Source organism: Peribacillus folii (assembly GCF_030271255.1).
Lineage (GTDB): Bacteria > Bacillota > Bacilli > Bacillales > DSM-1321 > Peribacillus.
In genome coordinates, this window is the sequence record NZ_JASJOM010000008.1 from 115,344 (window position 1) to 171,293 (window position 55,950).

Consider the following 55,950-nt stretch of genomic DNA (forward strand, 5'->3'; position numbering starts at 1 on the left):
ATTGAATTTGTCCCCTGTTGATTTCATTAAAAAATCTCCAATCGTTTTCAGCCCGAGTATTTTTCGGGCTTTCGCGGAGTTTTTCAGCCTTTCGATCACTTTTTTCGGCCGTTTGCGCAGTTTTTCCGACCTTTCGATCACTTTTTCCGGCCGTTCGATCGCTTTTTCCGGCCATTTGCGCAGTTTTTCCGACCTTTCGATCACTTTTTCCGGCCGTTTGCGCAGTTTTTCCGACCTTTCGATCACTTTTTCCGGCCGTTTGCGCAGTTTTTCCGGCCTTTCGATCACTTTTTCCGACCATTTGCGCAGTTTTCCGACCTTTCGATCACTTTTTCCGGCCGTTTGTGCAGTTTTTCCGCCTTTCGATCACTTTTTTCGGCCGTTTGTGTTGTTATTCCGGCCGTTCAATCGCTTTTTCCGGCCGTTTGCCCAGTTTTTCCGCCTTCCTATCGCTTTTTCCGGCCGTTTGCGCAGTTTTTCCGACCTTTCGATCGCTTTTTCCGGCCATTTGCGCAGTTTTCCGGCCTTTCGATCACTTTTTCCGGCCGTTGCGTTGTTTTTCCGGCCTTTCGATCACTTTTTCCGGCCGTTGCGTTGTTTTTTCGGCCGATCGGGATGAGCAGGTTCCGAAACTCCTTTCACTCAAAACTAAGGAGGGCACTTGTTAAAGTGCCCTCCTGTTCTGAACTATTAAGGTTTCTTAGCAATTCTCCGGCGTCCCTGCGTTCTTGGCCGTTTTGAAGGATGATCCGCATCCGCATGACGCGATGGCATTCGGGTTTTCGATCGTGAAGCCTCCGCCCATCATCGTTTGTTTATAATCAATGACTGTGCCATTCAATATATCAGCATCCTCGTTGTTCACAAGGATTTTAATTTCAAACTGTTCCAGCTGGGCATCTTTTTCTCCTGCCTCTTCTTCAAAACCCATCCCGTAGGATAATCCACTGCAGCCTCCGCCTTTAACGGCCACCCTTAAAAAGGATCCCTCTTCCCCATTGTGTTTCATCATTTCTTTTATCTGAAAAGCGGCAGCTTCCGTTATATTAACAACATCACTCACAATAAATCCCTCCTTCTTATGTTATGTGAGATAGACCATTTCTTCTTATAGTATATACCAAAGAATTTCCTGCGCTCAATCTTCCAGCTTAAAAAATTCGGAATTCCCCCGTCGATTTTACCAACATTAGCAACAATATAGTTTATAATAGGCATAAGGAATCATGCACTTAGACTCACATAAACCTTGATGCAAGGAGGGATTTCCCATCCATACTCTACATCCTCTTTACGACAAAAGCATGGAATGCCTGCTGTGCAAACAGACATCGACCACAAAAAAGGTTCGGTCACGTTTTGTAAAAGTAGCCAAATACGAAACAGACTTTTGTCCCATTTATACGGATTCATCCATTAATGCACTTTATTATACCATTTTTGTTTGCCCTCACTGCGGATTTTCCTATACCGAGGATTTCTCCCGCTACTTCCCTCCCGCAACCAAGGAAGCGATTGAGGAAAAAGTCAGTTCACGGTGGTTTCCCCAGCATTTCAGCAACGAGCGGTCGATTCATGATGCCATCAATACATACAAGCTGGCGAGTTATTGCGGTGCGTTAAAAAAGGAAAAACATATTATCCTGGCAGGCATCCATTTACGGATTGCCTGGCTATACCGGATTACCCAAAACGCGAAGCAGGAAGAAAGGTTTTTGAGATTCGCGCTTATGGAATATGAAGCATCCTATTCGACAGGCGACTTCATCGGTACCCGGGCTACCGAGGCCAAGATCTTATATCTCGCGGGCGACATTTCAAGGAGAATGGGAAATGACAAAGCAGCGATAAAGTATTTTTCATTAGTATTCGAAAGGCAAAAAAATGCCCGGGAAACCTCCCTCATCCAGATGGCCAGAGACCGTTTTCAGGAAATCAAGCACGAGCAGCGCAGCCGGACAAGCACCGCATCATTCATTCGCTAAACTGTATTTACAGGAGATTTTGGTGCCAATGGATTGGAATGAAACGCAAAAAAACTGCAGACAGACTCTTCATCCATCAAGAGTCTGTCTGCAGCCTGTCCTGCCGAGCCATCGATGAATCCCGCTTTCACATTTCAAATTCATCAATGAACTTATATATGTTTTCAACTAATTCATCGGTTGTGTCGCCAGAAACCACTTCGCCATTCACAAGCGCATATAAGTTACTGGAGCATTTGCCGCAATAACCCAGGCATCCGTACTCGATGATGTCCAAATTCGGATCCCGTTCCAATCTTTCCAGAGCCTCTTGCGCGCCGCTGGCTAGATTGCTTACACAAAATTCAATGATCGGATACATTGCCTCACCTCACCGTTACTAACAATTCATCTTATTACTTTTCCCATTTACAGTCAATATTTACGCATAAAAAAGAGGCCGATTTCAAGATATCGGTTGTAGTTTCCTTATATATTCGTTATACTTTTGTCGGGGTATGTAAAAAGAAAATTATTAAAAAATTTTTATTCTTACTACTAATGGGGTATATATATTCAATAAAAATGCTTAAGGTTCATTTGGGAGAATCCTTGAGGGAATACTTGTTTTTTTTACAAGTGAAACGCTTATCAAATTTTTCAAAGAGATCTAATAAAGGGGAAAATCATATGAAGAATTTAGTCATACTTGGTGGTGGGTATGGTGGTATGCGCATGCTGCAAAGATTGCTGCCTAATCAGCTTCCTGAAAATGTAAGCATCACGCTAATCGACCGCAATCCTTACCACTGCTTAAAAACGGAATATTATGCTCTAGCAGCAGGTACCATTCCTGATCAGCACATCCGTGTTGCATTTCCTGAACATCCTCGCTTGAAGAACGTATACGGAGAAGTACTTTCCATCGATATGGAAAATAAACAAGTCATTATCGAAAATCAAGAACCTGTCGTTTATGATGATTTAGTCATCGGCCTTGGCTGTGAAGATAAATACCACAATATTCCTGGTGCAGACACCCATACGTATAGTATCCAAACGATCGATAAATCACGCCGCACCTATTCAGCTTTGAATAATTTAGGTGCTGGTGCAACCGTGTCCATCGTGGGCGGCGGACTGAGCGGTGTCGAGCTGGCCAGTGAATTGATCGAGAGCCGTTCGGATTTGAACGTTAAACTATTCGATCGCGGCCCGCATATTCTATCTGCTTTCCCGGAAAGATTAAGCACGTTTGTCGAATCTTGGTTCGATAAACATACAATTGAAATCGTTCATCATTCAAATATCACCAAAGTCGAACCAAACCTGCTTTATAATGGCGACGAAGCTGTCCAAAGTGACGTCATCGTCTGGACTGCCGGTATTCAGCCGAGTAAAATCATTCGTGAGATGGATATTGAAAAAGATCGTCAAGGAAGAGCCGTCCTTACTCCTCAGCATTTCCTTCCATCCAATGATAGCATCTTTGTCGTCGGCGACTGTGCAAGCCTGCCGCATGCACCAAGTGCTCAATTAGCGGAATCTCAAGCTGAGCAAATCGTCCAAGTCCTTGTGAAGAAATGGGCAAATGAGCCGCTTCCTGAAAGCTTCCCTGCCATGAAGCTAAAAGGGACATTAGGTTCTCTAGGGAAAAAACAAGGTTTTGGCCTTGTAGCGAATCGCCCGATCACCGGAAGAGTGGCACGTCTCATGAAATCAGGCATCCTTTGGATGTATAAATACCATAACGGTTGATCTTCCATGTTCATCATAAACTGGCCCCAGAGCTGCGTGCAGCTCGCTTCATGGGTCAGTTTTTTCATTTCTTCCATTATATCACAATTACAATCCGTATCCATATTTCTCCATGGCTTCCACCACTTTTTTTAGCCGTACATTTCCTTCCGCGATGATTTCATCTTCAATGAGGACAAGCGGGTAAAATAAGTCTTCCTCGATCATCTTTGCCGCAAAGCTCTTTTGCTTCTGCTTTTCAGGTGGATTATACATATCGATATAGGAGATCTTGAATTCCTGGTCAGGAAACTTTCTTGATAAAGCGGCTTCAAGCCATTCACATGTATCTTTTGAAGAGGGCAGATTGACACAGCTCGCACAAATTTGCTCCGCCCCATAAACCTCTATTTCTATGTTTTTCTTTACCATACTCTTCCTCCTTCTTAGCGGTATATTTACAGCACCTTGATTACATGATAAGAACATTCACCTGTTTCCATCTTACATATATAATATAGATTATATTTCCGCAAAGTTACAGTTGGATTTTTTACTACCTTCGCATTATAATATGATTAGGAAAGGAGTCGATTGCAATGTCTAACCAAACAATGGAAGTCCAAGTTCAAGATGTTCTAGATAAGCTTCGTCCGTTTCTTCTTCGTGATGGCGGTGACTGTGAACTAGTTGACGTAGAAGATGGAATCGTTAAATTACGATTACTGGGAGCTTGCGGAAGCTGTCCAAGTTCGACCATTACGCTAAAAGCGGGGATTGAACGCGCCCTTCTTGAAGAAGTACCTGGTGTAGTGGAAGTTGAACAAGTATTCTAATATCCCTTTAAATAACATGCGACGTATGGATATACGTTCAATCATTTTCATGCAGACAGGACTCTTGCCTGGGCTGTTATAGAAATAAAGCTGACTCGGCTTTCGCCTTATCAAATGGATTGATGCGGCTCGACACGGGTCAGCTTTTTTTTATAAAAATTCCAATCCTTCTTTTTCCTGCTTCGAGAGAATGGCCGCATGACTGCCATCATTATCGATTTCCAGCTCTTTTACCATATAATCCGGAAATTCCACCTTCAATGCCGTGAGCACTGCCGGTGAACGTTCTGCGGATGTTAAGCTTAAAACGGTCGGTCCTGCACCGCTTAGCGCTGTCCCAAACCCGCCTTCCTGCAGGACGATTTCTTCTATACGGGCTAAATGTGGAACCAATTCCGCTCGATGGGGCTGATGGAAACGGTCGCTATGCATCATTTCGCCAACCAGCCTCCAATCCTTCGTGAGGACGCCGGCAAGCAAAACATTGGCGGCTGCACTTCCGGCTATCGCATCTTTAAAAGGCAGAGATGCGGGAAGGACATTCCTAGAATCCTCAGTCAGCAACTCAAAATCGGGAATGACCGCTATCACCTTGACTCCCTCGATTGGAAACGATACGACATCCGTCTTTTGCTCGGTATGCAGGCCCACGACCAAGCCGCCATATACTGAAGCCCCTGCATTATCCGGATGGCCTTCAAAAAGGGATGCCTGCCTATTCTTTTCATCATCGCTTAATTGGAGGTCACCTACGATGTTCGCCAATTCGATGCCGGCGACGATGGCAGAGGCACTGCTCCCCAGACCTCTTGCCAAGGGAATTTCGCTTGAGACGAAAAGCCGGCATGGAGATAGCTCCTTCCCGTATGCGGCCGCCGTTTTCTTGGCGACTTGAACGATATAATTTCGGTCATCCCTCGGAAAAACAGACATCTCTTCCGAAAGAGGGATGACTTCCCAATGATCTGATAAAGATCCGTGTATTTCCAAGTAAAGACCAAGCGCCAAGCCGATGGAATCGAATCCCGGGCCGAGGTTGGCCGTACTTGCCGGTACACGGATCAAGAACATCTCGGCTTCTGCGCTCATGCCTGCTTCACACCTTGCAGATGTTCTAAGATGACTTCTTCATCCATCGGCAGCAAGGTCGGCTGTATGGTACTTGTATCGACTGCCACATTCGGATCTTTCAGCCCATTCCCTGTCAATACCGCAACGATTTTACTGCCTTTTTTGATTTCTCCGCTTTTTAACTGTTTATAGATTCCGGCGATGGAAGCGCACGAAGCCGGCTCTGCAAAGACACCCTCTTTTTTAGCTAGGAAATGATAGGCTTCGAGAATTTCTTCGTCCGTCACCTCATCGATTTTACCCTTGGATTCATCCGCTGCTTGTACCGCGAAGTTCCAGCTGGCAGGATTGCCTATCCTGATTGCCGTAGCAATCGTTTCGGGATTCTCGATGATGCTACCCCTGACAATTGCAGCTGCTCCTTCCGCTTCGAATCCCCTCATTTCAGGAAGTCCCGTTTGTCTCGCTTCATGATACTCCTTAAAGCCTTTCCAGTACGCTGTTATATTCCCTGCATTTCCGACTGGAAGCGCCAATATGTCAGGTGCTGAGCCAAGCGCATCACAAATTTCGAAGGCCGCCGTCTTCTGCCCTTCGATCCGGTACGGATTGACGGAATTCACTAGTGTGATCGGCGAGCTCTCGCTAAGCGAACGGACGATTTTCAAAGCGTGATCGAAGTTCCCTTCAATCGAGATGATCTCCGCTCCGTACATAACGGCTTGCGCAAGCTTGCCCATGGCGATTTTCCCCTCGGGGATGACCACGATGCAGCGAAGGTTGGCGCGGGCGGCATAAGCCGCTGCAGCGGCTGACGTATTGCCGGTCGAGGCGCAGATGATCGTATCGCTGCCAGCCTCGACCGCTTTGGCTACAGCCATGACCATTCCGCGGTCCTTAAACGAGCCAGTTGGATTTGCTCCTTCATATTTCACATGCAGGTCGATTCCCCATTCTTCGGATAAACGGTCCAATCTTATCAAGGGCGTATTTCCCTCCAGAAGGGAAAGTGCAGGTGTGTTTTCATTGACGGGTAAAAAATCCTTATACGTGCTTATAAGTCCTTGCCAGCTCATTTATTTTCCTCTCCTTCAACTCTATATGTGCTTTTCACTTCACGTACCATATTGTAATCATGTAATTTCTGTTTAATTTGCTCAAATGCAGCCAAAGTGGCAGTATGCGTAACCAACACGATTTCGGAGGATTCCTTTTCATCAAGCGGCAATTGCAGGATTTTGTCGAACCCTACCCCATGCTCTGCAAACAAATTCGTGATCCTTGCCAGCACGCCCACTTCGTCCTGAACGTGCAATCGCAGGAAGAACTTCGCATAAATTTCCGTAGCATCTTTTAATTGCTTCGGGTATTGTGGTGAAACGGCACTGCGTCCGTTTACGCCAAGCCTCATATTCTTGATGACCGTGACCATGTCGGAGACGACGGCAGTGGCTGTCGGCAGACTGCCCGCTCCTGGTCCGTAGAACATCGTTTCTCCTACTGCCTCCCCATACACGTAGACGGCATTATATTCATTGTTGACCGATGCCAATGGGTGCGCTTCCGGAAGCAGCGCGGGCTGGACGCTCACTTCCACTCTTTCACCTGCCCTTGAGGCTACGCCGATCAATTTCATTGTATATCCAAGCTTTTTACTATATCTCAAATCCTCTTCGGAAATCTCGGTGATTCCCTGTACCTCGACATCATTCAAACCGATGTTCATCGAGAAGCCGAGCGTGGACAGTATCGCCATTTTACGGGCTGCATCCAATCCCCCTACATCTGCTGTCGGATCGGCTTCGGCAAAGCCTAGCTCCTGGGCTTCCTTCAGGACGTCATCATAAGCTCTGCCTTCCTTGCTCATTTTCGTTAAGATGAAGTTCGTCGTCCCATTGACGATCCCCATCATTTTCGTGATCCGATCCGAAGATAGTCCATCGACAAGTCCTCGTAATATCGGAATCCCCCCGGCAACACTCGCTTCATAGAATAAATCGCATTGATTTTCGGTAGCCAGTTCGAGCAGCTCCGGCCCGTATAAGGCCATTAAGTCCTTATTGGCGGTAACGATATGCTTTTTATTTTTTATTGCTTTTGTCAAATAATCGCGTGTTTCCTCAATTCCGCCCATGACCTCGATCACGACATCAATTTCGGGATTCGAAAGGATATCCTCGGGATTGTCCGTCAGCATGCCTTTATCGATCTCGACAAGCCGCTCCTTGGTCGTGTCCTTGACTAGAACCTTCTTGATGGATATGGAACAGCCCACCTGATGCATCAGCTTGTCCTGATGACTTTCAATGATTTGGACGACTCCTGATCCGACTGTACCTAACCCCAATAAACCGATCGAGATGACTTTCATATTTGGCTCCCCCTTAAAAACTGTTTATCTACAGAAAACATTTGTATTTGTATAGTAGACATTATAAGTTCAATTCATATAATTATCAATAGTTAGAAAAAAAGGATACACGCGCTTTTTATGTTCAACCCTTGATGGAGCAGGCATGGATGCCGTGAACATTTTTAAGGGAAAACCCTTTCCCCATTCTTACTTAACGGATTTCAGTGACTCTCCCGTTCCCATAATGATTTGCGGTTTTTGCTCGGGGTCGAGCCATTTAAGCAAACCGAGGACATTACTTTCCGCAGTTGCCACGCAGCCCGCAGTCGGCTTCGTTTCCCCTCTCCATACATGAAGGAAGATTGCACTGCCTTTTCCTTTTATGATTGGATTCGTATTATAATTGATGACCGCACCGTATTTATAGAGTTCATGATTCATCCTTTCAAAGGACTTCCATTTATCGGCAGGGTTGCCCTTATAGGTTTTCCACTTGTTATAATCCTGCGATGCTTGATCGTCCACCCAATAATCATATTTGTTCGTTTTCTTATAGCCCATCTTTACGCCGGCCGGCTTCGTTTCGCTTCCAAACGCCGTCCCGAATGAGTATATTCCTACAGGGGATTTTCCATCCCCCTCCCTTTTGCTTGTCGTGAACCCATTCTTCCCAATGACGCCCTTCATCTTCTGCAATGCGCGGCGCCACTCCCCGCATTTCTTTTCAAATGGCTGGACTGTCACTTTCGTATCACTCATTGATTTCCCTGTCACCGATACAACCTGATTGACGCCTTTTTTTGCATCGAACTTCTTCAGCAGGGCTTTTTCTTCCGCGCTGAAAACCTCCCTTGCATTCGTCATGCTGATATAAGCGGTCTTTTTCGCGTGGCATACTTTGTACCAGCTTCCGGTCCTGCCACTGACCGATAATTCATCATTCTTCTTATACGTTTTCAAGGTTTTGCTTGCAGCAGAAGCCTTTTCCTTCACATCAGCAGTCGTCTTGAGGACGATTTTGTATGCTGACGCTTCACAGCCTGTTTTCGTTTCAGCCTCCGCAGGCAAGGCGGCTTGAAAGCCCAACAGGAGTAAAAGGGCTGCCATGATCATCTTTTTCATCGACTCTTCCTTTCCCATCTTGGATGAATTGTTGGATAAAATCAAACTATTCAAAAAAATCTTGTTATCATCATAACATAGTCACTCTGGATGAATCATATTTCTTTCCAGTTTTCAGTTAAATCCAATCAATTTTGGGCAAATCGTATTGTTTGGCCGGAACCTCCGCCAAATCATAAAAATGCTTGAGGAACGTTTCATATTGTTGCGATGCTTTCGTAATTTGTGCGATTTTATCTTCCAGCTCATTCGCTCTTGTTTCCGTCGTCTTGGAGAAATATTCTTCGACCGTTTCAAAATAATGAATCGGAAATAACATTCTCGAATATAGCAGCCGTGCCGAAAAACTGGAAAATGGTTCGATTGCTTGATATTCTTGAAAAAAGCGGCCGATGCCGCGCTGATGCGTGTGCACATTCTGAAAATAGTGTTCCCTCACCCATTCTGCGACATCCCTCGTCCCGTGGTCGAATACCCAATCGAACGGATTTTTCATCCAATTATTGCTTTTCCAGGTATCGTGTAAAAAACGTTCGTAGCAAACCGTTCCGCTATCGACAATTTGCGGCGTATCATCAATTTCCGTGTCGACTAAATATTGAATCGCATTTTCACCTAGCACCATATAATAGGGAAAGGTTTCTATAAACAATTTTTCGAATTGGTTATCAGGATGGGCGGTCAGCTTATCCCTCCATATCCTTTCCAGTTGATCGATCCTTTGTTCCCAGAGCTCTTTCCATTTACCAATTCTCGAGCAGGCGGAAATCGTCTCATTAATCCCTCTCCCACGCTGATGGAATCTTGCCAATCGTCTTCCTGGATTGAAATTCTTCGGGCCATCCAAGGCCTGATTGCCCAGTAGGATGAATAATTGTTCATCTGCTTCCGAAACATAACTGCCATGATTGGCCAAGATGAACACCGAAACATGGCGATCACCTTGCGAAATCATATGCTGTGACATTTTATGGCGTTCGATCAGCTCCTCCTGTTCCATATTCTCTATCGGAACGATGCTGTAAACCATATTTCCTGAATGAAAGCTAGGAAAACGGCTATTGGCCTCTTCGCGCTCCACTTGGATACCGTAATTATGAAAAATGATTTCTTCTATCATGGAATGGCCCCCTTCATTAAATGGATATAATAGAAATAGTGGACATCATATACTTATATATATGTGGAATAACCCGTTTTCTGAATGATTATCGAAACCTTTTGGAAAAACGAACAATCAAACGATCTGCACTAGAACTTATCCCTAATAATATAGAGAAATGGGTGATGACATGGTCAATATCGAACAATCAATGTCCGAAAAGACTGCTCGTCGATGGCTAAGTGAACGAGGAGTTAAATTGGAGGATATCGCTGAGCTTGTCATGTATTTACAATCCAGCTATCATGAAAATCTCCAAATGTCCGATTGCCTCCACAACGTCGAACGGGTCCTTTCAAAACGCGAGGTGCAAAATGCCATCCTGACCGGCATCCAGCTCGATATGCTGGCTGAGAAAAAATTACTTGAGGAGCCCCTGCAAAGCATCATTGAAATAGATGAAGGACTATATGGAGTCGATGAAATATTGGCTTTTTCAATCGTCAATGTGTATGGATCGATCGGTTTTACCAATTATGGCTTCATCGATAAACAAAAACCGGGCATCTTAAAATATTTGAATGATAAAAGCACAGGCAAGGTCAACACCTTTTTGGATGATATTGTCGGGGCCATCGCCGCTGCCGCTTCAAGCCGGCTTGCCCATCGAACCGAAAATGCCGAATGAATGCACTTGACCTCCTAACAAGAAAAGGGCACAAAAAAAAACCAGGGCCGCCAAGGGCAGACCTGGTTTTTTTTCATTCGAAGCGCCAGAGATCAAGCGTGTTGACCACATAGGTTGGCTGCTGCTCATATTGCTTCAGGCGTTCTGCATTCGTCACGCCCGTATGGACTAGCAAGGTATCGATGCCAGCATTGATTCCTGCCATGATATCCGTATCATAGTTATCGCCGACCATGATCGTATCTTCTTTAGGAACCCCTAAAACTTGCAGCGCCTGCTCGACGATGACCGATTCAGGCTTCCCGATGAAAATCGGCTGCACCTGGGTCGAAACGGAAACGACGGATGTCAAAGCGCCGTTTCCTGGCATCAGACCTTGTTCAGTAGGGATGGCGATGTCGCCGTTGGTCGAGATGAAGACAGCGCCATTCCGGACCGCCAGGCAGGCCTTCGAGAGCTTTTCATAGTTGACGCCGCGATCGATGCCCATCACCAGGAAGTCTGGATTGTCATCCACCAGCTTCATTCCTTTTTCCTTGATCGCCTCGATGATCCCTTCTTCACCCACGACATAGACGGACGCATCTTTTTTTTGTTGGGCTATGTAATTCGCCGTCGCCATGCTTGTCGTGAAAACTTGATCATCTTCCGTGGCAATCCCGATGCTCCTCAATTTATCCGCGACCTGTGCCGGGGTCCGGGACGAGTTGTTCGTCACGAATAAGTAAGGGATGTCCCTTTTCCTTAAGTCATTGATGAACCCGGCCGCTTCGGCAATTTGTTCCGTCCCGCGATACATGGTGCCATCTAAATCAATTAAATATCCTTTGTACGACTTCATTTAGTTCGCCTTCCTAACGCTGCTAGTTTTTAAAAGCTGATACAGGGCCCAATTGGTTCTTTAAGTAGTCCCTGACCGAATCAGGGAATGATTTGAATGCCTCGATATTTTCCTTGAATACGGAAAGAAGCTCCCGATGATCGACCTCGATGAAATCCTGAACCACCATTTTCCTTAATGGCAGCGCTTTTTTAAATTGCATCGCTTTATCCTCGGAAATGACTTTTTCATCATGGAGGATATCGATAATATCATCATAGCTGCCTGGATCCCGCATGATGAACCCATCAATGATCGCATTCCCTGCATCAAGCACCGAATCAATCGAAGTATGTACGAGCCTTTCTGCGATAAGCTCCGAATGGTCTCCCTCCCAATTATCCAGCGCTTCAAAAAGTCCAAGCTGCTTTTCAAGAAAAACCAATAGTTGTTCAATCTTTTGACGGTCTACAAAGTACATTTTTTCCAGATCCTTTCTGATCTAAGGTGATATGGGGATCATTGCTAAAATTGACTGGCAAGCATGGTCATATCCCTATGCCAAACCCGCCTCATTACTTGATGATACCATAGCTTCTCCCACACTCTCAATTCCTTCCGCCCCATTCCCTTTAAATGGCGGATGACCACCGAATACCGGCCATGATCGTGACTTTTTTTATTCTTAACGAATATCCCTTGATCGATGCTGACTATCCTCCCTGTGTCACGCAAGGTAGCATCAAGCATAATCTCAAAATGACTGTTCCCCTATTAAAGTCGCTTTGTTATGATGTAACTACAAATAAATAACAAGGGAGTGGTACGATGAAGGATCGTTTTTATTTATACAACGATGTCGTGGATACGAAAACCCGTTTCGTCAGTTTCATGGGGGAAGAGTCAAGATACGATTTGGCAATCACGACAACCGATCGTTTCTATGGAAAAAAACTTGTGCTGAATATGCAGAGCAATCGTTTCGCCATAATCGGTCAGGATGATTTGGAAGAGGAAGGCTACCTAGAGCATGCCTTTCAGCTGTCAGAAGCGGAGGCGGAAGAACTCGGTCACTTTTTGATGGAAATTGTCTAAAAGGCTGAAGTTTTCTTCCTTAATGGGAAACCTACTGAATGTACGAATACATGAGGGGGGATTACCTTGGACAAAGAAGAGTACCATGACTTTTCCAATGTCGAAAAGCAGCGGGATTATTTAATCCCTGAAGAATTTCCCGAAGGGCCCTTTGGATCACCCATAGCAAAAGATGAACCGGTCGAGAATAAAAGCACACCATGGCAGGAAGGGCAACGGTACCAGAGTGCTTTCAATTATGAAAACAAATCGCTGCACGAAGACTTGCCCCGAAAATACCCCGGTGCTCATCCGACACATGATGATCCAAACAAAGATGAACAGCCGCCATACAAAGGCTACGGAAGCTCTTGATTCGCAAGGCCAGAGCATTTCTGGCCTTTTTCATTTCCTGATCTTCTTCGCGACGAAATATGGGCAGCCAAAATTGCAATATTCATATAAGTATTCACTTAGTGTGCTGATTTTCGTGTCAAAGGTCGCCTTCTGATTCTTATCATCAAAAAATCCCCGCAGCCTTAATTGGCCGTAGCCCCAATCCCCCACAATATAATCATACTTCGTTAAAATCTCGCTGTACCTGGCTTTAAAGGCTTCTTCGTTATAGCCTTCCCTTTCATCCTCGATTATTTCATAGGACATGTTATTGATCGTAATCATTGCTTTTCACCTCACCTAAATACGTTCCTTCTTTAAATTATAACTGATTCCCCATCAATTACTAAGCGAAAAATAGAGAAATATGTTCATCCTAACATTACGGGGGTGTTATTGATGAAAAAGACAATCTTGACGATAAGCTTAAGCTCGATCATTGCGCTGGCCGGATGCTCCGATAAACAAGAGCAGGGGCTCGGTGCAAAGAACCATGCAGGCAACCCAACAAACGTTAATAATCCCACTCAGTACTATGACGAGGATTATCGAAATCATGATAACAAAAGCGACGATTTCGGCTTTACCCGGACGAATAAGACGACCATTGACGGACGAAATGTTTCCAACAAGACCGCTTCCATCGATCGTGAACAATTATCGGATGTCATTTCCAAGCTCAGTGTACAGATCCCGAATGTCAATGATGTATCCACCCTTGTGACCGACGAGGAAGTTCTCATCGTATATGATACAGACACCAAGGATAGAACGGATACCGCCGACCAAGTGAAGCGCACTGCCATGTCCGTCGTCCCTCGTTACTATCATGTATATGTTAGTGATGATCCCACGCTTGCCCAGAATGTCGAGAATTTCGCAACATTGAAATCAGGCAGCAAAGGGATTGACTATACAATCGAGCAGACCATCAAAAGCATGCTCAAGTCACCCCAAGGATACAAAATGAGTGATGTCGAAAATGAAAACGGGGAAATGATTAACGATAAAAGAGATCATCACGATAACATCAAGCAAAAGATGAGCAATCTTTAATGGATAATAATAAAGAAAGGACCGAAAACTTTTCGGTCCTTTCCGTTCGTTCTATTTCAGTAGTTCTTCACCTTTGCTTTGCCTATTCTTCGCCGCTGCATTGACCTGTTCATCCGCATGATAGGAAGAACGGACAAGCGGACCGGATTCACAGTGGCTGAAGCCTTTTTCCAAAGCGCGGTCTTTCAATTCAGAAAACTCTTCGGGCGTGTAGTATTTAAGAACTTTTAAATGCTTTTTGGTCGGCTGTAAATACTGGCCGATCGTCATGATATCGACGTTATTCGCCCTAAGGTCATCCATCGTTTCAAGGATTTCCTCCCGTGTTTCGCCAAGACCGACCATCAAGCTTGATTTTGTCGGGATTTCCGGATACAATTCCTTGGCCCTTCTCAATAGCTCCAATGAACGCTCATATTTTGCCTGGGCCCGTACGCGGTCCGATAACCTTCTGACCGTCTCTATATTATGATTGAGAATGTCCGGCTTCGCATCCATCAAGGTCTTGATGTTTTCATGCAGGCCGCCCATATCGGAAGGCAACACTTCAATGGTAGTGAATGGATTCTTGCGGCGGATGGCACGTACCGTTTCAGCAAAAACCTCTGCGCCTCCATCGTTTAAATCATCACGGGCAACGGCCGTAATGACCACGTGTTTCAAATTCATCAACACAACGGAATCAGCGACCCGCTCAGGTTCAGCCCAGTCCAGTTCATTGGGACGCCCAGTTGTAACCGCACAAAACCGGCAAGCCCTCGTACATATTTCCCCCAGGATCATGAAGGTCGCCGTTCTTCTCACTGCCCAGCATTCATGGATATTCGGGCATTTCGCTTCCTCACAGACCGTATGGAGATTTTTCTCTCGCATCATATTTTTTAAACCAAGGTAATTTTCATTAGTATTAAGCTTTATTTTTAACCAATCTGGTTTTCGAAGAATTTCTTTATTTGTAGAAGACACGGAAATGTCACTCCATTCTATAGAAATTAACACACCCTACTTTAACAATAATAAAGCATTTATACAAGTTATAGTTGGATTCCCATTATTTATTTTTCATGTTTGAAGCCAAATCAGCAAGACTATAAAAGATGGATGGACTGATGTTTTTATAAATACGGATCGTATCATGAAAGGAGCTGCCCCGTTGAAAAAATTATTCTTTCTTACCATGGCTTGTTTGTTCACACTGATTGGCCCAAGCAATGCGGCTCGTGCTGCTGTCGATAACCCTGAAGCATATGCCGGGAGGATGGCGCTGTATAAAAATATGGAGGCGACCCTCCAGATCCCCTGGTATTATCTTGCTGGAGCCGATCAATATGAACATAGCATCAGGCGTGCACGGCCAGATCTGGAACCGGTAAAGGGATTGATTGGCATCAATATCGACCCTTCAAAATGGATAGGTGCCCTTAACCCCGATGTAAACGATGTGAATCCGCTCACGATCACCTTTTTTGATGGCTTGGGCGTGGATGGAAATGGAGATGGCAAGGCGGATATCACGAATGATACGGACCGTTTATATGCGTTTTCAAGACATCTCCGTAATTATGGCACGGATGAAGACAATATCCGTATCGGCCTTTGGGATTATTATAAACGTGACAAAGCCGTAAGCATCATCATGGGCAATGCAGAGATTTATAAAAAATATGGCCGCCTCGATTTACAGGAAAAGGCCTTCCCGGTTCCCGTTCGGACCCATTATACGTATCTAAATACCTGGGGTAGCGCTCGCGGCTGGGGCGGCAGGAGAATTCATGAGGGCACCGACATCTTTGCTGATTATAGCCTCCCGGTTCGATCGACCAGCTACGGGATCATTGAAATGAAGGGCTGGAACAAATACGGCGGTTGGCGGATAGGCATACGCGATTTGAATAATACGTATCATTATTTTGCCCATTTAAGCGGGTTTACCGATGGACTGAAGGTTGGGCATATTGTCGAGCCAGGACAAGTCATCGGAGGAGTCGGCAGTACAGGCTATGGTCCTCCAGGAACATCCGGTAAATTCCCGCCCCATCTTCATTATGGGATGTACAAAGACAACGGCCGTACGGAATGGAGCTTTGACCCTTACCCGTACTTGAAGATGTGGGAAAGAAAAGATTTGGCCAAAAAGCGAAACTAGGCGGCGAGGAATTTGCGCTGCTTTTTTTTGATTCGTACATATTCCCCTGAAGCTTACGCATAGGTATTATTAAAGGGGGCTAAAGCGTGTTCCGAAAAAGATTTCGCCCAATGAAATTCAAAAAAAAGGGGCCTCTTCCCACCCGAAAAGTATTTCTATATTCATTCATCCTTTTTATCATATCAAGCATCATGACGCTTTGGTACGTTGATAAAACCATCGAACCTATAATCATGAATGTAGCCGAAAATGAAATTAAGCGGATTGCCACGGAAACAATCCATGAATCGGTCGATGAGAATATCTCCAAGATTGATATGAAGGAAATCATCACCAACAATAAAGGCAGCGAAGGCGTCAGCTCCTCCTATAGCTTCAATCCAGTCATATACAGTAAATTGCGCGCTAACATCACGAACGACATTCAAAGGAAGCTCGGCATCAAGCAGGGAAATCCGTTTAAAACGGGTTCAGCCAAAATTAATGACGAACAATATAAAAGCGTTGTCTACTATATACCTTTAGGCGTCGTAACCGGAAATAACCTCCTTTCCAACTACGGACCTGAAATTCCAGTGAAAATGTCCGTCATCGGCAACGTTGAGTCCGACCTGCGTACAAAACTGACGAATGCAGGCATTAATAATGTTTATTATGAACTGATCGTTGATTTTGACGTCAACATCCAAATCGTCATCCCCTCTTTCACGAAAGAGACCAAGGTCAGCCAGGAAGTGACAGTCGGCAGCTTACTGATCGAAGGTGATGTACCAAGTTACTTCAGTAATGGCAATGGGACCGTCGCGCCTGCCATCATGAAGGAAAACAAGAAATGAAAAAACAAGCGTACCATAAAAAACGTACCCTATGGAATGGACGCGTTGCCAAACTGAAGCTCAAATTCGCGAGTAAAAGCACGAAACTCGCGAGTAAAGCAGGTAAATTGGCGAGTAAAGGCACGAAACTCGCGAGTAAAGTGGCTTAATTCGCGAGTAACGGCTCCGTATTGGTGAAAAAAAGCAGGAATGATACGATGAACCTGAGCTTAAAGCACGAAATGCGCATGAAACGGACCCAATGCCCTGTGAAAAGCGCATTTTTTATGAGAATCTGCCTCATATTGGGGGCAAAGCTCAAATTCGCGAGTAAAGCAGGTAAATTGGCGAGTAAAAGCACGAAACTCGCGAGTAAAGTGGCTTAATTCGCGAGTAACGGCTCCGTATTGGTGAAAAAAAGCAGGAATGATACGATGAACCTGAGCTTAGAGCACGAATTGCGCATGAAACGGACCCAATTCCCTGTGAAAAGCGCAATTTTTATGAGAATCTGCCTCATATTGGGGGCAAAGCTCAAATTCGCGAGTAAAAGCACGAAACTCGCGAGTAAAGTGGCTTAATTCGCGAGTAACGGCTCCGTATTGGTGAAAAAAAGCAGGAATGATACGATGAACCTGAGCTTAAAGCACGAATTGCGCATGAAACGGACCCAATGCCCTGTGAAAAGCGCAATTTTTATGAGAATCTGCCTCATATTGGGGCAAAGCTCAAATTCGCGAGTAAAGCTGGTAAACTCGCGAGTAACGGCACGAAACTCGCGAGTAAAGTGGCTTAATTCGCGAGTAAAGCAGGTAAATTGGCGAGTAACTCAACCTTAGAAAATCCGTTCCATCCCACCGCACTGAGTAGTAAGTGCAAAAAAATGCCGTCTGCAAAAAAGCAGGCAGCATGTCTTCGTCCTTTTTAAAGAATGCCCTTACTAAGGGTATTAGGCTGGTTCTTGTATATTCAAGCATTTCATGATCAGCAAATGCAGGTTCTTATTCAGGTCCACTTCATAGGGTTCTTTGATTTGTTCCCCATTTTCCTCGAGGATCCTTATCATCGGACGGTCTCCTATCCCTTCATTTTGAGCGGATACGACCCCTTTTCTCCCATCATTCAATTCTACGGATAGACCGTTCGGGTAGATGGCGACAGCTCTGCGGAAGGCTTCGATGATCGTATTATCGAACTTTTTCCCGACCCCTGCATAAAGGACCTCCAGCCCTTCATGCGGCAGCATCGCCTTACGGTAAACCCGATTGGAGGTTACGGCATCGAACACGTCTGCAACGGCAATGATTTTACAAAAGTAATGGATTTCGTCCCCTTTGATCCCGCGTGGATATCCAGAGCCATCCAACCTTTCATGGTGCTGGTAGGCACAATTGGCAACGATAAGCGAGACGGTATGGATATTCTTGATTAGATGGAAGCCGTATTCGGCATGCTTCTGGATTTGTTCGAACTCCTGCTCCGTCAGCTTACCGGGTTTCCGGAGGATATCTAACGGGACAAGCATTTTACCGACATCATGCAAGATCGCTCCCAAACCAAGTATCTCCAGGTTTTTTTCGTTTATATTCAGTTCCAACCCGATTGCCAGTGTATATAAGGTGACGTTAAAGGAGTGAGTGAAGATATAATCATCGTATGTATATACATCCGCCAATAATGTCATGAGTTCTTTATTGCTTTTCAGCTCTTTCATGATGCTGCGGACCAATTGGGTGAACTTGACGTTAGCCTGCTCTATCGTGAACGATGCATCCAGGTTGATTTTGTCCTTCATATCCTGGAACGTCGATTCAATCGTATTGATCGCTTCTCTCCTAAGCTTCCCGGAAACTGGTGGCATTGGTATAATGTCATCTGTCCTTGGATCTTGAATGTAGACAAAGGGAATATTCAAGGAAACCAGTCGTTCGATCATTTTCTGTGTTAGTGTCAGTCCCTCGCATAATAGGATATGGCCCCGCTCATTATAAATGTTTTTTCCGAGCCTGGATCCAGGGCTTAAGGACTTTGTAATAGCTAGCCTCATACTTGTACTCCATTTCCCCATTCAAGATTTGGTATAAACCCGTTTCTTTCCTTTATAAGGATTATCGGAACATATCTACATAAATGAATCCGTTTAAAAATATTTATTGAAAAATATCTGAAAAACTTGGTGAAATGAACAAAGGGCCCCTTCTGGATAAAAGAAAGCCCCCTTTTTCAAATCATTCTGATCAATGCCTCTTTACCGATCATTCCTGGATAAATGCCCTTTGCCTCCGCTTCCCACGTTACCGATTCAAGCGGTGCATCCAAAAGCTCTTCAATCGACTTTACCCCTGTGGCCCTGCCTGCAAGGATTTTACGGTCACTTAATTTTTCATTGAGCAGCCCCACATCTAAGGCGCCGCACATTATATACCCTTTTTCGGACGCCACAGCAAGCAAATTGGTTTTCGGAAGCCGGACAGAAATAGCCAAGAAGGTATGACTGTCTAGTATTATTGGTATCATGCTTATCAAAATGGTTTCGCCCCTTTCTTCCTCATACATTATGAAAAAAAGGGCGAAACCGTGATTTTGCTTTAGGCATCTGCATATATTTTTTTCAGCTTCCAGGCGAGAATATCCCGCAGGAATTCAGGTAATAGGTATTCCTTGCGATTCGATCGCTGAATGCTCGGAAAGAAATGCCCGAACGTGAACATATCAGGAATCGCCAGTTTATAGGTCTGATCCGCCCGCAGTTGTTCTCCATTCACCAGGATCGCTTTTACGATTCCGTTCTCGATTTCTACGAATTCAATATGATCATAATGCATGACTCCCATGATTTTACCCCTGAAGCCAAAGCCCTTCACCTGGATATGGGGCCATTCCTCATTTCTCGATTGCAGGAGAATTTCTTTTAATTCCTTTCCGTTGACTTCAACCACGCAAGGATTGATCGGATGCGGACAAATCCGATGGATATCCCCTTTGGTGACTGGCCCCTTCGGCAGCCCATCCAGCAGGAGCCCGGCATTCAAGAAGGTGCAATCAGCTTTGCTCCATTCCCTTAGCGCCTCCCCAAGGATTTTCGTAAGGATGCTTACGTTGAACCAATCATTTTCGAGCGGCTCTGGCAAGTTCACCACGACCTCGTTCAGCGTTTTACCGCCTCCCATGTAAATGGCTTCAACCCAGGAACGTTCATCCTCCAATTCCAAAAAGTCATTGGTATCATATAGAATCGCATTTTTCTTGGAAATCCGCTTGTCATGATCGATGGTCAGTTCAACCTGTCCCACATAAAATCCATATTTTCCGGCACCGCATAGGAGCACATCATTGACCAGCTTCCCCTGATGAAGGATATGGTGGGTATGCGCGCCAAGGATGACATCAATCTGCGGAAAGTCCGTTGCCATCCTTTCGTCGTCATGGATGCCCAAGTGTGAAAGGATGATGATGACATCCGCCTTGGCCTTAATCTCTTCAAGCTGTTCTTTTAATTCCTCGAATGGTTCAGTCAGTTCCCAGTCCATCGCGGAGTAGAACTTTTGAAAAAAGGCAGTCAAACCAATCAGTGCAATCCTCGTGCCCTTTGCCGTTGTATGGATCCAATACGGAAGCGCCCATTCCGGCCTTTGATGATTCCGGTAATAGATGTTCGCTGCCAGGACCTTGAAATCTGCATGATCATATAAGGAATCCAACCCTTCATGAGGCAAAGTGATCCCTTCATTATTGCCAATGGTCACATATTGGTAGCCCGCTTCATTGAGCAATTCAATATTCCCCTTACCTAAGGTGCCTTCCGTATAAGGATGCCAACGATCCACATGATCACCTATATCGAATATGATCGCTTCTTCACCCGTTTCTTGATGAAGTTCCCTTCTTTCCTTAAGAAACTTCTCGATACGAGGCCAATTCTCGAAATGACTATGAAGATCATTGGTGTGATATAAATGAATGATTTCCGACATCATTTCCTTCCTCCTCGCTTATCCGGTAATCCCTTGGTATATCAGACGTAAACCAATGATTATCAGTACTATTTTCAACATATTTTCCAGCGACGCACTCTTGAGCCGCGTATTGATCATGGCCCCCAATTTGGCACCGAACCAAGCGCCTGGAATCAGGGCTAAAGCATAGAGCCAATTGATATTCCCAAGTGAAATATGGGTGATCGAATTCGTGATGGACGATAGAAATACCATGAACATGGAAGTTGCCACCGCCATATGCGGCGGGAAGAAGAAAAGCAGCATCATCACGGGAACCATCAAGGCACCCCCGCCTATTCCAAATAATCCGGAGCAAAATCCAACAACAAATGAAATCAATACCGCTGCCACCGGATGGTATCCATATGTAAACGCCTGTCCACTTTCAGTTTTATGCGTTTTGACGATTTTCCCTTTTCCCGGCTTGAAAACCATCGGCTTCAAGCGGTCCTTCACCAATAAAACCATGGCCATGAATACCATGAACATGCCAAAATATAAGGAGAAGGCTTCGATATTCAGGCTTTTATTCACATAGGCCCCAATTATGCCGCCAGGGGCGCCGCCAATGAAGAAAATCAAGCCGGCCTTATAATCGACCACCTTATGCTTTACATAGGCTAAAGTGGAGGATAAACCGGTGAAAATCATGATCACGGTAGAAACGCCTACCGCAACTTGTGGTGTCAGTTCATCGATTATATGCGCCGATGTACCAAAATACAAAAGGGAAGGCACAATGATGATGCCGCCTCCCAGACCGACAAGCGAGCCGATTGTTCCCGCTATCAAGCCAATACTTACCAATATCAACCAAACCATGTACAAATCCGCCTTTACCTTGTTGTGAGTCGTGCTGTTTCATTCATTATATAACTCCGCTTAAAACAAACCAAGCTGCCTGGGGGCCAGACCTTCATATTCTATGTCGAGGAGCTCGATCAACTGCTTGGCATTATCGGCAGCGTCCCCGCCTGAGTTATTATTGAAAAGGACATATAAATCCTTACTCTGATCTTCCAACTTCCTGATATTCGCCACCCATTCAGTCAATTCACGATGATTATAACGGTATAAATACCTGACCTCTCGCCAATTGTCCCCCGCATGCTTCTTCTGCCAACCATGCAGGTTTCGGCCATGGAAGCGTATCAAGGTTTTATCGCGATCCGTGGCCTGGAGGACGATAGGAACCGAGCCCTCCCCAGCCTGCGGTTCATCACATATCGTATGAATCCAGCCTTCCTTTTCGAGAAATTCCAAGGTTTGCTGAATCATGCCGGGTCTGTACCAGCTTTGATTCCGGAACTCTATAGCAATTGGCGTGTCGCCCATCTCAAGCTTGCACCACCGTAAATAATCGACATTCTCCCTTTTACAGTCAAACCATGGTGGAAATTGAAGCAGGACCATCGCGAGCTTACCTGCCGTATCATAAGCCTCAAGGGAATCACGAAAGGCTTTGAACATCTCCTTTTTACTTTCAAATGGAATTTCCCCGCGCTGATGACCTGTCATCCCCTGATACGCTTTAACGACAAATTGAAAGGAGGCAGGCGTCTCGGCTACCCACTTTTCACTGTTTCGCTTTGGCTGAACCGCATAAAACGAAGCATCCACCTCCACAATAGGAAAATGAGCCCCGTACTCCTTCAGTTTATCACGCTGAGACACACCGCCCTCATACAAACGATCATGATCGCCCCAGCCAGTCACCCCAACATAAATCATCTGTACCATCCCCTCTCTTTGGACAGGCTTCCCCTGCTATATTTTTACCCCTGCAAAGGCGAATTTAATCTTGACGTAATGCCGGCCTGCCTTCCCTTTTAAAACGAAAGAACCTGCCAAGTCTCCCCGGCAGGCTTTCGTATGAATGGTTATGCTCTATCGCCTTACAGGCACCCGATCATTCTCCGATGGAGCCTTCCATTTCGAACTTAATCGATTGAAGCTGACAATCTTTTAAGTCCTTATTTTTTAGTTTAATGATAATACTCTTTTCAGATCGCATCAAGTTTTATGAATCAAGGTCCGGATTACACAATTTTAAAATTAATATGCTTCATCCTATCATATTGTATTTCACTAAATTCTCCAGATAGAATTTAAAATAATAATCATCTATATTCTCTTCAAACTCTGCCGTTCCATGGAACAACTTCGCACCTACCATTAAAGAATTAAGATATCCATCCAGATAATCACATCTAGCTTTCACCTTAAATTCAGAAACATACTGTCCATCTTTACTTTCAATTACAATATCGATTCTCCTGCCTTCATGTTCATCGATAATCATTTGATTATAATTTTGATCGAGCCAGTTTTTTTTCCTTTTACTTTTTTTAAGTGGATGGCGTCGATTGTCCTGACGTTGTTCTTCATGAAATTTTAGTTCATGAGGCAGGAAGACTTTTTTCAACACTTCACTATCACATATTTTGAGGCAAAGAAATATCTTCTCATACTCAAAATGCTCGTCCCTTGGCAAATCAAGAATTTCCGCTTTACTAAATTCCTCTGCCTTGAACTTTCGCTTCACCCTAGTTACGATCTCTTCTTTATTAAAAACCAAACTTTGTTTATTTTTTAAGTACTTCTTATAAATCTCCTCATAATTAAAATTCATAATACACCCCCATCATTTAACAGGTCCCCCATAAAAAGCATGAGCATTTGGCGTTTTTTTATAAGGATGCCAATGCCAATAATATCCTTTTTTAGGTTTACCACCGCTCTTATCCACTTCTGCAAATGGCTTACCTGAAGAATTAGCGCCTTGTGCTACACCTTTTGCTTGATTACTTGAGACTGACCATGTAACTTTCTTAGATTTCATTCTGGAAATAGCCGCAGATTTAGAAAGTCCTTTACCAATATATACCCCACCACTTTTTACAGTCGCTTGAAAATGACTATATTTCTTATCTTTTTTTGCTTGTGTAGCTATTACAAAAGCACTACCACCAACAATAATCATAGCCCCCGTATGGAATAATGCAGTTAATACCGCTGGACTCATAGCAATTCCAATAGGAATTAAAAATGCTAGTGATGGGTTTCCTTTTTCTGAATTATAATTGAATTTTTCACCTGTATCTGTATCGATGATCGTTACGTTTTCAATCTCATTATCTAATGTACTATATTCTAATTCGCTTAATGGAACTTGATATTCTTTACTTTCTAATTCACTAGATTCATCAATCTCTTCTGTATAAAGGGTAATAAACTCTGCCCCTGGTTCTACTACTACCTTGATAAATCCAGACTCCCCTAAAGCATTTTCTACAGAAGCCTCTAAAACCAACTCTTCACTAGAGAGATCAAATCCTTCTAGTTCTATATTTTCATCTAATAATTCAGATTCTATATTTTCTTTGAGTTCTTTTATTTGTTCTTCACCCATTATACTCTCACTATTAGCACTCATTTTATTAGGCAATATTGAAATAAATAAAGTGAATAAAAGTAATAATACTATATTTTTTTTCATCTTAATTGAACCTCCTATGGAAATGTCGGTACTCCATTACCAACTATCTCTTTATTATGGTTTATACTTATTGAATTTTTTTTAAGTAAGTCCATAATCTCAGGAAATGTATTTTTATCTTTATTAAAATCTAGACTATTTAGATTTTCTGCAATTACCCCTGACACTAATGCTGTTGAAAATGAGCTTCCACTAAATTGAGAATATCCTCCACGATGATCTAAAGTTATTAAATTAATACCAGGAGCTACAAAGTCTATTTTCCCAATTGCAGATAATTTAGTAGGTAAAAGTTGTTCGTTCACAACTCCAACTGAGATTACATTTTCAAACCTTGCTGGATACTGTGCGTTCAAACCATTAGTGTTTCCACTTGATGCAACAATGATAATCCCTTTATTAACCGCTTCATCTACAATATCTTTTAATTCATTAAAACCTGAATTGAAACCTAAACTTACATTAATTACATCTACATCCTCATCTATCGCCCACCGTAACCCCCTTGTGAAATCGCTTACATTTACTTCTCCGTTATCTTGAATGACTTTAACGGAATAAATAAAGACGTTTTTTGAAACGCCTATACTACCATCATCTTTAGACGCTATTAATCCAGCAATTGCTGTCCCATGACCAAAATTATCAGACAAATCGTACGAGTCAACCAAAGCATTATAACTTTTTTTAACTATACCTTTTAGATCAGTGTGATTATGATTAATTCCACTATCTAAAACAGCGACTACAACCTTACCCTTTGATATTGACTTAGGTTCAAAGCTAGAATTATAGTTGAAAATCTTCTTATGAGTTTCAATTTGCTGTTTCTTTAATGTAACTAATGATTCAACTTGTAAATTCTCCTCTATACTCTGGTCATTATTTAAACCGATGAAAAATATAGGAAACAAAAATACAAAGAAAATTATTAATATTAACCTAATTTTTTTTAGTAAAATTATCACTCCCAACTTTATTTTTTATGAAAACCAACTACAAATCTAGTACTTTTAGTTTATATTTACCAATGATTTTTTGTCAATATTTATTTTATTATGAATAATTTTACATATAAGAATTTATTACCATTCTTTATTTTCTTTATCATCAAACCTCAATTGGTTTACATAGACAAATTAAAAAGAAGACGAACTTTAAAGTCCGTCTCCTTCACTTAGTGGTAATCTGAATCGGCACATAATTGCTCGTTTCAAGATTCCTGTATTAAATTTATCCGATGGAGCCTTCCATTTCGAACTTGATCAGACGGTTCATTTCGACCGCATATTCCATTGGAAGTTCTTTTGTAAATGGCTCGATGAAGCCCATTACGATCATTTCCGTTGCTTCTTGCTCAGAGATTCCGCGGCTCATCAGGTAGAACAATTGCTCTTCCGATACTTTGGAAACCTTCGCTTCATGCTCAAGGGAGATGTTATCATTCAAGATTTCATTGTAAGGGATTGTATCAGATGTAGACTGATTATCCATGATTAGCGTATCACATTCAATATTCGAACGGGCTCCGTCCGCTTTGCGCCCGAAATGGACGATTCCGCGGTAGGTTACTTTTCCGCCTTGTTTGGATATTGATTTGGATACGATCGTTGATGAAGTATTAGGCGCAAGATGCGTCATTTTTGCCCCTGCATCTTGGTGCTGTCCTTTACCGGCAATGGCAATCGATAATGTCATACCGCGAGCGCCTTCACCCTTTAGGATGACGGCAGGGTATTTCATCGTCAACTTGGAGCCGATGTTGCCATCGATCCATTCCATTGTAGCATTGGCATCACATACCGCACGTTTCGTAACCAAATTGAATACGTTGTTTGCCCAGTTTTGGATCGTCGTGTAACGGCAGTAGGCATCCTTTTTAATGACGATTTCAACAACCGCACTATGAAGGGAGTTCGTCGTGTAGACAGGTGCTGTACAGCCCTCTACATAGTGAACGGATGCGCCTTCATCGACAATGATCAATGTACGTTCGAATTGACCCATGTTTTCCGAGTTAATCCGGAAATAAGCTTGAAGCGGAGTATCCACTTTTATGCCTTTTGGTACATAGATGAAAGATCCGCCAGACCAGACAGCTGAGTTCAATGCCGCGAACTTATTGTCGGTTGGAGGAATCGTTTTGCCGAAATGCTCACGGAAGATATCTTCATTTTCACGAAGGGCTGAGTCCGTATCTTTAAATACGATCCCCATCTCTTCCAATTCCTCTTTCATGCTGTGGTAAACCACTTCTGATTCATATTGGGCGGATACCCCTGCAAGATATTTCTGTTCCGCTTCAGGAATTCCCAATTTATCGAAAGTCTGCTTGATTTCATCAGGAACTTCATCCCATGATTTCTCTGATTTCTCTGAAGGCTTGACATAATAAGTGATTTCATCAAAGTTCAAGCTATTCAAATCCCCGCCCCATTGAGGCATCGGCATATTGTAGAAATGCTTCAATGATTTCAAGCGGAAATCAAGCATCCATTGCGGTTCATTTTTCATGCGTGAAATTTCTTCCACGATTTCTTCAGTAAGACCACGCTTTGAACGGAAGATGGAAACATCTTTGTCCGCAAAGCCATATTTATAATCGCCAATATCAGGCATTTTCTTTGCCATAGCTCGTATTCCTCCATTTCAAATGGCTGAATTACAACAGCTCATTCTCGTTAATTATTCCTTCAATCCCTTTTCCATGGCCTTCCAAGCTAAAGTGGCACACTTGATTCTGGCTGGGAATTTGGATACACCCTGAAGGGCTTCAATATCCCCAAGGTCAATTGAATCATCGTATTCCTTTCCTTGGATCATTAAAGAAAAGGTGTCGGACATCGCCAGGGCCTCTTGTATATCTTTGCCCTTAATTGCTTGTGTCATCATGGAAGCTGAACTCATGGATATGGAACAGCCATCACCATCGAATTTTACATCGCTGACTTTTCCAGCTTCAATCTTCATCGTCAAACGGATCCGATCGCCGCAAGTTGGATTGTTCATATCGATGGTCATGCTTCCATCCTCAAGCATGCCTTTATTACGCGGCTTCTTGTAGTGATCCATGATGACCTGGCGGTAAAGTGTATCTAAGTTATCAAAAGACATTGCTGAAATACTCCTTCGTTTTAACAAGTCCGGACACAAGCTTATCAATATCTTCTTCCGTGTTATAAAGATAGAAGCTTGCCCTTGCTGTCGATGATACGTCAAGCCATTTCATTAATGGCTGGGCGCAGTGATGACCGGCACGAACAGCTATTCCATCTGCATCAAGAACGGTGGCGACGTCATGTGGATGTACATCATCGATATTAAATGTCACTACGCCAGCACGCTTCTCCGCGTCCTTGGGACCGTAAATGGTCAAGCCTTCAACTGCAGACATTTTCTCGATTGCATATGCCGCCAGTCTGTGTTCATGACGCTCTATATGATCCAAGCCGATTTCCTCCAAGAAATCGATGGCGGCCCCAAGACCGATGGCACCGGCAATGATCGGGGTACCTCCTTCGAATTTCCACGGGAGTTCTTTCCATGTAGACTCATAAAGCCCTACAAAATCGATCATCTCTCCGCCGAATTCGACCGGCTCCATTTTTTCAAGAAGTTCTTTTTTACCATATAGTACGCCGATACCAGTCGGTCCGACCATTTTATGTCCCGAGAAGGCGAAGAAATCGCAATCCAAATCGCGGACATCGACTTTTAGATGCGGGGTGCTTTGCGCACCGTCGACAACCATGATCGCTCCGTGCTCATGGGCGATTTTCGCGATTTCCTTCACAGGATTGATAACGCCAAGTACATTCGAGACCTGCATGATGGAAACGATTTTCGTTGCTTCGGTGATTGTAGCCCTTGCATCATCAAGGGAGATCGTTCCATCCTCCTGAAGCGGTATATACTTCAGTACAGCGCCTTTATCCTTTGCAAGCTGCTGCCACGGGATGATATTACTATGATGCTCCATGTAGGAGATGACGATTTCGTCACCTTCCTTAACATTGGCTCCACCGTAACTTCTTGCTACCGTATTTAAAGAAGTCGTCGTACCCCTTGTGAAGATGATTTCTTCTGTAGAAGAAGCATGAATGAATTTGCGTACCTTTTCACGTGCACCTTCATACGCATCCGTAGCTTTTGTTCCCAGTGTATGCACCCCGCGGTGAACATTCGAGTTGTACCCGCGGTAATATTGCTCAATCGCTTCAATCACTGCAGCCGGTTTTTGTGAGGTTGCAGCACTATCCAAATAAACTAATGGCTGACCGTTGACTTCTTGATCTAATATTGGAAAAAGCTTACGAATTTCGTATGGGTTCATTACTGTACTTTCCTTTCAATGACCGCCACTAATTGCTTCTTAACTCCCTCAATTGGAAGCTGGTTGACAACAGGGGCCAAGAATCCGTGAATGACAAGGCGATCGGCTTCTTTCTTGGTAATACCACGGCTCATTAAATAATACAGCTGAAGCGGATCGACACGGCCGACTGAAGCGGCGTGACCAGCCGTTACGTCGTCTTCATCAATCAGAAGGATCGGGTTGGCATCGCCACGAGCTTTATCACTAAGCATGAGTACGCGAGATTCCTGCTCGGCATTGGCCTTAGTCGCACCATACTCTATTTTTCCGATTCCGTTGAAAATCGTGGAGGCACTGTCCTTCACGACACCGTGTTTAAGGATATGTCCCTCGGAACGCTTGCCATAATGGATGATGGCAGTCGTGAAGTTTTGCTTTTGCTCTCCGCGGCCGACTACAACGGACTTAGTGTCCCCATGTGAGCCATCGCCCATCAGGTACGTTATATTATCCGAAATCGTATTGCCGTCATTCATCAGGCCAAGGGCAAATTCGATATGGGCATCACGTGCTGCCACGCCACGGCGATTAACATAGGTCGTAAATCCTTTTGAAAGGGTATCGACCGCTCCGTATTCCACTTTCGCATTTGCATTTGCGAATACTTCGGTTACGATATTGGCGATTCCTTCATTGGATTCGACACTAGAGAAATAGTTCTCTACATATGTCACCGAGCTATTATCTTCCGCTACGATCAATACATGATTGAAAAGTGTGGCATCTGGATTATCCAATAAGAAAACCGATTGGATCGGCTCTGCGAGTTCCACGTTTTTCGGAACATAAAGGAATGCTCCCCCATTGATCAATGCAGCATGCAGTGCCGTTAAACGATGCTCATCTATTTTAACGCCGTCTTTCATGAAATATTTTTGCACGAGATCCGAATGCTCACGAGCTGCCGTGAGAATATCCGTGAAAATGACGCCCTGTTCCTTAACATCGGCAGTCAAGTTGATAAATGCCGGCGTGTTGTTGCGTTGAATGTATAAGTTTCCATTTTCTTCAATGATGGATTTAATTTCTTCCGGAAGCTCTTCCAAAGAAGCAAAAGCTTCACTTTCAACCGCATGGTTCTTGAAGGAAGTAAAATTCCATTTGTCGATTTTCGTTTTATCCGGCTTAGGCATCGGCAGCTTATCTAATTCCGAAAAAGCTTGGATCCGAAGCTCCGAAAGCCAGGCTGGCTCATTATTTTTAGCTGAATAAGAGCTGATATCCTCTTGTTCAAACGGTAATTTCGTTTCTGTAGTCATTGCAAATCCTCCTACTTACGCTTCTTCGCCAACAGTTTCGTCTTCAATGCCCAATTCTTGTTTGATCCAATCATAGCCTTCCGCTTCCAAACGGGCAGCAAGCTCAGGTCCACCTGACTTCACGACGCGTCCTTGCATCATGACATGGACAAAATCAGGAGTGATGTAATTTAATAGACGTTGGTAGTGGGTGATGATTAAGCAGCCAAAGTCTTCTCCGCGCATTTCGTTGATCCCTTTGGAAACGACTTTAAGTGCATCGATATCAAGCCCTGAGTCAATCTCATCCAAGATCGCGATTTTAGGTTCGATCATCATTAATTGAAGGATTTCATTACGTTTTTTCTCTCCGCCTGAGAATCCTTCGTTTAGGTAACGTTGCGCCATATCTTCATCCATTTCAAGGAATTCCATTTTTTGATCCATTTGACGGATGAATTTCATCAACGAAATCTCATCGCCCTCTTCGCGGCGTGCGTTGATGGAAGAACGTAAGAAGTCAGCGTTCGTAACACCGCTGATTTCACTTGGGTATTGCATCGCAAGGAATAGACCGACACGAGCACGCTCGTCGACTTCCATTTCCAAAACATCCTCACCATCGAATGTGATGCTTCCGCTAGTTACTTCATATTTTGGGTGACCCATGATCGCTGATGATAATGTCGATTTACCAGTTCCGTTCGGTCCCATGATCGCATGGATTTCCCCGCCCTTAACTTCAAGGTTTACCCCTTTTAAAATCTCTTTGCCTTCGATTGATACGTGAAGATCTTTAATCGTTAATGTAGAAGCTGACATAATAATACCTCCGTGAACTAATTCCTATTTTATTACCAGAAAGTAAGGTTAACTTTCTCAACTATAATTATCGTAAAAACATTCTCACTTTATTCTCATTCCAATTTTATAACAAATCCAATTTGGAATCAACTAATATAGAGAGGGTTTACACTTCTTGCATGGTGAAAACCTGTCCAATTATCAGGATACTAACAGTTATTGCCCATTTCCAGCAAAATAAGACTTTTTTATCCTTTGTTGAAATAATCTTATTATTCGATAAATACACAGAGCTTAGAATGCAAAATAAGATCGCTCCGCATGAAAAATAAAAAAATCGGGCTGTTGGGCATTATGTAAGCTGCCTCGAATAAGGATATCCTTATTTTCTGGACCACTTACCATTTTACCTCTACAGACCGATCTTTTAAAGAATTCTTTTTTATATACTTAGGCGTGAATTTTCCGTTGTAAGTCCTTGACCATTTGGTTGCATTTTTCGTGTTCCCTATCTCGTTCCTTCTCAACCTCGATCCGGAGGTCTAAGTTTCTACTGTACTCACTGTAGCCAATCCCATGTGAAGACTGCATCGCCTTTTCCATTTCGCTTGTTACATTCAAATCTAGAGTATTGATAGTGAACCATCCTTTCAAATTTGTGAATCAATTTATTGCCTTCTTTATTTCTTTACCCTTCACTTTCATGATTAAACATTACAAGTTAATGTAGATAAAATCTCCATAACCCAAATACCCAAGGTTTTGGGTATTTTGTACATGATCCGTTGCATGTCACTGTTGGCGGTAGGGGAGCCTCCTTGGCTTGCGCCTGCATGGTCTCCCCTTCACCGCATTTCCCGCAGAAGTCTCACGCCTTCCGTTCCATTTCCAATCGGCGTGGTAATGCGGGGTGGATTTCGTTTTTCTAAGGGTAGGAAGTTGTTTCGCTGCACACTGCTTGAAAATGGAATTAAATTAGATTCCCTTTCCCCTTACCCAATGTTTCGGGAGGCTCTGGCCATGGCGATATTTCAAAGGACTCAACAGCCAATAAGGTGCCGATCGCGAGTGCATATCGCCTCAAACCAACTGTTATCAAAAAAACTCCGGAATGAAATCATTCCGGAGCCTTCTTATTGGATTATTTATCCGCTGGCACAACCGCACCTTTGTATTCTTTAAGGATGAAATCTTTAATTTCTTTGGAATGTAATACTTCCACAAGTGTCTTGATTGATTTTTTATTTTCATCACCTTTGTTTACAGCAATGACATTCACATATGGTGATTCTGAATCTTCAATCGCGATCGAATCTTTCAATGGATTCAAGCCTGCATCAATTGCATAGTTGGAGTTGATCAATACCGCATCGCCTTCTCCGCTTTCATAGATCTTTGGAAGTAATGCCGCTTCATATTCAGCGTCGAATTTAAGGTTTTTCTTATTTTCGATGATATCTTTCGTTGTCGCAGTCGTTTTGTCGATGCCTTCTTTCAGCTTGATGAGGCCATTTTTTTCCAACATGGATAAAGCACGGCCATGGTCAGCGACGGAGCTGCTTAAAATGATCGTTGCTCCTTCAGGAAGCTTATCGATGCTTTTGTATTTTTGTGAATATAAACCGATTGGCTCGATATGAATACCGCCCGCATTAACGAAATCATAACCATTTTCTTTAATTGCAGACTCTAAGAAAGGTAAATGCTGAAAATAGTTCGCATCCAACTCCTTGTCGTTCAACGCCTTATTCGGTAAAACATAGTCCTGGAATGTTTTGATTTCCAAGTCGATGCCTTTTTCTTTAAGGATCGGCTTCGCTTTTTCCAGAATTTCTGCATGTGGTACATTGGATGCCCCTACGACCAATTTCTCGGTATCGCCGCCGCTTTTTTTATCCTTATCACTTCCGCAAGCTGCCAAAGCAATCGATAACACTAAGATTAACGCAAAACCTAAAAACTTCTTCATCCCATTCATCTCCCTTTATCTTTTGTCCAATTTAGATGTAATCACATCTCCAATAATCTGAATTATGAAGACGATAATTAGAATAACGATTGTCGCTACAAGCGTAACGTCATTTTGACTTCTTTGGTAACCTTCCAAATAGGCTAGATTTCCAAGACCGCCTGCACCGATGACCCCAGCCATGGCGGTATAGCCGACTAATGCAATCGATGTTACCGTGATCCCTGAAACGAGGGCGGGCATCGACTCTGGCAGAAGCACCTTCCAAATGATCGTACTCGTTTTGGCCCCCATCGATTTAGCGGCTTCGATTACACCTTTATCGATTTCCCGAAGGCCGATTTCCACCATTCGTGCATAAAACGGTGCTGCGCCGATAATGAGTGCCGGCAGAGCCGCATTTTCGCCGATCATCGAACCGACGAGCGCTTTGGTGAAAGGAATGAGCAATACAATCAAAATAATAAATGGAATCGATCGGAAAATATTGACGAGAGCACTGATGATCCCATTCACGACCCGGTTTTGCCACATATTCCCTTTCCCTGTCAAGAACAGGACCAAGCCTAATAGTATGCCGATAAAGAACGTGGCCACTACAGAGATGCTTGTCATATACAAGGTTTCTTTTGTTGCCTCCATCATTTTTTCCCAATCTACATTCGGCAATAATTCTTCAAGCATGAGTGATCACCTCCACGCCTACCTGCTGTGCTTTAATGAATTCGATTGCGCGGAGCATTTCATCCTCTTTGCCGTCAAGGTGAATGAACAACGTTCCATATGAGCCGCTTCTGGTTTGCGATATTTTACCTTGAACGATATTAACGTCCAACTCGAAGTTGCGCACGAGCTTGGTTATCAATGGGCTTTCCACATGATCGCCGACAAAGGTCAATTGAATCACTTTACCTGCAGGGAAGCGTTCGAACAGATGATCCATCGTTTCCTTCGTCTCTTCCGGCTCCGTAACCTGCTGCACGAAGCGCTTCGTCATTTGTTCCCGAGGGTTCCTGAACACATCGAGGACCGGACCTTGCTCGACGACCTGCCCGTTTTCCATCACGGCCACACGATGACATATCTTGCGGATTACATGCATTTCATGCGTGATCAAGACAATCGTCAACCCAAGCCGCTGATTGATATCAACGAGCAATTCGAGGATGGAGTCAGTGGTCTGAGGGTCAAGAGCGGAAGTCGCTTCATCACACAGCAGCACTTTCGGATCATTGGCCAGGGCCCTTGCAATTCCGACCCTTTGCTTTTGCCCTCCGCTTAGCTGAGAAGGATACGCCTTTTCCCTGCCTTCAAGCCCGACTAGTTTGATCAATTCATTGACACGCTTCATCCTTTCAAATTTCGGAACGCCTGCAATTTCCAACGGGAAGGAGATATTATCCTGGACGGTCCTTGACCATAATAGATTGAAATGCTGGAATATCATGCTGATTTCCTGGCGTGCCTTACGGAGCTTAGCCCCTTTGATCTTGGAAATTTCTTTATCTGCGACGACAACCGATCCCTCGGTAGGTGTCTCCAAGCCATTGAGCATTCTGATCAGCGTACTTTTTCCTGCCCCGCTGTAGCCAATGATGCCAAAAATTTCACCTTTATTTATTTCAACGTTCACGTTATTTACAGCCTTGATCGTCTCGCCATTCCCCTTACCTGTCCGAAACAGCTTACTGACTTTGGTCAATGTAATCATTGTTGCTCACCTCTTTTATCCTATAAAACCCATGAACTTAGTTTACTTTGTACATCATCCAGCTTAATCATTTACCAAACCAGCTGCACATGCTTATGGTTTCCTAAATTGAAGAATAAAAAAACCTTTCTGCATGAGCAGAAAGGCAGGTGAAAAAGCTGGCCTTCCTCTCATCTTCCAAAGTGTTTGCACTTTGTGTGAATTGGCACCTTTCCAAGGAAAAAATCTCCTTGTCGGTTGCCGGGCTTCATCGGGCACATCCCTCCACCTCTCTTGATAAGAGCTAATATATAGAATATTTGTACATCATTATGTTCATTAGTATGGAGAAATTTTATCACAGATAAAAAAGGAGCGCAATGTATATTATTTCTAAAACAAAAAAATTCAGGGCTATATACTCAAAGTGATTTGGATGTCAATGAAACGGTTTCCGTAGCTTTTTCAATTGCCTGTTCCAAATCTTCTATTAAGTCATCCACATTTTCGATTCCAATCGATAGCCGGACTTGATCGGCGCTCACTCCGGATTTTACCAAGCCAGCATCATTCAGCTGTTGATGGGTGGTGCTGGCAGGGTGGATGATTAAACTCTTCGCATCCCCCACATTCGCTACATGTGACCATAATTCCACCGAATTGATGAGCCTTGCCCCTGCTTCGCGATCTCCTTGTATCCCGAAGGTCACCACGGCTCCAGCCCCCTTAGGCAGATATTTATCCGCAAGCGGCTTATCTGGATGATCTTCACTGCCTGGATATGATACCCATTTCACTGCAGGGTGGTTTTTCAAGTATTGAATGACGGTCCTCGTGTTTGCAAGATGCTCTTTCATCCTGACATGCAGTGTTTCTAGACCAAGCGTGAATTGGAAAGCACTTTGGGCACTTAGCGCCGGACCCAGATCACGGAGCAATTGTACCCTCGCTTTCGTAATGAATGCCGCCGGGCCGACTGCATCGGCATAGACCAGGCCATCGTAGCTCGGATCAGGCTCGGTGAAACCAGGGAAGTTCGGCGAATTCCAATTGAACTTGCCTCCGTCGACGATGACGCCACCTAATGTCGTCCCATTTCCCAAAAGCCACTTCGTAGCGGAATGGATGACGATATCCGCACCAAAATCGAGCGGTCTGCATAGATACGGCGTAGCGAAGGTGTTATCGATGATCAATGGGATGTGGGCTTCGTGGGCGATCTTTGCCACCGCTTCAATATCGAGCACCCGCAAACTCGGATTGCCAATCGTTTCAGCGAATATGGCCTTTGTTCTAGGCGTAATCGCCCTCCTAAAATTCTCAGGGTCATCAGGAGAGACGAATTTCACTTTAATTCCGTATTTAGGAAGGGTGTTTTCAAAAAGGTTATACGTTCCGCCATATAAGGTCGAGGCCGAAACGATTTCATCTCCTGCACCGGCAATATTCAGGATTGACAGGGATATGGCAGCCATTCCGCTTGCAGTTGCCAATCCGCCGATTCCCCCTTCCAATAAAGCCATCCTCTCCTCGAAAACGCTGACCGTCGGATTATGGAGCCTTGTGTATATATATCCTGTTTCCTTTAAACCAAATAAATTGGCTGCATGATCGGTATCCTTGAATAAGTAAGCATTGCTCTGGTATATCGGAACGGCACGAGCTCCAGTCTCATCACTTTGCAGGCCACCATGAACACTCAATGTTTCAAAACGCAATTTTTTATCTGTCATACGGCTTCTCCTCTTCCTTTATGGATTTCATTGAAAATGTAGCGGCCTTGGGAACGGTTCTTAACTCATACAAAAAAACCACTTCCACAAGAAGAGGCTTTCATACACACCTCATCTTCCAGAGTCAACACTCTGCTGGAATTAGCACCGTATATATATGTATACCGGTTGCCGGGCTTCGTCGGGCCAGTCCCTCCGCCACTCTTGATAAGAACTATTGAATTTTGTTTTTCCACATTCAAAATATAGCATTTTACCATTTATCAGTCAATGAATTGTTAGAATATTCTTTTTTTATTTATTTTACCTTTGCATTTGCTTGCCATAAGGCCAAGAACCCAAACCGGTTTCCGGTTGGGTTTGTCAGCTGATTTCCTTAAGCAATCCATACAGGTATGGAACGGATTGAAAGGCATATATTTTTTTATCCAGCTGTCCTTCCTTGAACAGCAATAAACAGGGCACACTTTCGATCTCATATGTTTCGGCCATCGTTTGGACATAGTTCATATTCATTTTCCCTGCCATCATTTCGGGGAATAATTGCAACGATATCTCCAGCATTTTAGAGGCGACCTGACATGTGCCGCACAAAGGCGTATATAAATATAGGCAAAAGGTTTCCCCATTTTCTATGGCAACCCTGCACGCTTCCTCATTCCACTCCTGCATCACTACGTCGTTCACCCTTTAACTTAAAAATTTCATTTTAACATTCATGTTGGCAGATAGAAGTACGATTGCAATATGATGTTCCGGTGAGCTTTCCACTTCTTTGTACATTTTATTGATGTAAAGGTGGTTCGCTTCCGGCATTTCCCTTCGAAATTGCTTTCGCAGCCTTTCCCCTGATTCATCCGCATCAAAAAGGAGGTACACATCCCGGTCCATCAATTCCTCGACCAATTCATCAAGCTTTGTTATTGAAATGGTTCCATTCGTACACCTAATTTCCACATCTTCATTCAAAACGGAGGCAACCTTCTTCCTGTCGGAACTGCCTTCAACAATGATCACCTTATCGAAACCGCCGCATTCCATGCCATCACTCCATTTCACGATTATGTGGACAACCGCCAAGCACAAAAGGAAAAAGAGAGCAGACCCCATCAGAGGGCCCCTCTCCTTCGTTTTACCCGTTGATCAAGCTTTCATACTCTTCCGCGCTCATAAGGCCCTCAACGTCACTGCTGTTCGTTGGTTCAACCACAATCATCCATGCTTTCTCAAAAGGAGATTCATTGACATATTCAGGGTTGTCACTTAACTCATCGTTCACTTCAACAACCTTGCCGCTGATCGGGGCATAAAGCTCGGAAACGGTCTTGACCGATTCAACGCTGCCAAATGGCTCGTTAGCCTTAAGCTCGTCCCCTACTTCAGGAAGCTCGACGAAAACGATGTCCCCTAGCTCGGATTGGGCAAATGCCGTGATCCCGATGCGCACTGTCCCATCTTCCGTCTTTACCCATTCATGTTCTTTCGTGTAACGAAGTTCTTTTGGTGTTGTTGTCATTATTAATTCCCTCCATATGTATAGCTTGTTTTTCTATTACATTATAAGGTAGAAATATTATTAAAGTAAGGAATTAACCAAATTTTTGTATAATTTTAGTTCCATACCTGTTCGAATTGCTCTTCTTTGAATCCTACCGTCACTTTCGTTCCATCCGTAACAATCGGCCTTTTTAGAAGCATCCCGTCAGTTGCCAATATATCAAGCATCTCAGCTTCGGTAGCTTCCTTCAGCTTATCCTTCAAGCCAAGCTCCCGATATTTTTGTCCGCTCGTATTGAAAAACTTCTTGAGCTCCAGCCCGCTGGTTTTGTATAGTTGTTCGATTTCAGCTCGGGAAGGCGGATTTTCCGCTATATGGATCGCCTCATATTGCAGTTCATGATGATCCAGCCACTTCTTCGCATTACGGCACGTGCCGCATTTTGGGTACCAATATAATATTAAGCCCATCGTTTCACCACCTATCAATAGAATACCCGTTTTCACCAAGCAATACAACGAAATGACTTTGATTTTCCGGGCGGATTTGAACAAAGGAAATAAAGGGAATGCCCATTGCGGACATTCCCTTCATTGAACGCTTTCATTGCTTATAGCGCGTATTTCTCCATTTCGATTACCTTGACGGAAGCTTCACGTTTTTTCGCAATGACATTGATCGGGGTATGCCTTGTCAATTTGCGAAGCGATGAAAGCATGATCCGAAGTGTATCGCCAGTTTCCACGGCGATTAATGTTTCCTTGGCATGCTGTTCAATTTCATTGAATGCTTCCTGAACGAAAATTTCAGTGTACAGGACCTTTTGTTTGTTCTTTTCCAGTCCACTTGCAGCGATCGCTTTTTCCGTACGTAATACAACCGACTCGGCGGCATACGCAAGGGACACGATGTCAGCAATGTTGGAGAGGATTTCTTGCTCCTGATCAAGACGCTTGCCGTATTTCTGCGCAGCAAGGCCCGCTGCCAAAATCCCGATTTTCTTGGCATTCCTGACGAGCATTTTTTCTTGTGCCAAAGGCTCATCACCAGGCTCCTCAGGCATCATCATCATCAATTCCTCCTGCAGCCCCTGTGCCTTTTGAAGAAGCGGCAATTCCCCTTTAAGTGCCTTCTTCAGGAACGTCCCTGGAACGAGCAGGCGATTGATTTCATTTGTGCCTTCAAAGATGCGGTTGATACGGGAATCACGATACGCTTTTTCGATTTCGTACTCCTGCATGAAACCATAACCGCCGTGAAGCTGTACACCTTCGTCCGTTACGTAATCCAATACTTCCGAAGCGAAGAATTTATTCACTGAACACTCAATCGCATACTCTGCAACCGCGGCAGCCATCGATTTGCCATCCTTCACCTGCTCATCCGTCAGCTTGCTTTGTCTTTGATCATAAAGCCCGACAGTACGGTATACAGAGCTTTCCGCTGCATAAATCTTGGCCGCCATCGTTGCCAGCTTCTCCTTCGTCAAGTTGAAGTCGGAGATTTTCGTTTTGAACTGCTGGCGTTGATTCGTATAAGCAGCTGTAATTTCAAGAGCGCGCTTAGATCCGCCAACGGCACCAACACCCAATTTATAACGGCCGATGTTCAAGATATTAAAAGCAATGACATGCCCTTTTCCGGCTACACCCAAAAGGTTTTCGACCGGCACCTGTACATCTTCAAGGATCAATGTACGTGTGGAAGAGCTCTTGATTCCCATTTTCTTCTCTTCCGCACCAGTGGATACACCCTTGTATTCACGCTCGACAATGAACGCGGAGAATTGTTCGCCATCGATCTTGGCATATACAACGAAGACATCTGCAAAGCCTGCATTGGTGATCCATTGTTTTTCACCATTTAAAATATAGTGTGTACCTTCAGCATTCAATTTCGCTGTCGTTTTCGCTCCTAAAGCATCAGATCCCGAGCTTGGCTCCGTTAACGCATAAGCGGCAATTTTTTCACCAGTAGCCAATGAAGGAAGATATTTCTGCTTTTGCTCTTCATTACCGAATAATACGATCGGCAAGGAGCCAATCCCTACATGTGCACCATGCGTAATGCCAAACCCGCCTGCAAGCGCCATTTTTTCCGTAATCAGTGCAGAACTGATTTTATCAAGCCCCAACCCGCTGTATTCCTCTGGTACGTCAGCACCAAGCAGCCCGATTTCACCTGCATGCTTCAGCAGTTTTACCGAGCGGTCGAATTCATGGTTTTCTAAATGTTCAACTTGCGGCAAAACTTCATTCACGACGAAATCTTCAGAAGTTTTGGCAATCATTTTGTGCTCATCCGTATAATCCTCTGGTGTGAATACTTGATCAAACGTAATATCTTCTACTAGGAAAGCTCCGCCTTTAATGAGGTTATCTGTTGTTTGATTCGACATATTATTTCCCCCTAAATGATTTATGATCAGTGAACCCCGCCGGAAGCGGCTGACAGCTTCCGCAAGGAGCGAATTATGCTAATAATTCAAAGACTCCGGCAGCACCCATTCCGCCGCCGATACACATTGTCACGACACCGAATTGTTGGTTCCTGCGTTTCATTTCATGTAAAAGGCTTAATGTCAATTTGGCTCCCGAACAACCAAGCGGATGTCCCAAGGCAATCGCCCCGCCATTCACATTGACGATTTCTTCATTCAATCCTAGCTCACGAATGATCTGAATCGATTGGGAAGCAAAAGCTTCATTCAATTCAAATAAACCAATGTCGGATAGCTCAAGACCCGCTAGTTTCAAAGCTTTCGGTATGGCGGCGATCGGTCCGATCCCCATAATTTCGGGCGGTACGCCTGCCACTGCAAAGGAACGGAATTTACCAATCGGCTTCATCCCCAATGAAGATGCCTTTTCCCCATCCATGACCATGACCGCTGCAGCTCCATCACTCGTTTGTGATGAATTCCCTGCCGTGACGGATCCGGTCACGGAGAATGCAGGTCTTAGTTTTTTGAGTATGTCCGCAGTCGTTCCTGCACGCACGCCTTCATCTTGTGCAAATGTGAATGACTTTTCCTTCAATTTAAGGTCAGGTCCAACAGAGCGAAGGGTTACATCAACCGGTACGATTTCGTCGTTGAATTTCCCTTCGGCAATCGCCTTGGCCGCCCTTTGATGGCTTCTTACAGCAAAGGCATCTTGATCGTCGCGGGTGATGCCATATTTTTTTGCAACCGCTTCAGCCGTGTGGCCCATGCCCATGTAATATTCCGGCGCCGTTTCCGCAAGCTGCGCATTCGGACGTGTCACATGGCCCATCATCGGCACAAGGCTCATCGACTCCGCACCGCCGGCAATGACGGTATCGCTTTGGCCGAGCATGATTCTCTCCGCACCATAGGCAATGCTTTGCAGACCGCTTGAACAGTAACGATTGATCGTTATCGCTGGTACTGTATAAGGCAGTCCTGCCAATGCACCAATGTTACGTGCCATATTCAGCCCTTGCTCCGCCTCTGGCATCGCACAGCCGATGATCAGATCATCAATGGTTCCTTCGTAATTTCCTGCACGCTTTATCGTTTCCTTTACCACTAGAGCCCCTAAATCATCTGGACGCACGTTCGCAAGAGAACCTTTCTTCGCTCTTCCTACCGGAGTCCTTGCTCCAGCAACTATTACCGCTTCTTTCATGAGGATCCCCCTAACTCATTTTTAAGCTATCAAGCCATCAAGCTTCTTTTTTTGTTTTCACCTTACACTTTCATCGATTCATCAGTTACGGAGCGGTTTCCCTTTTATGAGCATGTGCTGCATCCTTGCTTGGGATTTCGGAGTCGATATCAGTTTCAGGAACGCTTGTTTTTCAAGATTCAAGATATACTGTTCATCTACTTCCGTACCAAATGGAAGTTTTCCTCCGGCGAGGACGTATGCAAGCTCTTTTGCTATGACAAGATCGTGTTCGGATAAGAAACCGGAAAGGCGCATCGATTCCGCCCCCAATAGAAGGGCGGCATATCCCGTTTCGCCCACGACAGGAATCTTCGTGCGGACAGGAGCCGTATACCCCTGCTCATGCATGGAAAGGACCGCCTGCTTCGCATCATATAATTGATGGTCCGCGTTCACGCTGATTCCGTCGGATGAATCAAGGAAATTGTTTCCGCGTGCTTCTTCAGCGGATGTCGAAACCTTTGCCATCGCGACCGTTTCAAAGACTTGATTGGCCACTTTTTGCAAGTCAAAGTCCACGCCCTTAGGCATGTTACGCAACGTCTTCACGTAAAGCTCCTTCGTTCCGCCTCCGCCAGGGATCAACCCGACGCCTGCTTCGACAAGGCCCATATAGGTTTCTGTCGTCGCCTGGATCCGTGCAGCCGGCAAGGATACTTCGGCACCGCCGCCAAGGGTCATATTGAACGGGGCCACGACTACAGGAACGGCACTGTATTTAATTTTCAGCATGGCCTTTTGGAATTGACTGATGACCATATCCAGTTCAAAAATGTTGTCATCTTGCGCTTCCATAAGCATCATCGCAATATTAGCGCCTACACAGAAGTTTTTGCCCTGGTTTCCGATGACCAAGCCTTTGAAATTCGCTTCCGCTTCATCGACTGCCGCATTGATCATTTGCATGATATCAAGACCGATTGCATTATTCGGTGAAGTGAATTCCAGAAGAGCCACTCCATCGCCGATATCAATCAAGCTTGCACCGCTGTTTTTCTTGATCACGCCCTTTTGTTTCTTGATCGCTTTAAGATTGATCACTTTAGGGTTCTCGACAAGTTCTTTATATTCACCATTATCATAGTAATGGACAACCCCATTTTCCTCTTTATAGAACGACGTGATTCCCTTTGCAAGCATTTCCTTCACCCAATGCGGGACGGTAATCCCTTCGGATTCCAGCCTTGCCACCGATTTCTCTACGCCGATTGCATCCCATGTTTCAAAAGGACCTGTCGACCATCCAAAGCCCCATTTCATCGCTTGATCGATTGCCACGATGTCATCCGCGATGTCACCAAGCAATTGGGCAGAGTACACAAGCGCCGGATTCAGCACGTTCCACAGCAATTGGCCGGCACGGTCATCGCTATAAACAAGCGCTTTCATTTTGTTTGCCAAGCCCTTGGACTGTTTCGCCATTTCAATGGAAGGCGTTTTTAGTTTCTTTCGTGCTTCATATTCAAGTGTATCGGGATTCAATTCAAGGATTTCTTTGCCCTTTTTCAAGAAGAAGCCTTGACCTGACTTGCTTCCAAGCCAACCCTTCTTTAGCATTTCGTTCATGAAAGCAGGGAGAGCGAAAACTTCTTTTTCTTCCCCTTCCACTTGGTCATAAACGTTTTTCGCAACATGGGCAAAAGTATCCAAGCCGACCACATCGAGTGTCCGGAAAGTCGCGCTAGTTGCCCTTCCGATCAACGGTCCGGTTACTGAATCGACCTCGCCAACACTATAGCCGCCTTTTTGCATTTCCCGCAGTGTCACCAGCAAGCCGTAGGTGCCGATCCGGTTTGCGATGAAGTTTGGTGTATCCTTGGCTTCGACGACACCTTTTCCAAGTACATCCTCGCCAAATTGTTTCATATATTCGAGCACTTCTGGTGAAGTTGCTTCAGTAGGTATGATTTCCAGCAATTTTAAGTAGCGCGGCGGATTGAAGAAGTGTGTTCCCAGAAAATGTTTTTGAAAGTCCTCCGAACGCCCCTCTTTCATCGCCTCGATTGAAATGCCGGATGTATTCGAGGATATGATGCTTCCTGGCTTACGGTGCTGATCAACTTGAGCAAAGACGCTTTTCTTCACTTCCAGCTTCTCGACGACCACTTCGATGACCCAATCGACATCCTTCAAACGGTTTATATCATCTTCCAGGTTTCCCGCCTCGATCAAAGCAAGATTCCCTTTTGCCGAAAGCGGTGCCGGCTTCTGTTTTAAAAGCTTTGTAATCGCAGTTTGACTGATGCGGTTACGTACTTGTTTATCTTCTAATGTTAGTCCCTTTTTCTTTTCATCCTCTGTAAGTTCGCGAGGTACAATATCCAATAATAAAGTCGGAATGCCGATGTTAGCAAGGTGTGCAGCAATCCCTGATCCCATAACTCCTGACCCTAAAACAGCAGCCTTTCGTATTTGTCGAACCAAGTTCATATCCCCCTTACGCAATGTATTGAATGAATGCTCATTCATTTTTAATCCAAAAAAATTTGAATATTTTTTCTTATTACTAATATAGAATATATTTGGAAATTCCGCAATGATTAAACAGGAAAAAATATTTTTTTATCCATCTTCCTTTGGTTATTTCTTCACTGTTCAGTAGAAAATAACGAGCAGGAGGTGACCTATAAATGAAACGTAAAAACAATCCTTCGAAAGCGGCAGTAAGTGCAGCGAGCGTCAAAGGCAATGCCGGCCCCGGCGGCGAACGCTCACATGGAATCAATAAAGTGAACAGCCAGAACAATCAATTCAAAAAATAAATTCCCACGGCAGCCGACCGCCATCCAGGTCGGCTCCCGCTTTCTATCTCCTGAATAACCCCTTCAGAACGAATGCAACATTGGCCGGTCTCTCCGCAAGGCGGCGCATGAAATACCCATACCAATCCGTACCATACGGAACGTAGACCCTCACCTTGTAGCCTTCTTCGACGAGTTGAAGCTGTTTTTCATTGCGGATGCCATATAACATTTGAAATTCGAATTGACTACCGGGAATTCCCTGTTCCTTCACCAGCACCTTCGTGTAATCAATGATCTTATCATCATGCGTGGCAATCGCTGTATAATTTCCATTCAATATATGCTGCCTGATGATTTTCTTGAAGTTTTCATCAACATCCTTTTTCTCGGCAAAGGCCACTTCCCTTGATTCTTTGTAGGCCCCTTTTACAAGCCTTAAATTCGGATGCAATTCGTTTAGTTCCGCAATATCCTTTTCCGTCCGATATAGATAAGCCTGAATGACGGTCCCTAATTCAGTATATTCAGCTCGTAAGTTTTTGAATACATCCAAAGTCGGCTGACAGCGCGGAAAATCTTCCATATCAAGAGTGACGAATACATGATTGGCCTTCGCTGTTTCCAAAATCCTCCGCAGATTATCCATGACGACCCGCTCCGACACATCCAACCCCATCGAGGTCAGCTTCAAGGAAAGCTGGCAATCCAGATTCTCCCTGCCAATCATGCGAATGGCTTCGATACACTGATCTGCCATCGTCCTTGCCTCTCGTTCGTCCTCGATGAATTCACCCAAATAATCGATGGTTACAGCAAGCCCCTTCCGATTCAAATCGGCAATGACGTCCAAGGCCATTTCCAATGACTCCCCAGCAACGAAACGGGATGCCCCAAAACGCAGCCCATATTTCTTGGCTGCCCTCGTCATGCTTTTATTCTTGGACAAAAATAAGAACAGGCTCTTCAAGATTCGCTCCATCTGCATTCCCTCCAAATAATTTTTTGGAAAAATAGATGCACAGGTACATTTTATCTTTTAATTAAATTTTCAGATATTTGGAAGCGAGAATAAAAAATACCCTTCAGGGAAAATTAAAGGCGTTTACCGAACACTTAAAGGAGGCAGGATGATGGAACAGCAAAATTCTTTTAACAGCCAACAGCAGCCAACAGGCTTGATGAAGCAGCCGCCGGAGATGGTTTCCGTGAAAGACAGCTTATACCTGGCCGACATGCTTTCATGGAATCTGAACGCAATCAAAAAAGCGCATTTTTTTGCCACGCAATGCAAAGACCCGCAAATCATCGACGCTTTGAATCGTTGCGGACTCATGCATCAGCGCCATTACGATACGATCTTGAGTCATCTGGATCCAAACCAGACTCAGGGACAACAATTCCAGTAAAGGAGGGTTCTTGATGCCCAATCAAAACAAAGTCCAAAACCCGGAATCTCCCGTAGCCAAAACACCGCAGATGAACGATCGGGATTTCATTAATGACATGCTCACTACGGAAAAATACTTCTGCAACTCCTTGTCCGTTGCCCTGCATGAAATGAGTAACCAAGTATTATTCCAAGACATATTCTCCATTTCGAAAGAAAATCAGGAAATGCAGCGTGAGCTCTATAACATCATGTTCGAAAAAGGCTGGTACGGCCTCGAAAAAGCGCAAGCCACCAGCTTAGGCCAATCCTATCAGCAATTTTCAGGATACAAAAGCCAATTCCCATACGGGTCGAACCTTCAATAACAATTAAGTGCAGGAGCTGGCTTCAGCTCCTTTTGCCTGTGGACAAATAAATCCGTCCTCTTAGATGAATGCGTATGCACGACGACTTCTATTAACGCTTAATTTTATGCAAAAATTCAGTGGCAATTCCTGAATTTGATGTGAGAACACCCTTTTCGCGAGTAAACTTACCAATTTGGCGAGTAACTGCGCTAATCTCGCGAGTAAACCGCTTGATTTGGCGAGTAAACTCTCCATTCTTTCGAATATATGCACTTATCCATGCCTTTTCACGCCAACTTCGGTCATTTTGTCTGATTTTCATCCGAAGCTGGCGATTTTTATGATCAATTCCTGAATTCGCTCGATTTCGCGAGTAAATTTCAGTAAGCTCCACGATTTCACAAGTAAGTCCTCCATTTTCTTAAATATAATTCTCCAAAATGCATCAGCTAAATGCTTCGAAATCGAGAGCCATAAAAAAACACCCCTAAAAGGGGTGTTGCGTCAAGACGATGTGGTTTTTCTTTAAATATCGGTCGAGAACATATACTTCTTGTAGTGATACCTGATGCTGAATATCAAGCCCATGGCCATCATGTTACCCATTAGGGAGCTCCCTCCGTAGCTGACGAATGGAAGCGGTATGCCCGTAATCGGTAATAGTCCGACCGTCATGCCGATATTTTGAAAGACGTGGAATGTCAGCATGCTTATGACTCCGACACAGATATATGTATAGAAGTTATTTTTCGTATCCATCCCCGTTTTGGTTATGTGATAGATCAATAGGAAAAACAGGGATATGATGATGCTTGAGCCGATGAAGCCAAATTCTTCGCCGATGATGCTGAAAATGAAATCCGAGTGACTCTCGGGCAGGTACACTTCCCTGGAGCCGATACCCTTACCGGTAGTCTGGCCGGAGCCGATGGCCAATAAGGACTTGGTTAAATGATACCCTTCCGCGCTCGCATAATTATATGGATCGAGCCAGGAATAGATGCGGCCAAACTGATAGGATTTTACCCCTAGGTATTTTTCCAGGAGCTCCGGCTTCCAAAGGACAAAGTAGAGGATCGTCCCAGCGATGACGATTCCTCCTGAAATGATCGGCAGCAAAATCTTCCATGAGATTCCTGAAATGAAAACCATGCCAATCATGATTGACATGATGACAAGCCCGGTGCCTAAATCCGGCTGTTGCATGATTAACAGGAGCGGCGCCCCTGTGACAATGCCAATCTTGATGAGCAGCCATAAGTCCGTTTGAATGGTCTTCAGCGTGTTCTTTAGATGATGGTTCGAGATGACATTTGCCAAGGCTAGGATCAGGAACACCTTCATGAATTCCGAAGGCTGAATCGAACCGATTCCTGGAATGACGAACCAGCTTCTTGCACCGTTTATATTAGGTACGATGGATGTTGGCATAAGGATCAACAATAACAGCAAGAACAATCCGAACCCGTATGCATACCAGGATATTTTTTTTAATTGATCTGAATCAAGCGTGATGAAACCCAAAACGATCCCAATTCCCACTATATACCAAAATATTTGTTTAATTAAGAAGTTTTCCCCGTACTGCCCAGTCGTTTGGGCACTGTATATCGCCAAGCAGCTTCCCACGCATAATAACAGCAAGATCGTGACCAAAGAAAAATCTATTCGTGATGAAAATTTATTTTGTTCTTCCATACTTAACTCTCCCTTAAAAAGGCTCCTGCGATACATCTTCAAATACACTTATCCATTATACTTTAAACAAATAAAATCACAACTATATCGAAGAATAGTTTACCGGGCAGACCGCATGGAACCGTTCAGCTGGAAAAATTAAGCATACCTTTCCTTCGACTTCCTCCGTTTCAGCAATCTGCTCACCAATCCATGGGTAGGGGAAAAGAGAAAGGCGAGACAAAATAATGAAGCGGCCGATCCCACCATACAGCCGGATATCGAGGCATCCAGAATCGTAGCCGAATAGTAACCGATGACGGAGCTCAGAACCCCGACGACGATACTGACTTTGATCATCCCGCTTAGGCGATCCGACAATAAGTACGCCGTCGCCGCTGGAATGATGAGCATTCCAACCACCAATATCGAGCCTACACTATCAAAGGAGGCTACGGTAGTCATCGAAATGAGGCTCATCAATACATAATGAAACAGCAGGACAGGAATTCCCATTGCAGCCGCCAGCGCCGGATCGAAGGAGACGAGCTTGAATTGCTTGAAGAAAACGAATATCAGGATGAGGTTCAGGATAAAGCAGCTTCCCACAATCCAAACGGCTTTCGGTCCGGCCTCGATCCCGCCAATTGTCAGCGTGTTCCATGGAGTATAGGCAATTTCACCATAAAGGACATGCTCCAGGTCAAAATCTATTTGTTGCGTATATAAGCTCACCAGTACGATGCCCGCTGCAAAAAGGGAGGTGAAGACAATGCCGATCGCCGCGTCAGCCTGGACGCCGGACGATTGGAAAAGCTGGATCAAGAATACTGTGAGCAATCCTAGCGCCGCTGCCCCGACCAGCATTGGGACGGAATCGCGGGTTCCGGTTAGTAAAAAGGCCAATACGATGCCCGGCAACACGGAATGACTGATCGCATCCCCTATCAACGTCATTTTCCTCACGATTAAGAAGCAGCCTAAAACACTGCAGGAACCCGCCACCAATGCGCCAACCAAGATAATCCAAAAATCATTCATGATGTATATCTCCCTTTCCTTCTTTCCTGTTCAAGAGAATGATTCTTTTTTAATGAGACCCTTCTCCATACCGATGAAAGCACTCCCCGTTTCGGTGCAAAAAGCAAGGAAAAGAAAAACCATGCCGTAGCGGATAAGACGATCAGCGGTCCTGTCGGCAAATTATTGACGGACGTACTGATCAGTGTACCGGATACACCGCTCAGCATTCCGAAGATCCCGGACAGGATGACCATGATATGCAGGCGCTCCGTCCAATATCTGGCGGATACCGCAGGTGTGATCAGTAAGGAGGCCATCAATACGACACCGACGGCCTGGATGCCGATAACGACAGCCGCCACAATCAGCATCATGATGAAATAATCGAGAAAAACGACCGGCAATCCCATTCCTTTGGCAAACCCTGGGTCAAAGGATAGCAATTTGAATTCTTTAAAAAACAACGTGCAGGTGAAAATCAGTATAAAGGAAACGGCCATCATCATATATACATCGGACATGACCATTGACGCCGTCTGCCCGAATAGAAACGTATCCAGCCCGCTCTGGTTTCCATACTCGCTCTGCTGGATCTGCGTGAGCATGACGATCCCAAAGCCAAAGAAGGAGGATAATACGATTCCCAAAGCTGCATCCTGCTTAATCTTGCTGTACCTCGTGAGTACACTTATCAAGAAAACGGCTGCCAATCCTGCCAATGCCGCCCCAATAAGAAAGAAGGAAGTCGATTTCACCCCAGTCAGCATGAAGGCGATGCAAATGCCGGGTAACGCTGCGTGTGCGAGCGTATCTCCAAGCAAAGACTGCTTTCTGAGATAAGCAAAGCTTCCAATGACGCCGCTGCTTAAACCGAGGAACATCGTACCAAGCAAGATCCATCTCGTATTGGGATCAGTCATGATATCCAGTAAATTCATCGTGTACACCTCATTTTAATAAAAGGCCGGATTTCGTATCTGGCAGTATCGCTAAGCGGCCTCCATAGGTTTCCTGCAAGTATTCGGGAATGAACACTTCTTGAGTCGGGCCAATTTTCATCAATCTTTTATTCAATAACATCGTCCAGTCGAAATATTCCTTGACGGTCGAAAGGTCATGATGCACAACCAAAACCGTTTTTCCCTTTTCCTTCAAATCCATCAATAATTGGATGATGGCTTTCTCGGTTGCTGCATCGACACCCACGAACGGTTCATCCATGAAATAGATATCCGCTTCCTGTGCCAGCGCACGAGCCAGAAAAATCCGCTGCTGCTGTCCGCCTGATAGCTGGCTGATCTGCCGGTTGGCATATTCGGCCATCCCCACCTTATCCAAGCACTCCATCGCCTTTTGTTTTTCTGACTTACCTGGGCGCTTCAGCCAGCCAAGGTGGCCATATCTCCCCATCATCACGACATCGAGGGCGTTGGTCGGGAAATCCCAATCCACCGATTCCCGCTGCGGAACATAGCCGATGCTTTTTCTCATCGATTTATACGTGGCCCCCTTAATTGTGATGTCTCCGGATAATTTCGGAACCAATTCAAGTATCCCTTTGATCAAGGTTGATTTGCCTGCTCCGTTAGGGCCGATGATACCGATCAAATTCCCTTCCGGCACCTCGAATGAGACATCCTCGACAACCGGTTTCTTATGATAAGCAATCGTTAAATCCTCTACCTTCAATGCCGCTTGCTCCATCTTTTCTCCCCCTTATTTCAAAGCATGGACGATAATATCTGTATTATGACGGACCATGCCGATATAGGTTCCTTCTTCCGTACCCTTTTCGCCCATCGCATCCGAAAATAATTCACCGCCGATTTTTACGCTGTGGCCCTGCTTGGCAGCTCCTTGAATGACGGCCTCGATCGCCTTCCTCGGAACGCTTGACTCTATGAAAATCGCTTTTATTTTATTCTCGACAAGGTAATTCCGCATATCCGTCACATCTTTTGAGCCATATTCCGACAATGTGTTGATTCCCTGAAGGCCCCTGACGTCCAGGCCATATGACTGCCCGTAGTAACCGAAAGCATCATGTGCTGTAACAAGCACCCGTTGGTCTTCGGGAATTTTATTTATTTCGTCCTGAACGTATCGATCCAGCTCCTTCAATTGCAAAACATATTTTTCGTAATGTCCGAGATAGTCCGCTTCATGATCTGGGTCATTGGCAATCAATTCTTTCTTCACGGCCCCTGCCGCAACGATCCACAGCTTTACATCAAACCAAACGTGGGGATCATGTTCCGTTGCACTTACTTTACGAAGCTGGTCTTCCTTAAAATCCTCCGTTACCGCAATCGTCGGTTTATTCTTGCCCATCATTTCAAAGATATCGGTCATCTTCCCCTCCAGATGGACGCCATTATAAAAGATCATATCAGCGGCATCCAAGGTCTTCACATCGCCTTGTGTGGCCTTATAAAGATGGGGGTCCACTCCCGGTCCCATTAAACTCGTGACCTCGACATGTTTACCGCCGATATTCTCAATCAAATCCCCTATCATTCCTGTTGTGGCAACAATCTTCAACTTGCCATTGCCTTCATCCTGTTTGGCGGTATCATTGCCGCATCCCGTTAACATGAGCAATGCAGCAAGCACGCCTCCTATCGTTTTTATGAACCCCAACCAAAAACCCTCCTTTTTTCCGAACCTAAAAATTTTTCCTTAGTGCAAATCTTGGTGTAAATTTTTTTATATTGTCGTTTATACTAAAAAGTTTCCTTTGCTCAACTTATTTTATACTATACACAAATATTCAAAAAAAGTGCAACTATTTTATTTCACATCGGTTTTCCCACAACAAATACTGCTCGGAATGCCTTGTTCCAAGCAGTAAGGATGGTGTATGCACGTAAAGGTGAAGGTATGGTTATATTGCGGGGCGGGAATGGTGAATATAAAGCAGAGGGACATTCCGGCATGCCCAAAATCCTACATGCCTCAACGAAATCATTTTACCTTTTTCGAAGATATTGCCAAGTACGCCAAGCCCAATTCGATCGCGCAAAGTGCAATCAGGCTGATTAATGTTTGAATCATTCGATCTCCTCCTCCCCTAAGACTTGAATCAAGCTTAAAGGATGAAACCCATATCATAACAACCCCCCATCCCAAAAAATATCCAACGGAAACTACGGCACTCTTGCTCTGAAATGGGTTTCATAAGGTACAATAAACTAAAAGAAAAACGGTGATTCCCATGACAAATATTAAAGAAATTGCCCAGTTTGCCGGTGTATCCGTTTCAACGGTATCTCGTGTATTGAATAATCATCCGTATGTAAGCCCCGATAAAAGGGAAAGTGTCCTGCAAGCCATTGAACGCTTGAATTATTCACGGAACATCAATGCCATTCATCTTTCAAAGGGAAAAACGAACCTCATCGGCATCATTCTCCCCTTCACCAATCATCCCTATTACGGGGCGATCGTGAACGGAATCACGAAGCAGGCGAATGCAATCGGGCATCATATTGTCATCTTTCAGACCTATTATGAAAGAGAGAAGGAAATTCAAGCCTTGAATATGCTGCAAATGAAGCAACTGGATGGCATTATCGTCTGTTCCCGGATTTCGGAAATGAAAGTCCTTCTAAGTTACCAAACCTATGGACCGATCATCTTATGTGAAGATACCGCCCAGGCTGAATTATCATCCATCAGCATCGATCATTACGCAGCATTTTCCTGTGCGCTTGAATACGTGATTGCCAAAGGCTATACGAAGATCGGCTACAGCCTCGGCCGTAAAAAAAGCAGGAACAGTTATCTTCGAACGAAGGCCTTCACCGACATCATGACAAAACATCAGCTTCAGCACAATCCAGATTGGCTCTTCGAGGGCAGTTACCATATCAAGGACGGTGTCCAATTGTTTCAGGACTGGAGTTCATTGCCCGACAAACCGGAGGCCATCATCATCACGAATGATGACACGGCTGCCGGATTCATCCTTACGGCCAATAAATCGGGCATAAGGGTACCAAAAGATGTGGCAATCCTCGGCTTCAACAATGATAGCCTCAGTGAGATGCTTGATATCTCGACCATTTCCTTGCCACTAGAATGGATCGGGAAAATGGCGGTGGACCTGTTCGAGAATCCCGAAGTCATCAAACATGTGAAACTGGACTACTCCCTTATTAAAAGAAAGACCGTTTAAAGGCATTGCCTCTTTCCTCAACTAGGAAAAAATAACCACGAAAATTAATCATTGCTATATCTTTGAGATTATTTTATAATTTTAATATAGTAAAGTTTACTCAATCACTAGTAATCTATCAGCGGTTGCATGAGTAAAGAGTGCCATGCGTTTTCTCGCAATGACACGCAACGATTCACTATAATTGAATACTTCCTCATTTACCGATGAGTTAGAGGCTGCAGCTTATAAAAGTATTACGGACGAGATCCTGGAAGATTGACGACTCCGCTAGAAAGGATAAGTTGCCGAAGTTAGGGTATATTCCATGTATATTCTCGCTGGCGGTGTTGCCGAACAGGAACATCACTGTCACGTTTTTTATAAAGCGTGGGGAGCTATCTTCGGAAGGATAAACGGGTTTATTATAAACAGCCGTCGATCTTTTTCGACTGCTGTTTTTTGTTTTTTCCGTATCCTTCCAATAAAAAAGGAGTGTAACATCAATTGTCAAATTCTCAGCCAACATCAAGCCCCACTGAATTGAAAAGGAGCCTGAAGGCGCGTCACTTAATGATGATTTCTTTAGGCGGCACGATCGGAACGGGCCTATTTTTAGCAAGCGGCGGCGCCATCCATTCTGCCGGTCCCGGCGGCGCCCTCGTGGCATATGCCGTAATAGGCATCATGGTTTATTACTTAATGACAAGTCTTGCAGAAATGGCAGCATACATGCCTGTGGCCGGTTCATTCCGGGTCTACGCATCCAAATTCGTCGATCCATCCTTCGGTTTTGCCATCGGTTGGAACTACTGGTATAACTGGGCCATCACCATTGCTGCTGAATTGGCAGCCGTTGTCTTGATCATGAAGTTCTGGTTTCCTGATACTCCCTCCTTCATATGGAGTGCCATTGCCCTGATCATGATGTTCTTGATCAATTACATGTCCGTTAAAGGCTTCGGCGAAGCCGAATTCTGGTTTGCCATGATCAAAGTCGTGACAGTCGTGATATTCCTGATTACAGGTGTCCTGATCATTCTAGGCATCATGGGCGGGAAGGACCCGATCGGTTTCTCCAACTTCACGATCGGTGATGGTCCCTTTAATGGAGGCTTCTTCACGATCTTGGGCGTATTCATGGCAGCCGGTTTTTCATTCCAAGGAACAGAATTGCTTGGAGTGACGGCGGGGGAAAGCGAAGATCCGGAAAAAAATATTCCTAAAGCGATCAGATCGGTTTTCTGGCGCATTCTCTTATTCTACATCCTGGCCATTTTCGTCATTGGCATGATCATTCCATTTACGGATTCGCGTTTGCTTAGTGAAGATGTTGCCGTCAGTCCTTTCACGCTCGTTTTCGAGCGCGCAGGCCTTGCCTTTGCAGCCTCGATCATGAACGCGATCATTTTATCATCCGTACTTTCAGCCGGTAACTCTGGCATGTATGCCTCGACCCGTATGCTTTGGGACTTGGCACGTGATGGAAAAGCGCCAAAATTCCTTGGCAAGCTGGATAAACGGGGAGTTCCGGTCAATGCCCTTATCGTCACCGCTTTAGTTGGCTGCCTTGCTTTCCTTGCTTCATTCTTCGGCGACGGCGTCGTGTATATTTGGTTATTGAATGCTTCTGGTATGGCTGGCTTCGTTACTTGGGTCGGGATTGCGATTGCCCACTACCGGTTCCGCAAAGCCTATTCCGCTCAAGGGCTTGATTTGAATGACTTGCCGTATCGCGCATTGGGATTCCCATTCGGACCCATCTTTGCTCTTGTTCTATGCATCATCATCATTATTGGACAAGGCTACCAAGCTTTCTCAAGCGACGGGATCGACTGGAATTCCATGTTCGTTTCCTACATCGGGCTGTTTTTATTCTTCGTCTTATGGTTCGGTTACAAGTGGAAGCATAAAACGAAGATCATCCCCCTTGAGGAATGTGATCTTAAAACGAAATGATCCATAAAAAGGACCTGGTCTCCCAATTAGGGAACCAGGTCCTTTGTCAATTCAAATGATAAACACCGCATTCATAAGGGCAAAAGGGTTCAAGTGAATTCCGGTACCCTTCTCCGCATAATTGCCGATCAGCTTTGGAAAGCAGCTTCCCTGGCAGTGAAAAGGCCGCATACTCCTCTTGAAAGCTGCAAAGCAACAGCAGCCTTCCTCCTTCACACATCGACACAATCCTTCCATCCATATCCTTATTTAAAGGAGGGAACTTCATAATATTCTCTATTTATTCCGAGATTCCCGTTTGAATCATTTCGATATTCAAATCTACTTCGATTGGAATATGAGGATATACCGCTTCCCAATGTTCACGGTTGAAATTCCTCGTTTTACTTTTCGCATGATCACCGAGTGCCAGCGGGTCTATATTATACGTCTGAAACATGTTCACCATCTCATTCATTTTCTTTCCAAGGATATGTTCCGCCCTGGCTTCTATCTTGTTCACGTCGATAGGCTTGTTCAAGTCATAGCCCTGGACCTCCAGCAGATTTGCTTTCATATTCACTTCGATCCTGGCCTTCGGATTCCGATTGGCATCCGTGATATGATAACGCACCCGTGATTCCACATTATTGATATTCGTATAATCATTCTCCTTCCACTTAATTTCGTAACTCCCCAGCTTGAAATTCTCGCTGAGGATCTTGAATAAAAAACCTTCCTCATATGGAATGTATTTGCCGATATATGTATCCCTTTTGAACAGGGCAATCCCTTTCACGACTATTTGATCTTCCGCCTTTTCCAATAAGGGCATGACCGGATCGATGCCTTTTCCATGACTTGCATATAAATACTTATGCAAATCCACATCCGTCAAATTCGTCCTCATATTCTGCTCGATCAGCTCTTTCACTTGAACGCCTGGAGTTCTGACCATCTTCGGCTCCATCCTAACGACATCCTCCGCTTTGCCATCCA

The 55,950-nt window shown here is 44.5% G+C and carries 63 protein-coding genes and 3 riboswitches (2 of these 66 running past the window's edge); of the genes, 17 read left to right on the forward strand and 46 right to left on the reverse strand.

All coding sequences use genetic code 11. The features are described 5' to 3' along the window. On the reverse strand, window positions 1–288 hold the 5' portion of the coding sequence (locus QNI08_RS15095) for a hypothetical protein (RefSeq protein WP_285768235.1). The gene continues 66 nt to the left of window position 1, outside the view; the window shows 288 of its 354 coding nt (coding positions 1–288); it begins with the start codon at window positions 286–288; the stop codon falls past the left edge of the window. 412 nt (window positions 289–700) lie between these two features. Further along, window positions 701–1,063: a HesB/IscA family protein gene (locus QNI08_RS15100; RefSeq protein WP_285768236.1), complete on the reverse strand. Its 363-nt coding sequence runs from the start codon at window positions 1,061–1,063 to the stop codon at window positions 701–703. 208 nt (window positions 1,064–1,271) lie between these two features. On the opposite strand from QNI08_RS15100, the gene QNI08_RS15105 reads away from it, so the two are divergent. Next, window positions 1,272–1,985, forward strand: a complete 714-nt coding sequence (locus tag QNI08_RS15105; protein ID WP_285768365.1) for a DUF2225 domain-containing protein — start codon at window positions 1,272–1,274, stop codon at window positions 1,983–1,985. 127 nt (window positions 1,986–2,112) lie between these two features. On the opposite strand, the gene QNI08_RS15110 is transcribed toward QNI08_RS15105, so the two are convergent. Beyond that, complete coding sequence (locus QNI08_RS15110) at window positions 2,113–2,346, reverse strand: YuzB family protein (protein WP_285768237.1); 234 nt, start codon at window positions 2,344–2,346, stop codon at window positions 2,113–2,115. 308 nt (window positions 2,347–2,654) lie between these two features. Between QNI08_RS15110 and QNI08_RS15115 the strand changes: the two genes are divergently transcribed. Beyond that, the gene (locus QNI08_RS15115) at window positions 2,655–3,722 is read left to right on the forward strand and encodes an NAD(P)/FAD-dependent oxidoreductase (protein ID WP_285768238.1); all 1,068 of its coding nucleotides are present in this window, start codon (window positions 2,655–2,657) and stop codon (window positions 3,720–3,722) included. Between the two features lie 87 nt (window positions 3,723–3,809). Here the strand turns inward: QNI08_RS15115 and QNI08_RS15120 are convergent, their stop codons facing one another. Next, window positions 3,810–4,133 carry a YuzD family protein gene (locus QNI08_RS15120; protein ID WP_285768239.1) on the reverse strand — a complete coding sequence of 108 codons (324 nt, stop codon included), beginning with the start codon at window positions 4,131–4,133 and terminating at the stop codon, window positions 3,810–3,812. 167 nt (window positions 4,134–4,300) lie between these two features. On the opposite strand from QNI08_RS15120, the gene QNI08_RS15125 reads away from it, so the two are divergent. Beyond that, a complete protein-coding gene (locus QNI08_RS15125) occupies window positions 4,301–4,537 on the forward strand; it encodes a NifU family protein (RefSeq protein WP_061142432.1) in 237 nt (78 codons plus the stop codon). A 150-nt stretch (window positions 4,538–4,687) separates the two neighbouring features. Here the strand turns inward: QNI08_RS15125 and thrB are convergent, their stop codons facing one another. The 5 genes from thrB to yutH all read right to left on the reverse strand — a co-directional run bounded on the left by thrB (window position 4,688) and on the right by yutH (window position 10,203). Then, window positions 4,688–5,626, reverse strand: coding sequence for a homoserine kinase (thrB, locus tag QNI08_RS15130; RefSeq protein ID WP_285768240.1), 939 nt, complete (start codon window positions 5,624–5,626; stop codon window positions 4,688–4,690). Next, on the reverse strand, window positions 5,623–6,684 hold the full coding sequence (gene thrC / locus QNI08_RS15135) for a threonine synthase (protein ID WP_285768241.1): 1,062 nt from the start codon (window positions 6,682–6,684) through the stop codon (window positions 5,623–5,625). Before thrC ends, thrB begins: the two co-directional genes overlap by 4 nt. Beyond that, window positions 6,681–7,979: a homoserine dehydrogenase gene (locus QNI08_RS15140; protein ID WP_285768242.1), complete on the reverse strand. Its 1,299-nt coding sequence runs from the start codon at window positions 7,977–7,979 to the stop codon at window positions 6,681–6,683. Before QNI08_RS15140 ends, thrC begins: the two co-directional genes overlap by 4 nt. A gap of 189 nt (window positions 7,980–8,168) precedes the next feature. Further along, window positions 8,169–9,083 carry a L,D-transpeptidase family protein gene (locus QNI08_RS15145; protein ID WP_285768243.1) on the reverse strand — a complete coding sequence of 305 codons (915 nt, stop codon included), beginning with the start codon at window positions 9,081–9,083 and terminating at the stop codon, window positions 8,169–8,171. Window positions 9,084–9,201: 118 nt separating this feature from the next. Beyond that, window positions 9,202–10,203, reverse strand: a complete 1,002-nt coding sequence (gene yutH / locus QNI08_RS15150; protein WP_285768244.1) for a spore coat putative kinase YutH — start codon at window positions 10,201–10,203, stop codon at window positions 9,202–9,204. A gap of 172 nt (window positions 10,204–10,375) precedes the next feature. On the opposite strand from yutH, the gene QNI08_RS15155 reads away from it, so the two are divergent. Next, window positions 10,376–10,873, forward strand: a complete 498-nt coding sequence (locus QNI08_RS15155) for a phosphatidylglycerophosphatase A family protein (RefSeq protein WP_285768245.1) — start codon at window positions 10,376–10,378, stop codon at window positions 10,871–10,873. 73 nt (window positions 10,874–10,946) lie between these two features. Here the strand turns inward: QNI08_RS15155 and QNI08_RS15160 are convergent, their stop codons facing one another. After that, entirely contained in the window at window positions 10,947–11,714 is a 768-nt protein-coding gene (locus QNI08_RS15160) for a TIGR01457 family HAD-type hydrolase (protein ID WP_285768246.1), read from the reverse strand. 22 nt (window positions 11,715–11,736) lie between these two features. Continuing rightward, entirely contained in the window at window positions 11,737–12,174 is a 438-nt protein-coding gene (locus tag QNI08_RS15165) for a DUF86 domain-containing protein (protein ID WP_285768247.1), read from the reverse strand. A 347-nt stretch (window positions 12,175–12,521) separates the two neighbouring features. Here QNI08_RS15165 and QNI08_RS15170 point away from each other — a divergent pair, with 347 nt between their 5' ends. Both QNI08_RS15170 and QNI08_RS15175 read left to right on the forward strand, forming a co-directional pair. Next, window positions 12,522–12,788, forward strand: a complete 267-nt coding sequence (locus tag QNI08_RS15170; RefSeq protein WP_285768248.1) for a DUF3055 domain-containing protein — start codon at window positions 12,522–12,524, stop codon at window positions 12,786–12,788. 66 nt (window positions 12,789–12,854) lie between these two features. Next, window positions 12,855–13,142 (forward strand): cytosolic protein, encoded by a 288-nt coding sequence (locus QNI08_RS15175; protein ID WP_285768249.1) that lies wholly within the window; start codon window positions 12,855–12,857, stop codon window positions 13,140–13,142. 30 nt (window positions 13,143–13,172) lie between these two features. On the opposite strand, the gene QNI08_RS15180 is transcribed toward QNI08_RS15175, so the two are convergent. After that, a complete protein-coding gene (locus tag QNI08_RS15180; RefSeq protein ID WP_285768250.1) occupies window positions 13,173–13,448 on the reverse strand; it encodes a YutD family protein in 276 nt (91 codons plus the stop codon). Window positions 13,449–13,562: 114 nt separating this feature from the next. Here QNI08_RS15180 and QNI08_RS15185 point away from each other — a divergent pair, with 114 nt between their 5' ends. Further along, window positions 13,563–14,219 carry a YhcN/YlaJ family sporulation lipoprotein gene (locus QNI08_RS15185; protein ID WP_285768251.1) on the forward strand — a complete coding sequence of 219 codons (657 nt, stop codon included), beginning with the start codon at window positions 13,563–13,565 and terminating at the stop codon, window positions 14,217–14,219. 51 nt (window positions 14,220–14,270) lie between these two features. Here QNI08_RS15185 and lipA read toward each other — a convergent pair whose 3' ends face one another. Then, complete coding sequence (gene lipA, locus QNI08_RS15190) at window positions 14,271–15,185, reverse strand: lipoyl synthase (RefSeq protein ID WP_483313781.1); 915 nt, start codon at window positions 15,183–15,185, stop codon at window positions 14,271–14,273. A 211-nt stretch (window positions 15,186–15,396) separates the two neighbouring features. Here lipA and QNI08_RS15195 point away from each other — a divergent pair, with 211 nt between their 5' ends. The 5 genes from QNI08_RS15195 (at window position 15,397) to QNI08_RS15215 (ending at window position 17,761) form a co-directional block, all read left to right on the forward strand. Continuing rightward, the gene (locus QNI08_RS15195; RefSeq protein WP_483313783.1) at window positions 15,397–16,365 is read left to right on the forward strand and encodes a M23 family metallopeptidase; all 969 of its coding nucleotides are present in this window, start codon (window positions 15,397–15,399) and stop codon (window positions 16,363–16,365) included. A 110-nt stretch (window positions 16,366–16,475) separates the two neighbouring features. Further along, the gene (yunB, locus tag QNI08_RS15200) at window positions 16,476–17,201 is read left to right on the forward strand and encodes a sporulation protein YunB (protein WP_285768253.1); all 726 of its coding nucleotides are present in this window, start codon (window positions 16,476–16,478) and stop codon (window positions 17,199–17,201) included. Then, window positions 17,198–17,350, forward strand: coding sequence for a hypothetical protein (locus QNI08_RS15205; RefSeq protein ID WP_285768254.1), 153 nt, complete (start codon window positions 17,198–17,200; stop codon window positions 17,348–17,350). Before yunB ends, QNI08_RS15205 begins: the two co-directional genes overlap by 4 nt. Window positions 17,351–17,398: 48 nt before the next feature. Next, entirely contained in the window at window positions 17,399–17,566 is a 168-nt protein-coding gene (locus QNI08_RS15210) for a hypothetical protein (protein ID WP_285768255.1), read from the forward strand. A 48-nt stretch (window positions 17,567–17,614) separates the two neighbouring features. Beyond that, window positions 17,615–17,761, forward strand: a complete 147-nt coding sequence (locus QNI08_RS15215) for a hypothetical protein (protein WP_285768256.1) — start codon at window positions 17,615–17,617, stop codon at window positions 17,759–17,761. Window positions 17,762–18,129: 368 nt separating this feature from the next. Here the strand turns inward: QNI08_RS15215 and QNI08_RS15220 are convergent, their stop codons facing one another. From QNI08_RS15220 to QNI08_RS15335, 25 genes are all read right to left on the reverse strand, one after another. Next, window positions 18,130–19,227, reverse strand: coding sequence for an HD-GYP domain-containing protein (locus tag QNI08_RS15220; protein ID WP_285768257.1), 1,098 nt, complete (start codon window positions 19,225–19,227; stop codon window positions 18,130–18,132). 176 nt (window positions 19,228–19,403) lie between these two features. Continuing rightward, window positions 19,404–19,697 carry a YunC family protein gene (locus QNI08_RS15225; RefSeq protein WP_483313784.1) on the reverse strand — a complete coding sequence of 98 codons (294 nt, stop codon included), beginning with the start codon at window positions 19,695–19,697 and terminating at the stop codon, window positions 19,404–19,406. 71 nt (window positions 19,698–19,768) lie between these two features. Next, window positions 19,769–21,157, reverse strand: a complete 1,389-nt coding sequence (locus QNI08_RS15230; RefSeq protein ID WP_352231225.1) for a bifunctional metallophosphatase/5'-nucleotidase — start codon at window positions 21,155–21,157, stop codon at window positions 19,769–19,771. A gap of 15 nt (window positions 21,158–21,172) precedes the next feature. Next, a complete protein-coding gene (locus QNI08_RS15235; protein WP_285768259.1) occupies window positions 21,173–22,000 on the reverse strand; it encodes a sulfite exporter TauE/SafE family protein in 828 nt (275 codons plus the stop codon). A 60-nt stretch (window positions 22,001–22,060) separates the two neighbouring features. After that, window positions 22,061–22,909, reverse strand: a complete 849-nt coding sequence (locus QNI08_RS15240) for a DUF72 domain-containing protein (protein ID WP_285768260.1) — start codon at window positions 22,907–22,909, stop codon at window positions 22,061–22,063. A 334-nt stretch (window positions 22,910–23,243) separates the two neighbouring features. Continuing rightward, complete coding sequence (locus QNI08_RS15245) at window positions 23,244–23,810, reverse strand: hypothetical protein (protein WP_285768261.1); 567 nt, start codon at window positions 23,808–23,810, stop codon at window positions 23,244–23,246. A 12-nt stretch (window positions 23,811–23,822) separates the two neighbouring features. Next, window positions 23,823–24,677 (reverse strand): hypothetical protein, encoded by an 855-nt coding sequence (locus tag QNI08_RS15250; protein ID WP_285768262.1) that lies wholly within the window; start codon window positions 24,675–24,677, stop codon window positions 23,823–23,825. Between the two features lie 14 nt (window positions 24,678–24,691). Next, window positions 24,692–25,645, reverse strand: coding sequence for a S8 family peptidase (locus tag QNI08_RS15255; RefSeq protein ID WP_285768263.1), 954 nt, complete (start codon window positions 25,643–25,645; stop codon window positions 24,692–24,694). A 265-nt stretch (window positions 25,646–25,910) separates the two neighbouring features. Beyond that, on the reverse strand, window positions 25,911–27,308 hold the full coding sequence (sufB, locus tag QNI08_RS15260) for a Fe-S cluster assembly protein SufB (RefSeq protein WP_285768264.1): 1,398 nt from the start codon (window positions 27,306–27,308) through the stop codon (window positions 25,911–25,913). A gap of 54 nt (window positions 27,309–27,362) precedes the next feature. After that, complete coding sequence (gene sufU, locus QNI08_RS15265; RefSeq protein WP_285768265.1) at window positions 27,363–27,791, reverse strand: Fe-S cluster assembly sulfur transfer protein SufU; 429 nt, start codon at window positions 27,789–27,791, stop codon at window positions 27,363–27,365. Beyond that, window positions 27,781–29,010, reverse strand: a complete 1,230-nt coding sequence (locus tag QNI08_RS15270; protein WP_285768266.1) for a cysteine desulfurase — start codon at window positions 29,008–29,010, stop codon at window positions 27,781–27,783. The genes sufU and QNI08_RS15270 overlap by 11 nt, the downstream gene beginning before the upstream one ends. Next, entirely contained in the window at window positions 29,010–30,311 is a 1,302-nt protein-coding gene (gene sufD, locus QNI08_RS15275) for a Fe-S cluster assembly protein SufD (RefSeq protein WP_285768267.1), read from the reverse strand. The genes QNI08_RS15270 and sufD overlap by 1 nt, the downstream gene beginning before the upstream one ends. Window positions 30,312–30,326: 15 nt before the next feature. Beyond that, window positions 30,327–31,112 carry a Fe-S cluster assembly ATPase SufC gene (gene sufC, locus QNI08_RS15280; RefSeq protein ID WP_285768268.1) on the reverse strand — a complete coding sequence of 262 codons (786 nt, stop codon included), beginning with the start codon at window positions 31,110–31,112 and terminating at the stop codon, window positions 30,327–30,329. Window positions 31,113–31,544: 432 nt separating this feature from the next. Further along, entirely contained in the window at window positions 31,545–31,697 is a 153-nt protein-coding gene (locus tag QNI08_RS22595; RefSeq protein WP_483313785.1) for a YuzK family famiily protein, read from the reverse strand. 538 nt (window positions 31,698–32,235) lie between these two features. Continuing rightward, window positions 32,236–33,063 carry a MetQ/NlpA family ABC transporter substrate-binding protein gene (locus QNI08_RS15285; RefSeq protein ID WP_285768269.1) on the reverse strand — a complete coding sequence of 276 codons (828 nt, stop codon included), beginning with the start codon at window positions 33,061–33,063 and terminating at the stop codon, window positions 32,236–32,238. 15 nt (window positions 33,064–33,078) lie between these two features. Then, window positions 33,079–33,747: a methionine ABC transporter permease gene (locus QNI08_RS15290; RefSeq protein WP_285768270.1), complete on the reverse strand. Its 669-nt coding sequence runs from the start codon at window positions 33,745–33,747 to the stop codon at window positions 33,079–33,081. Continuing rightward, window positions 33,740–34,774, reverse strand: coding sequence for a methionine ABC transporter ATP-binding protein (locus QNI08_RS15295; protein WP_285768271.1), 1,035 nt, complete (start codon window positions 34,772–34,774; stop codon window positions 33,740–33,742). Before QNI08_RS15295 ends, QNI08_RS15290 begins: the two co-directional genes overlap by 8 nt. A gap of 167 nt (window positions 34,775–34,941) precedes the next feature. Continuing rightward, a riboswitch (SAM riboswitch) is annotated at window positions 34,942–35,057 on the reverse strand. Window positions 35,058–35,175: 118 nt separating this feature from the next. Beyond that, window positions 35,176–36,486, reverse strand: coding sequence for an O-acetylhomoserine aminocarboxypropyltransferase/cysteine synthase family protein (locus tag QNI08_RS15300; protein ID WP_285768272.1), 1,311 nt, complete (start codon window positions 36,484–36,486; stop codon window positions 35,176–35,178). Between the two features lie 108 nt (window positions 36,487–36,594). Beyond that, window positions 36,595–36,700: riboswitch (SAM riboswitch) on the reverse strand. A 149-nt stretch (window positions 36,701–36,849) separates the two neighbouring features. Beyond that, window positions 36,850–37,158: a thioredoxin family protein gene (locus QNI08_RS15305; RefSeq protein WP_285768368.1), complete on the reverse strand. Its 309-nt coding sequence runs from the start codon at window positions 37,156–37,158 to the stop codon at window positions 36,850–36,852. An 18-nt stretch (window positions 37,159–37,176) separates the two neighbouring features. Then, window positions 37,177–37,527 carry a toprim domain-containing protein gene (locus QNI08_RS15310; RefSeq protein ID WP_285768369.1) on the reverse strand — a complete coding sequence of 117 codons (351 nt, stop codon included), beginning with the start codon at window positions 37,525–37,527 and terminating at the stop codon, window positions 37,177–37,179. A 91-nt stretch (window positions 37,528–37,618) separates the two neighbouring features. Further along, complete coding sequence (gcvH, locus tag QNI08_RS15315; RefSeq protein ID WP_061142404.1) at window positions 37,619–38,002, reverse strand: glycine cleavage system protein GcvH; 384 nt, start codon at window positions 38,000–38,002, stop codon at window positions 37,619–37,621. A 95-nt stretch (window positions 38,003–38,097) separates the two neighbouring features. Beyond that, the gene (locus tag QNI08_RS15320; protein ID WP_285768273.1) at window positions 38,098–38,454 is read right to left on the reverse strand and encodes an arsenate reductase family protein; all 357 of its coding nucleotides are present in this window, start codon (window positions 38,452–38,454) and stop codon (window positions 38,098–38,100) included. 140 nt (window positions 38,455–38,594) lie between these two features. Next, window positions 38,595–40,382, reverse strand: coding sequence for an acyl-CoA dehydrogenase family protein (locus QNI08_RS15325; RefSeq protein ID WP_285768274.1), 1,788 nt, complete (start codon window positions 40,380–40,382; stop codon window positions 38,595–38,597). Window positions 40,383–40,455: 73 nt separating this feature from the next. Continuing rightward, entirely contained in the window at window positions 40,456–41,634 is a 1,179-nt protein-coding gene (locus QNI08_RS15330) for an acetyl-CoA C-acetyltransferase (RefSeq protein ID WP_285768275.1), read from the reverse strand. 81 nt (window positions 41,635–41,715) lie between these two features. Continuing rightward, entirely contained in the window at window positions 41,716–44,100 is a 2,385-nt protein-coding gene (locus QNI08_RS15335) for a 3-hydroxyacyl-CoA dehydrogenase/enoyl-CoA hydratase family protein (protein ID WP_285768276.1), read from the reverse strand. A gap of 206 nt (window positions 44,101–44,306) precedes the next feature. Between QNI08_RS15335 and QNI08_RS15340 the strand changes: the two genes are divergently transcribed. Then, window positions 44,307–44,438, forward strand: coding sequence for a YuzL family protein (locus QNI08_RS15340; protein ID WP_285768277.1), 132 nt, complete (start codon window positions 44,307–44,309; stop codon window positions 44,436–44,438). A 43-nt stretch (window positions 44,439–44,481) separates the two neighbouring features. Here the strand turns inward: QNI08_RS15340 and QNI08_RS15345 are convergent, their stop codons facing one another. After that, complete coding sequence (locus QNI08_RS15345) at window positions 44,482–45,399, reverse strand: proline dehydrogenase family protein (protein ID WP_285768278.1); 918 nt, start codon at window positions 45,397–45,399, stop codon at window positions 44,482–44,484. 148 nt (window positions 45,400–45,547) lie between these two features. On the opposite strand from QNI08_RS15345, the gene QNI08_RS15350 reads away from it, so the two are divergent. Further along, a complete protein-coding gene (locus tag QNI08_RS15350) occupies window positions 45,548–45,826 on the forward strand; it encodes a hypothetical protein (RefSeq protein WP_285768279.1) in 279 nt (92 codons plus the stop codon). 13 nt (window positions 45,827–45,839) lie between these two features. Next, entirely contained in the window at window positions 45,840–46,175 is a 336-nt protein-coding gene (locus QNI08_RS15355; protein WP_285768280.1) for a spore coat protein, read from the forward strand. 507 nt (window positions 46,176–46,682) lie between these two features. On the opposite strand, the gene QNI08_RS15360 is transcribed toward QNI08_RS15355, so the two are convergent. The 5 genes from QNI08_RS15360 to QNI08_RS15380 form a co-directional block, all read right to left on the reverse strand. Continuing rightward, entirely contained in the window at window positions 46,683–47,855 is a 1,173-nt protein-coding gene (locus QNI08_RS15360; protein ID WP_285768281.1) for an FtsW/RodA/SpoVE family cell cycle protein, read from the reverse strand. Window positions 47,856–47,993: 138 nt separating this feature from the next. Further along, window positions 47,994–48,875: a metal ABC transporter permease gene (locus QNI08_RS15365; RefSeq protein ID WP_285768282.1), complete on the reverse strand. Its 882-nt coding sequence runs from the start codon at window positions 48,873–48,875 to the stop codon at window positions 47,994–47,996. Further along, window positions 48,872–49,795, reverse strand: a complete 924-nt coding sequence (locus QNI08_RS15370) for a metal ABC transporter permease (protein ID WP_285768283.1) — start codon at window positions 49,793–49,795, stop codon at window positions 48,872–48,874. Before QNI08_RS15370 ends, QNI08_RS15365 begins: the two co-directional genes overlap by 4 nt. A 10-nt stretch (window positions 49,796–49,805) precedes the next feature. Next, window positions 49,806–50,561, reverse strand: coding sequence for a metal ABC transporter ATP-binding protein (locus QNI08_RS15375; protein WP_285768284.1), 756 nt, complete (start codon window positions 50,559–50,561; stop codon window positions 49,806–49,808). Window positions 50,562–50,573: 12 nt separating this feature from the next. After that, window positions 50,574–51,452, reverse strand: coding sequence for a metal ABC transporter solute-binding protein, Zn/Mn family (locus QNI08_RS15380; protein WP_285768370.1), 879 nt, complete (start codon window positions 51,450–51,452; stop codon window positions 50,574–50,576). A gap of 619 nt (window positions 51,453–52,071) precedes the next feature. On the opposite strand from QNI08_RS15380, the gene QNI08_RS15385 reads away from it, so the two are divergent. Then, entirely contained in the window at window positions 52,072–53,034 is a 963-nt protein-coding gene (locus tag QNI08_RS15385; RefSeq protein ID WP_285768285.1) for a LacI family DNA-binding transcriptional regulator, read from the forward strand. Between the two features lie 204 nt (window positions 53,035–53,238). Beyond that, window positions 53,239–53,422, forward strand: a riboswitch (Lysine riboswitch). Window positions 53,423–53,520: 98 nt separating this feature from the next. Beyond that, window positions 53,521–54,972: an amino acid permease gene (locus QNI08_RS15390; protein WP_285768286.1), complete on the forward strand. Its 1,452-nt coding sequence runs from the start codon at window positions 53,521–53,523 to the stop codon at window positions 54,970–54,972. A gap of 46 nt (window positions 54,973–55,018) precedes the next feature. Here QNI08_RS15390 and QNI08_RS15395 read toward each other — a convergent pair whose 3' ends face one another. Both QNI08_RS15395 and QNI08_RS15400 read right to left on the reverse strand, forming a co-directional pair. Continuing rightward, window positions 55,019–55,192, reverse strand: a complete 174-nt coding sequence (locus tag QNI08_RS15395; RefSeq protein ID WP_285768287.1) for a hypothetical protein — start codon at window positions 55,190–55,192, stop codon at window positions 55,019–55,021. 60 nt (window positions 55,193–55,252) lie between these two features. After that, a protein-coding gene (locus QNI08_RS15400; protein WP_285768288.1) for a Ger(x)C family spore germination protein crosses the window boundary here: on the reverse strand, window positions 55,253–55,950 show its 3' portion. The gene runs 385 nt beyond the window's last position; 698 of the gene's 1,083 nt are visible here — the last part of the coding sequence; its start codon lies off the right edge, out of view; the stop codon is at window positions 55,253–55,255.

What these genes read in the sequence shown, in the direction of transcription:
- QNI08_RS15110 (WP_285768237.1), bottom strand. Translation starts at nt 2,346, where the DNA reads ATGTATCCGATCATTGAATTTTGTGTAAGCAATCTAGCCAGCGGCGCG.
- QNI08_RS15115 (WP_285768238.1), top strand. Translation starts at nt 2,655, where the DNA reads ATGAAGAATTTAGTCATACTTGGTGGTGGGTATGGTGGTATGCGCATG.
- QNI08_RS15120 (WP_285768239.1), bottom strand. Translation starts at nt 4,133, where the DNA reads ATGGTAAAGAAAAACATAGAAATAGAGGTTTATGGGGCGGAGCAAATT.
- QNI08_RS15125 (WP_061142432.1), top strand. Translation starts at nt 4,301, where the DNA reads ATGTCTAACCAAACAATGGAAGTCCAAGTTCAAGATGTTCTAGATAAG.
- thrB (WP_285768240.1), bottom strand. Translation starts at nt 5,626, where the DNA reads ATGAGCGCAGAAGCCGAGATGTTCTTGATCCGTGTACCGGCAAGTACG.
- thrC (WP_285768241.1), bottom strand. Translation starts at nt 6,684, where the DNA reads ATGAGCTGGCAAGGACTTATAAGCACGTATAAGGATTTTTTACCCGTC.
- QNI08_RS15140 (WP_285768242.1), bottom strand. Translation starts at nt 7,979, where the DNA reads ATGAAAGTCATCTCGATCGGTTTATTGGGGTTAGGTACAGTCGGATCA.
- QNI08_RS15145 (WP_285768243.1), bottom strand. Translation starts at nt 9,083, where the DNA reads ATGAAAAAGATGATCATGGCAGCCCTTTTACTCCTGTTGGGCTTTCAA.
- yutH (WP_285768244.1), bottom strand. Translation starts at nt 10,203, where the DNA reads ATGATAGAAGAAATCATTTTTCATAATTACGGTATCCAAGTGGAGCGC.
- QNI08_RS15155 (WP_285768245.1), top strand. Translation starts at nt 10,376, where the DNA reads ATGGTCAATATCGAACAATCAATGTCCGAAAAGACTGCTCGTCGATGG.
- QNI08_RS15160 (WP_285768246.1), bottom strand. Translation starts at nt 11,714, where the DNA reads ATGAAGTCGTACAAAGGATATTTAATTGATTTAGATGGCACCATGTAT.
- QNI08_RS15165 (WP_285768247.1), bottom strand. Translation starts at nt 12,174, where the DNA reads ATGTACTTTGTAGACCGTCAAAAGATTGAACAACTATTGGTTTTTCTT.
- QNI08_RS15170 (WP_285768248.1), top strand. Translation starts at nt 12,522, where the DNA reads ATGAAGGATCGTTTTTATTTATACAACGATGTCGTGGATACGAAAACC.
- QNI08_RS15180 (WP_285768250.1), bottom strand. Translation starts at nt 13,448, where the DNA reads ATGATTACGATCAATAACATGTCCTATGAAATAATCGAGGATGAAAGG.
- QNI08_RS15185 (WP_285768251.1), top strand. Translation starts at nt 13,563, where the DNA reads ATGAAAAAGACAATCTTGACGATAAGCTTAAGCTCGATCATTGCGCTG.
- QNI08_RS15195 (WP_483313783.1), top strand. Translation starts at nt 15,397, where the DNA reads ATGGCTTGTTTGTTCACACTGATTGGCCCAAGCAATGCGGCTCGTGCT.
- yunB (WP_285768253.1), top strand. Translation starts at nt 16,476, where the DNA reads ATGAAATTCAAAAAAAAGGGGCCTCTTCCCACCCGAAAAGTATTTCTA.
- QNI08_RS15205 (WP_285768254.1), top strand. Translation starts at nt 17,198, where the DNA reads ATGAAAAAACAAGCGTACCATAAAAAACGTACCCTATGGAATGGACGC.
- QNI08_RS15210 (WP_285768255.1), top strand. Translation starts at nt 17,399, where the DNA reads ATGAACCTGAGCTTAAAGCACGAAATGCGCATGAAACGGACCCAATGC.
- QNI08_RS15215 (WP_285768256.1), top strand. Translation starts at nt 17,615, where the DNA reads ATGAACCTGAGCTTAGAGCACGAATTGCGCATGAAACGGACCCAATTC.
- QNI08_RS15220 (WP_285768257.1), bottom strand. Translation starts at nt 19,227, where the DNA reads ATGAGGCTAGCTATTACAAAGTCCTTAAGCCCTGGATCCAGGCTCGGA.
- QNI08_RS15225 (WP_483313784.1), bottom strand. Translation starts at nt 19,697, where the DNA reads ATGATACCAATAATACTAGACAGTCATACCTTCTTGGCTATTTCTGTC.
- QNI08_RS15230 (WP_352231225.1), bottom strand. Translation starts at nt 21,157, where the DNA reads ATGATGTCGGAAATCATTCATTTATATCACACCAATGATCTTCATAGT.
- QNI08_RS15235 (WP_285768259.1), bottom strand. Translation starts at nt 22,000, where the DNA reads ATGGTTTGGTTGATATTGGTAAGTATTGGCTTGATAGCGGGAACAATC.
- QNI08_RS15240 (WP_285768260.1), bottom strand. Translation starts at nt 22,909, where the DNA reads ATGATTTATGTTGGGGTGACTGGCTGGGGCGATCATGATCGTTTGTAT.
- QNI08_RS15245 (WP_285768261.1), bottom strand. Translation starts at nt 23,810, where the DNA reads ATGAATTTTAATTATGAGGAGATTTATAAGAAGTACTTAAAAAATAAA.
- QNI08_RS15250 (WP_285768262.1), bottom strand. Translation starts at nt 24,677, where the DNA reads ATGAAAAAAAATATAGTATTATTACTTTTATTCACTTTATTTATTTCA.
- sufB (WP_285768264.1), bottom strand. Translation starts at nt 27,308, where the DNA reads ATGGCAAAGAAAATGCCTGATATTGGCGATTATAAATATGGCTTTGCG.
- sufU (WP_285768265.1), bottom strand. Translation starts at nt 27,791, where the DNA reads ATGTCTTTTGATAACTTAGATACACTTTACCGCCAGGTCATCATGGAT.
- QNI08_RS15270 (WP_285768266.1), bottom strand. Translation starts at nt 29,010, where the DNA reads ATGAACCCATACGAAATTCGTAAGCTTTTTCCAATATTAGATCAAGAA.
- sufD (WP_285768267.1), bottom strand. Translation starts at nt 30,311, where the DNA reads ATGACTACAGAAACGAAATTACCGTTTGAACAAGAGGATATCAGCTCT.
- sufC (WP_285768268.1), bottom strand. Translation starts at nt 31,112, where the DNA reads ATGTCAGCTTCTACATTAACGATTAAAGATCTTCACGTATCAATCGAA.
- QNI08_RS22595 (WP_483313785.1), bottom strand. Translation starts at nt 31,697, where the DNA reads ATGGAAAAGGCGATGCAGTCTTCACATGGGATTGGCTACAGTGAGTAC.
- QNI08_RS15285 (WP_285768269.1), bottom strand. Translation starts at nt 33,063, where the DNA reads ATGAAGAAGTTTTTAGGTTTTGCGTTAATCTTAGTGTTATCGATTGCT.
- QNI08_RS15290 (WP_285768270.1), bottom strand. Translation starts at nt 33,747, where the DNA reads ATGCTTGAAGAATTATTGCCGAATGTAGATTGGGAAAAAATGATGGAG.
- QNI08_RS15295 (WP_285768271.1), bottom strand. Translation starts at nt 34,774, where the DNA reads ATGATTACATTGACCAAAGTCAGTAAGCTGTTTCGGACAGGTAAGGGG.
- QNI08_RS15300 (WP_285768272.1), bottom strand. Translation starts at nt 36,486, where the DNA reads ATGACAGATAAAAAATTGCGTTTTGAAACATTGAGTGTTCATGGTGGC.
- QNI08_RS15305 (WP_285768368.1), bottom strand. Translation starts at nt 37,158, where the DNA reads ATGCAGGAGTGGAATGAGGAAGCGTGCAGGGTTGCCATAGAAAATGGG.
- QNI08_RS15310 (WP_285768369.1), bottom strand. Translation starts at nt 37,527, where the DNA reads ATGGAATGCGGCGGTTTCGATAAGGTGATCATTGTTGAAGGCAGTTCC.
- gcvH (WP_061142404.1), bottom strand. Translation starts at nt 38,002, where the DNA reads ATGACAACAACACCAAAAGAACTTCGTTACACGAAAGAACATGAATGG.
- QNI08_RS15320 (WP_285768273.1), bottom strand. Translation starts at nt 38,454, where the DNA reads ATGGGCTTAATATTATATTGGTACCCAAAATGCGGCACGTGCCGTAAT.
- QNI08_RS15325 (WP_285768274.1), bottom strand. Translation starts at nt 40,382, where the DNA reads ATGTCGAATCAAACAACAGATAACCTCATTAAAGGCGGAGCTTTCCTA.
- QNI08_RS15330 (WP_285768275.1), bottom strand. Translation starts at nt 41,634, where the DNA reads ATGAAAGAAGCGGTAATAGTTGCTGGAGCAAGGACTCCGGTAGGAAGA.
- QNI08_RS15340 (WP_285768277.1), top strand. Translation starts at nt 44,307, where the DNA reads ATGAAACGTAAAAACAATCCTTCGAAAGCGGCAGTAAGTGCAGCGAGC.
- QNI08_RS15345 (WP_285768278.1), bottom strand. Translation starts at nt 45,399, where the DNA reads ATGGAGCGAATCTTGAAGAGCCTGTTCTTATTTTTGTCCAAGAATAAA.
- QNI08_RS15350 (WP_285768279.1), top strand. Translation starts at nt 45,548, where the DNA reads ATGATGGAACAGCAAAATTCTTTTAACAGCCAACAGCAGCCAACAGGC.
- QNI08_RS15355 (WP_285768280.1), top strand. Translation starts at nt 45,840, where the DNA reads ATGCCCAATCAAAACAAAGTCCAAAACCCGGAATCTCCCGTAGCCAAA.
- QNI08_RS15360 (WP_285768281.1), bottom strand. Translation starts at nt 47,855, where the DNA reads ATGGAAGAACAAAATAAATTTTCATCACGAATAGATTTTTCTTTGGTC.
- QNI08_RS15365 (WP_285768282.1), bottom strand. Translation starts at nt 48,875, where the DNA reads ATGAATGATTTTTGGATTATCTTGGTTGGCGCATTGGTGGCGGGTTCC.
- QNI08_RS15370 (WP_285768283.1), bottom strand. Translation starts at nt 49,795, where the DNA reads ATGAATTTACTGGATATCATGACTGATCCCAATACGAGATGGATCTTG.
- QNI08_RS15375 (WP_285768284.1), bottom strand. Translation starts at nt 50,561, where the DNA reads ATGGAGCAAGCGGCATTGAAGGTAGAGGATTTAACGATTGCTTATCAT.
- QNI08_RS15380 (WP_285768370.1), bottom strand. Translation starts at nt 51,452, where the DNA reads ATGTTAACGGGATGCGGCAATGATACCGCCAAACAGGATGAAGGCAAT.
- QNI08_RS15385 (WP_285768285.1), top strand. Translation starts at nt 52,072, where the DNA reads ATGACAAATATTAAAGAAATTGCCCAGTTTGCCGGTGTATCCGTTTCA.
- QNI08_RS15395 (WP_285768287.1), bottom strand. Translation starts at nt 55,192, where the DNA reads ATGTGTGAAGGAGGAAGGCTGCTGTTGCTTTGCAGCTTTCAAGAGGAG.